Annotated in this window: 51 protein-coding genes and 1 riboswitch (2 of these 52 running past the window's edge); of the genes, 37 read left to right on the forward strand and 14 right to left on the reverse strand. The window is 48.9% G+C overall.

Going from position 1 to position 57,671, the window contains the following annotated elements; genetic code table 11:
• On the reverse strand, positions 1-1,536 hold the 5' portion of the coding sequence (locus ACQY69_RS10885; protein WP_428260542.1) for an aldehyde dehydrogenase family protein. Its footprint begins 585 nt before the window's first position; only the first 1,536 of its 2,121 coding nucleotides appear in the window; the start codon lies at positions 1,534-1,536; its stop codon lies beyond the left edge, outside the window.
• A gap of 219 nt (positions 1,537-1,755) precedes the next feature.
• Here ACQY69_RS10885 and ACQY69_RS10890 point away from each other — a divergent pair, with 219 nt between their 5' ends.
• The 4 genes from ACQY69_RS10890 to ACQY69_RS10905 all read left to right on the forward strand — a co-directional run bounded on the left by ACQY69_RS10890 (position 1,756) and on the right by ACQY69_RS10905 (position 5,596).
• A complete protein-coding gene (locus tag ACQY69_RS10890; RefSeq protein WP_428260543.1) occupies positions 1,756-2,460 on the forward strand; it encodes a phosphopantothenoylcysteine decarboxylase in 705 nt (234 codons plus the stop codon).
• Complete coding sequence (gene coaBC, locus ACQY69_RS10895) at positions 2,457-2,993, forward strand: bifunctional phosphopantothenoylcysteine decarboxylase/phosphopantothenate--cysteine ligase CoaBC (RefSeq protein WP_428260544.1); 537 nt, start codon at positions 2,457-2,459, stop codon at positions 2,991-2,993. The genes ACQY69_RS10890 and coaBC overlap by 4 nt, the downstream gene beginning before the upstream one ends.
• A 3-nt stretch (positions 2,994-2,996) precedes the next feature.
• A complete protein-coding gene (gene thrC / locus ACQY69_RS10900) occupies positions 2,997-4,472 on the forward strand; it encodes a threonine synthase (protein ID WP_428261054.1) in 1,476 nt (491 codons plus the stop codon).
• A gap of 644 nt (positions 4,473-5,116) precedes the next feature.
• On the forward strand, positions 5,117-5,596 hold the full coding sequence (locus ACQY69_RS10905) for a methylglyoxal synthase (RefSeq protein ID WP_428260545.1): 480 nt from the start codon (positions 5,117-5,119) through the stop codon (positions 5,594-5,596).
• Between the two features lie 33 nt (positions 5,597-5,629).
• On the opposite strand, the gene ACQY69_RS10910 is transcribed toward ACQY69_RS10905, so the two are convergent.
• The gene (locus tag ACQY69_RS10910; protein WP_428260546.1) at positions 5,630-6,508 is read right to left on the reverse strand and encodes a PHP-associated domain-containing protein; all 879 of its coding nucleotides are present in this window, start codon (positions 6,506-6,508) and stop codon (positions 5,630-5,632) included.
• Positions 6,509-6,674: 166 nt separating this feature from the next.
• Positions 6,675-6,816: riboswitch (FMN riboswitch) on the forward strand.
• A gap of 168 nt (positions 6,817-6,984) precedes the next feature.
• On the opposite strand from ACQY69_RS10910, the gene ACQY69_RS10915 reads away from it, so the two are divergent.
• Positions 6,985-7,575, forward strand: a complete 591-nt coding sequence (locus ACQY69_RS10915; protein ID WP_428260547.1) for an ECF transporter S component — start codon at positions 6,985-6,987, stop codon at positions 7,573-7,575.
• A gap of 44 nt (positions 7,576-7,619) precedes the next feature.
• On the opposite strand, the gene ACQY69_RS10920 is transcribed toward ACQY69_RS10915, so the two are convergent.
• Both ACQY69_RS10920 and ACQY69_RS10925 read right to left on the reverse strand, forming a co-directional pair.
• Positions 7,620-8,477 carry a DUF2971 domain-containing protein gene (locus tag ACQY69_RS10920; RefSeq protein WP_428260548.1) on the reverse strand — a complete coding sequence of 286 codons (858 nt, stop codon included), beginning with the start codon at positions 8,475-8,477 and terminating at the stop codon, positions 7,620-7,622.
• A 49-nt stretch (positions 8,478-8,526) separates the two neighbouring features.
• The gene (locus ACQY69_RS10925; protein ID WP_428260549.1) at positions 8,527-9,195 is read right to left on the reverse strand and encodes an HD domain-containing protein; all 669 of its coding nucleotides are present in this window, start codon (positions 9,193-9,195) and stop codon (positions 8,527-8,529) included.
• A gap of 274 nt (positions 9,196-9,469) precedes the next feature.
• On the opposite strand from ACQY69_RS10925, the gene ACQY69_RS10930 reads away from it, so the two are divergent.
• The 9 genes from ACQY69_RS10930 to ACQY69_RS10970 all read left to right on the forward strand — a co-directional run bounded on the left by ACQY69_RS10930 (position 9,470) and on the right by ACQY69_RS10970 (position 15,738).
• A complete protein-coding gene (locus ACQY69_RS10930; protein ID WP_428260550.1) occupies positions 9,470-9,691 on the forward strand; it encodes a hypothetical protein in 222 nt (73 codons plus the stop codon).
• A gap of 95 nt (positions 9,692-9,786) precedes the next feature.
• A complete protein-coding gene (tsaE, locus tag ACQY69_RS10935) occupies positions 9,787-10,212 on the forward strand; it encodes a tRNA (adenosine(37)-N6)-threonylcarbamoyltransferase complex ATPase subunit type 1 TsaE (protein ID WP_428260551.1) in 426 nt (141 codons plus the stop codon).
• Complete coding sequence (gene tsaB, locus ACQY69_RS10940; RefSeq protein ID WP_428260552.1) at positions 10,200-10,910, forward strand: tRNA (adenosine(37)-N6)-threonylcarbamoyltransferase complex dimerization subunit type 1 TsaB; 711 nt, start codon at positions 10,200-10,202, stop codon at positions 10,908-10,910. The genes tsaE and tsaB overlap by 13 nt, the downstream gene beginning before the upstream one ends.
• Positions 10,911-10,914: 4 nt before the next feature.
• On the forward strand, positions 10,915-11,412 hold the full coding sequence (gene rimI / locus ACQY69_RS10945) for a ribosomal protein S18-alanine N-acetyltransferase (RefSeq protein WP_428260553.1): 498 nt from the start codon (positions 10,915-10,917) through the stop codon (positions 11,410-11,412).
• A 54-nt stretch (positions 11,413-11,466) separates the two neighbouring features.
• Positions 11,467-11,646, forward strand: a complete 180-nt coding sequence (locus ACQY69_RS10950; RefSeq protein ID WP_428260554.1) for a hypothetical protein — start codon at positions 11,467-11,469, stop codon at positions 11,644-11,646.
• Complete coding sequence (tsaD, locus tag ACQY69_RS10955; protein ID WP_428260555.1) at positions 11,643-12,659, forward strand: tRNA (adenosine(37)-N6)-threonylcarbamoyltransferase complex transferase subunit TsaD; 1,017 nt, start codon at positions 11,643-11,645, stop codon at positions 12,657-12,659. Before ACQY69_RS10950 ends, tsaD begins: the two co-directional genes overlap by 4 nt.
• A gap of 26 nt (positions 12,660-12,685) precedes the next feature.
• Complete coding sequence (locus ACQY69_RS10960) at positions 12,686-14,698, forward strand: ABC-F family ATP-binding cassette domain-containing protein (protein WP_428260556.1); 2,013 nt, start codon at positions 12,686-12,688, stop codon at positions 14,696-14,698.
• 143 nt (positions 14,699-14,841) lie between these two features.
• The gene (acpP, locus tag ACQY69_RS10965) at positions 14,842-15,069 is read left to right on the forward strand and encodes an acyl carrier protein (RefSeq protein ID WP_428260557.1); all 228 of its coding nucleotides are present in this window, start codon (positions 14,842-14,844) and stop codon (positions 15,067-15,069) included.
• Between the two features lie 18 nt (positions 15,070-15,087).
• On the forward strand, positions 15,088-15,738 hold the full coding sequence (locus ACQY69_RS10970) for a redox-sensing transcriptional repressor Rex (RefSeq protein WP_428260558.1): 651 nt from the start codon (positions 15,088-15,090) through the stop codon (positions 15,736-15,738).
• A 78-nt stretch (positions 15,739-15,816) separates the two neighbouring features.
• Here ACQY69_RS10970 and ACQY69_RS10975 read toward each other — a convergent pair whose 3' ends face one another.
• Positions 15,817-15,990, reverse strand: a complete 174-nt coding sequence (locus ACQY69_RS10975; protein ID WP_428260559.1) for a DUF362 domain-containing protein — start codon at positions 15,988-15,990, stop codon at positions 15,817-15,819.
• Positions 15,991-16,063: 73 nt separating this feature from the next.
• On the opposite strand from ACQY69_RS10975, the gene ACQY69_RS10980 reads away from it, so the two are divergent.
• The 4 genes from ACQY69_RS10980 (at position 16,064) to groL (ending at position 19,901) form a co-directional block, all read left to right on the forward strand.
• Positions 16,064-16,870, forward strand: a complete 807-nt coding sequence (locus tag ACQY69_RS10980; protein ID WP_428260560.1) for a hypothetical protein — start codon at positions 16,064-16,066, stop codon at positions 16,868-16,870.
• Positions 16,867-17,754 carry a DNA-3-methyladenine glycosylase family protein gene (locus ACQY69_RS10985; RefSeq protein ID WP_428260561.1) on the forward strand — a complete coding sequence of 296 codons (888 nt, stop codon included), beginning with the start codon at positions 16,867-16,869 and terminating at the stop codon, positions 17,752-17,754. The genes ACQY69_RS10980 and ACQY69_RS10985 overlap by 4 nt, the downstream gene beginning before the upstream one ends.
• Before the next feature lie 172 nt (positions 17,755-17,926).
• Positions 17,927-18,199, forward strand: a complete 273-nt coding sequence (locus tag ACQY69_RS10990; protein WP_428261055.1) for a co-chaperone GroES — start codon at positions 17,927-17,929, stop codon at positions 18,197-18,199.
• 67 nt (positions 18,200-18,266) lie between these two features.
• Positions 18,267-19,901 (forward strand): chaperonin GroEL, encoded by a 1,635-nt coding sequence (gene groL, locus ACQY69_RS10995; protein WP_428260562.1) that lies wholly within the window; start codon positions 18,267-18,269, stop codon positions 19,899-19,901.
• A 169-nt stretch (positions 19,902-20,070) separates the two neighbouring features.
• Here the strand turns inward: groL and ACQY69_RS11000 are convergent, their stop codons facing one another.
• The 3 genes from ACQY69_RS11000 to ACQY69_RS11010 all read right to left on the reverse strand — a co-directional run bounded on the left by ACQY69_RS11000 (position 20,071) and on the right by ACQY69_RS11010 (position 23,281).
• Positions 20,071-20,856, reverse strand: coding sequence for a hypothetical protein (locus ACQY69_RS11000; protein ID WP_428260563.1), 786 nt, complete (start codon positions 20,854-20,856; stop codon positions 20,071-20,073).
• Positions 20,857-20,962: 106 nt separating this feature from the next.
• The gene (locus ACQY69_RS11005) at positions 20,963-22,270 is read right to left on the reverse strand and encodes a Na+/H+ antiporter NhaC family protein (protein ID WP_428260564.1); all 1,308 of its coding nucleotides are present in this window, start codon (positions 22,268-22,270) and stop codon (positions 20,963-20,965) included.
• Positions 22,271-22,366: 96 nt separating this feature from the next.
• Positions 22,367-23,281, reverse strand: coding sequence for a D-2-hydroxyacid dehydrogenase (locus ACQY69_RS11010; protein ID WP_428260565.1), 915 nt, complete (start codon positions 23,279-23,281; stop codon positions 22,367-22,369).
• A 132-nt stretch (positions 23,282-23,413) separates the two neighbouring features.
• Between ACQY69_RS11010 and ACQY69_RS11015 the strand changes: the two genes are divergently transcribed.
• From ACQY69_RS11015 to feoB, 4 genes are all read left to right on the forward strand, one after another.
• Positions 23,414-23,965: a manganese efflux pump MntP family protein gene (locus ACQY69_RS11015; protein ID WP_428260566.1), complete on the forward strand. Its 552-nt coding sequence runs from the start codon at positions 23,414-23,416 to the stop codon at positions 23,963-23,965.
• Between the two features lie 27 nt (positions 23,966-23,992).
• The gene (rdgB, locus tag ACQY69_RS11020; RefSeq protein WP_428260567.1) at positions 23,993-24,601 is read left to right on the forward strand and encodes an RdgB/HAM1 family non-canonical purine NTP pyrophosphatase; all 609 of its coding nucleotides are present in this window, start codon (positions 23,993-23,995) and stop codon (positions 24,599-24,601) included.
• Positions 24,602-25,468: a YihY/virulence factor BrkB family protein gene (locus tag ACQY69_RS11025; RefSeq protein WP_428260568.1), complete on the forward strand. Its 867-nt coding sequence runs from the start codon at positions 24,602-24,604 to the stop codon at positions 25,466-25,468.
• A 73-nt stretch (positions 25,469-25,541) separates the two neighbouring features.
• Positions 25,542-27,926 carry a ferrous iron transport protein B gene (gene feoB / locus ACQY69_RS11030; protein ID WP_428261056.1) on the forward strand — a complete coding sequence of 795 codons (2,385 nt, stop codon included), beginning with the start codon at positions 25,542-25,544 and terminating at the stop codon, positions 27,924-27,926.
• A gap of 134 nt (positions 27,927-28,060) precedes the next feature.
• Here the strand turns inward: feoB and ACQY69_RS11035 are convergent, their stop codons facing one another.
• Positions 28,061-29,191 carry a 3-phosphoglycerate dehydrogenase gene (locus ACQY69_RS11035; RefSeq protein WP_428260569.1) on the reverse strand — a complete coding sequence of 377 codons (1,131 nt, stop codon included), beginning with the start codon at positions 29,189-29,191 and terminating at the stop codon, positions 28,061-28,063.
• Positions 29,192-29,237: 46 nt separating this feature from the next.
• A complete protein-coding gene (locus ACQY69_RS11040; protein ID WP_428260570.1) occupies positions 29,238-30,791 on the reverse strand; it encodes a helix-turn-helix domain-containing protein in 1,554 nt (517 codons plus the stop codon).
• Between the two features lie 109 nt (positions 30,792-30,900).
• Between ACQY69_RS11040 and ACQY69_RS11045 the strand changes: the two genes are divergently transcribed.
• Positions 30,901-32,283 (forward strand): hydantoinase B/oxoprolinase family protein, encoded by a 1,383-nt coding sequence (locus ACQY69_RS11045; protein ID WP_428260571.1) that lies wholly within the window; start codon positions 30,901-30,903, stop codon positions 32,281-32,283.
• Positions 32,284-32,466: 183 nt separating this feature from the next.
• Entirely contained in the window at positions 32,467-34,170 is a 1,704-nt protein-coding gene (locus ACQY69_RS11050; RefSeq protein ID WP_428260572.1) for an ABC-ATPase domain-containing protein, read from the forward strand.
• A gap of 334 nt (positions 34,171-34,504) precedes the next feature.
• On the opposite strand, the gene ACQY69_RS11055 is transcribed toward ACQY69_RS11050, so the two are convergent.
• Positions 34,505-35,101, reverse strand: coding sequence for a sugar O-acetyltransferase (locus tag ACQY69_RS11055; protein WP_428260573.1), 597 nt, complete (start codon positions 35,099-35,101; stop codon positions 34,505-34,507).
• A 336-nt stretch (positions 35,102-35,437) separates the two neighbouring features.
• Here ACQY69_RS11055 and serC point away from each other — a divergent pair, with 336 nt between their 5' ends.
• Genes serC through uvrC form a run of 4 tightly spaced genes read left to right on the forward strand, consistent with a single transcriptional unit; the run spans position 35,438 to position 41,167 of the window.
• Positions 35,438-36,526, forward strand: a complete 1,089-nt coding sequence (gene serC, locus ACQY69_RS11060) for a 3-phosphoserine/phosphohydroxythreonine transaminase (RefSeq protein WP_428260574.1) — start codon at positions 35,438-35,440, stop codon at positions 36,524-36,526.
• Complete coding sequence (locus ACQY69_RS11065; RefSeq protein ID WP_428260575.1) at positions 36,526-37,737, forward strand: cofactor-independent phosphoglycerate mutase; 1,212 nt, start codon at positions 36,526-36,528, stop codon at positions 37,735-37,737. The genes serC and ACQY69_RS11065 overlap by 1 nt, the downstream gene beginning before the upstream one ends.
• Positions 37,727-39,160: a D-alanyl-D-alanine carboxypeptidase family protein gene (locus ACQY69_RS11070; RefSeq protein WP_428260576.1), complete on the forward strand. Its 1,434-nt coding sequence runs from the start codon at positions 37,727-37,729 to the stop codon at positions 39,158-39,160. Before ACQY69_RS11065 ends, ACQY69_RS11070 begins: the two co-directional genes overlap by 11 nt.
• Before the next feature lie 21 nt (positions 39,161-39,181).
• The gene (uvrC, locus tag ACQY69_RS11075) at positions 39,182-41,167 is read left to right on the forward strand and encodes an excinuclease ABC subunit UvrC (RefSeq protein ID WP_428260577.1); all 1,986 of its coding nucleotides are present in this window, start codon (positions 39,182-39,184) and stop codon (positions 41,165-41,167) included.
• A 101-nt stretch (positions 41,168-41,268) separates the two neighbouring features.
• On the opposite strand, the gene ACQY69_RS11080 is transcribed toward uvrC, so the two are convergent.
• From ACQY69_RS11080 to ACQY69_RS11090, 3 genes are all read right to left on the reverse strand, one after another.
• On the reverse strand, positions 41,269-42,681 hold the full coding sequence (locus tag ACQY69_RS11080; protein ID WP_428260578.1) for an APC family permease: 1,413 nt from the start codon (positions 42,679-42,681) through the stop codon (positions 41,269-41,271).
• 75 nt (positions 42,682-42,756) lie between these two features.
• Positions 42,757-44,385, reverse strand: a complete 1,629-nt coding sequence (locus tag ACQY69_RS11085) for an amidohydrolase (RefSeq protein ID WP_428260579.1) — start codon at positions 44,383-44,385, stop codon at positions 42,757-42,759.
• A gap of 229 nt (positions 44,386-44,614) precedes the next feature.
• Positions 44,615-46,057, reverse strand: a complete 1,443-nt coding sequence (locus ACQY69_RS11090; RefSeq protein WP_428260580.1) for a sigma-54 interaction domain-containing protein — start codon at positions 46,055-46,057, stop codon at positions 44,615-44,617.
• Between the two features lie 429 nt (positions 46,058-46,486).
• Here ACQY69_RS11090 and ACQY69_RS11095 point away from each other — a divergent pair, with 429 nt between their 5' ends.
• The 9 genes from ACQY69_RS11095 to ACQY69_RS11135 form a co-directional block, all read left to right on the forward strand.
• The gene (locus ACQY69_RS11095) at positions 46,487-46,759 is read left to right on the forward strand and encodes a DUF1292 domain-containing protein (protein WP_428260581.1); all 273 of its coding nucleotides are present in this window, start codon (positions 46,487-46,489) and stop codon (positions 46,757-46,759) included.
• A gap of 154 nt (positions 46,760-46,913) precedes the next feature.
• Positions 46,914-48,305 (forward strand): NAD(P)/FAD-dependent oxidoreductase, encoded by a 1,392-nt coding sequence (locus ACQY69_RS11100; protein WP_428260582.1) that lies wholly within the window; start codon positions 46,914-46,916, stop codon positions 48,303-48,305.
• A gap of 18 nt (positions 48,306-48,323) precedes the next feature.
• On the forward strand, positions 48,324-48,734 hold the full coding sequence (locus ACQY69_RS11105; protein ID WP_428260583.1) for a C-GCAxxG-C-C family protein: 411 nt from the start codon (positions 48,324-48,326) through the stop codon (positions 48,732-48,734).
• A 12-nt stretch (positions 48,735-48,746) separates the two neighbouring features.
• Complete coding sequence (locus ACQY69_RS11110; protein ID WP_428260584.1) at positions 48,747-50,489, forward strand: AMP-dependent synthetase/ligase; 1,743 nt, start codon at positions 48,747-48,749, stop codon at positions 50,487-50,489.
• A 2-nt stretch (positions 50,490-50,491) separates the two neighbouring features.
• Entirely contained in the window at positions 50,492-51,586 is a 1,095-nt protein-coding gene (locus ACQY69_RS11115) for an alanine/ornithine racemase family PLP-dependent enzyme (protein WP_428260585.1), read from the forward strand.
• A gap of 256 nt (positions 51,587-51,842) precedes the next feature.
• Positions 51,843-53,672 carry a hypothetical protein gene (locus ACQY69_RS11120; RefSeq protein WP_428260586.1) on the forward strand — a complete coding sequence of 610 codons (1,830 nt, stop codon included), beginning with the start codon at positions 51,843-51,845 and terminating at the stop codon, positions 53,670-53,672.
• 12 nt (positions 53,673-53,684) lie between these two features.
• On the forward strand, positions 53,685-55,067 hold the full coding sequence (locus tag ACQY69_RS11125; protein WP_428258994.1) for an IS3 family transposase: 1,383 nt from the start codon (positions 53,685-53,687) through the stop codon (positions 55,065-55,067).
• A 61-nt stretch (positions 55,068-55,128) separates the two neighbouring features.
• Entirely contained in the window at positions 55,129-55,539 is a 411-nt protein-coding gene (locus ACQY69_RS11130) for an LPXTG cell wall anchor domain-containing protein (protein ID WP_428260587.1), read from the forward strand.
• A gap of 490 nt (positions 55,540-56,029) precedes the next feature.
• Positions 56,030-57,671, forward strand: the 5' portion of a protein-coding gene (locus ACQY69_RS11135) for a right-handed parallel beta-helix repeat-containing protein (protein ID WP_428260588.1). The gene runs 338 nt beyond the window's last position; 1,642 of the gene's 1,980 nt are visible here — the first part of the coding sequence; the start codon lies at positions 56,030-56,032; the stop codon falls past the right edge of the window.

A 57,671-nucleotide genomic window follows, 5' to 3' on the forward strand; every position in this document is an offset into this window, starting at 1 on the left:
GTGTATAGATTCATGGACTATTATTCGCGAGCCTGCGGAGCAGATTTCTCCCTGATTCATGAAGATCCCTATCATGGACCATTCTACGGCTCTGTTGATATCAGCGTCGGCGAATATTATGCTGGGAGACTTGCCGCCCAGCTCGAGGCCTATCTTTTTTACGTTGGAAGAAGCCGCGCACATTATGCTTTGCCCTACGGCGGTACTGCCGGTAAAGGTGATGCAATCGACATCTTTACTTTTAGCCAGCTGGTTGCCTATAAGGCCGCCAGGGCCAAGGATGAGATTGGCACAGCCGTCAGGTAGACCTGCTCTGTCCAGTATTTCAAAGAGTTTCACCACGCTTGCAGGTGTTATGGTGGCAGGCTTGAGGATGATACTGTTTCCTGCCGCCAGAGCGGGAGCCAGTTTCCATACGGCTATCATGAGGGGATAGTTCCATGGAGTTATCAGTGCGCAGACACCGACAGGTTCATGGACAGTATAGGAATGCATATGACCAAAATTGTCATTTACTTCGTAGGAGCCGCCGGACGGCTTCATTATGAGGCCGGCATAATACTTGAAGACATGGATGGCGTCGTCGATATCGGCTTCCGATTCTCTGAGAGGTTTACCGTGGTTTTCCGTCTCGATGGCGGCCAGTTCATCCCTTTCGGCCTCCATCATACTGGCGATTTTCAGGAGTGCATCGGCTCTGTCCTGGGCGCACAGTCTGCGCCATTTCCCGGAACCGTAAAAGGAGCTGCGAGCTGCGTGTATAGCTTTCTCCACATCTCTGCTGTCACTAGAGGCAGCTTCTCCGATGATCTTTCCATTGGCAGGGTTTATGACAGGCACAGTTTTACCTGACAGATATCGGTGGATGCGTTGACCGGCGGAGCATAAAGTGTAGGTGGTCCTGGAAAACCGGATCAGACCTTCACGGCGCATCGCGTTAAGCTCTCTTGAGAGGGTGCTCCTGTTGACGCAGAGATATTGGGCAAACTGTTCCTGGTTCATTCCTATGTCAAAGGTATGGCTGCCGCGCTTTTCACTGATGATGCTGAGATGAGTCAGGATCCTTTCTCTGATAGTGTGTTTGGACAATACATCGACCTTGTAAGTTATCTTTATGTTTTCATCCGAAAGGATCTTAGTTATGTTTTGAAGCAAAATTATCTTGCAGGAGGGAGATATCCCGTGACTGGAAAAGAACAGGGAATATCTGAAAAACACGACGGCACAGCCCGTATCGGCCGTGAGCATGCTGGGACTGGTGAAGAAGGTGGAGGAGACAGCCTCCAGACCGATAATGTCGTTTTGATGGAAAGTCCTCAGCAGCTGGGATGATCCGTCGTAGTGATATTTGAACGACAGGATCCTGCCTTCCACGATGATCCCTATTTTTTCCACTTTATCCCCTTGCAGCTGCACGGGCTCGCCTGCGGAAAAGAACTTCGCGGAAGGTTTGGTCTCGGCGCATATGATATCGAAATCGATATCGTCTATGTTCTTAAAAAGTATGGAATCTCTTATGATCACCAGATCCAGCATAACGTATCCCCTGTGATTTCTAGTGTTGGTTGATTTTAGCACAGATGCGGGGCGGACGCTGTTGTATATACAACGCGCTGATACAGGAGACAAACGTCTGATGGAGGGGTGAGGACAGGCATTCGCCTTGGCTCATCGAAGTCCGTCTTCCTTGACATAAGCGGCGCGAAAGGCTATAATTCAACCTGTGAAATTACATCTATATATAGAGGAAAGAATATGAAAATAATCATTACGGCAGGAGGCACCAGCGAGAAGATCGACGATGTCAGGACTATAACTAACACGTCGACAGGGCGGCTGGGATATGCTATAGGGAAGGCATTCGTGGAAAAATACGCGGGCAGGCTGGAAAAGATATATTATCTTCACGGGACAAGAGCTCCCTATGTGGAGCATGAGCTGGTGGAGCCTGTCATGATAGGCGGCGTTGCCGATCTGCAGCAGCAGCTGACGAGGCTGTTGACTGAGGAGAAAATAGATGCTGTCGTTCATGCCATGGCAGTGAGCGATTATGTGGTCAAGGAAGTGACGACCCTGGACAGGATAAGAGGTATGGAGACACCAGGTGGCGGAGCGGATCTTTCCGGGAATAAGATAAGCTCCGATATAGATGATCTGATCATCCATATGAAACGGTCGCCTAAAGTAATAAGTATCATCAAGAAGCTGAGTCCGGAAACGACTCTGGTAGGCTTCAAGCTGCTTAGCGGTGTCCCACACGAAGAACTGATATCTGTGGGCCGCAGTCTCATGGAAAAGAACGATTGCGACTTTGTGCTGGCCAATGATGTGAAGGAGATCGGACCGGACTATCATAAGGGATATCTGATACACAGGGACGGCCCATATGATACGATGGGTAATAACAAGGAGATAGCCGATATGATATCCAGGCGCGTCATGGAAAGGAGTTTGGGATGAATATCGTTCTGGGAGTTACGGGGAGCATCGCCGCGTATAAGGCGGCGGATATAATCAGCAAACTCAAAAAGCTGGGCCATGACATAGATGTGATATTGACCGAGAGCGGCAGTCGAATCATCACTCCCATAACACTGCAGACTTTAAGTAAGAATAAAGTCTATATGGATATGTTTGAAGAGATAGATCACAAGGAAGTGAAGCATATTTCACTGGCTGACAAGGCGGATGTGGTACTGATCGCGCCGGCTACAGCTAACATAATAGGGAAGATAGCAAATGGCATCGCCGACGATTTTCTTTCTACAGTGGTGATGGCGGCGGCGACCCGTAAACCGGTCTATATCGCGCCGGCGATGAATACGAATATGTATGAAAATCCTATAGTCCAGGGGAATATGGAAAAGCTGAAAGGGTTGGGGTACCGTTTCATAGAGCCGAAGGAATCTATGCTGGCCTGCGGGGTCACAGGAAAAGGCGCGCTGGCAGACGTGGATCATATAGTTGAGATAATCGAAGGGAGCATTGAATAGATGATAAGATATCACAGTACAAGAGGAAGTGAGCATACGAAGACGGCAGCACAGGCTGTAATACAAGGTATCGCTGAGGACAAGGGGCTATACGTCCCTGATTCGATACCGCCATTGCCGAAGAAAATATCGGAGATGACAGGCAGACCTTACAAGGAGATAGCCAGGGATATAATAAAAGCATTCTTCACCGATTATACCGATGAGGAGATGCAGCACTGCGTCGATGGCGCCTACGACAGTAAATTCGAAGAGGCGGAGATCGTTCCCGTGAAAGAGGCGGGCGGAGCTTATTTTCTGGAACTTTATCACGGCAAGACGGCGGCTTTTAAAGATATGGCTCTTTCCATACTTCCGTATTTGCTGACCACAGCAATGAAGAAGGAAAAGGAAGATAAGAAAATATGTATACTGACGGCAACGTCAGGAGATACAGGGAAGGCGGCGCTGGAAGGTTTTGCCGATGTCCCGGGGACTGAGATAATCGTATTCTTTCCAAATCACGGCGTGAGCCAGGTACAGGAAAGGCAGATGGTGACCCAGGAAGGCGCCAATACCCATGTATTTGCCATAGAAGGAAACTTCGATGACGCTCAGACAGGGGTGAAGAGGATCTTCAACGACGAGACGTTCGCGGAAAAGCTGGCGGGATACGGTTGCAAGCTGTCATCAGCCAATTCTATCAATATAGGAAGGCTGATACCACAGGTGGCATATTATGTCTATGGCTATGTGAAGCTGGTAGAAAGAGGCGTTATCGCCGACGGTGACAAGGTGAACATCGTCGTCCCTACCGGAAACTTCGGGAATATCCTGGCTGCTTATTATGCGGGAAAGATGGGGATACCTGTAAACAGATTCATCTGCGCCTCTAATAAGAATAAAGTGCTGACGGACTTTTTCGAAACGGGAGTGTATGACACTAACAGAGAGTTCTATCTTACCAATTCACCATCCATGGATATACTCATATCCAGTAATCTGGAGAGGCTCCTCTATCATCTGGCAGGCAATGATGGAGGTGAGATACGCAGATTGATGGATCAGCTGGAATCTGATAAACGCTATCAGGTCAGCGATGTCATCAGAAAAGGGATGGAATCCTTTTACGGCGGTTTTGCTACTGTCGATGAGACTAATGCGGCTATAGGGAAGATGTACAGGGATAATGGCTATCTGATGGACACCCATACAGCAGTGGCCTATAAAGTATATGAAGATTACGCAAAGGAGACGGGTGACGATACGCCAACATTGATAGCATCTACGGCAAGCGCGTATAAATTCGCCGACAGCGTCGCTCATGCCATAGGCCTGGGCGATGAGGAAAACGGGTTCGAGTACGTGAAGGCACTGGCTGCTGCGACAGGTGTCAGAGTGCCTGCCGGTCTCAGGGATCTGGATAAGAAGCCTGTGAGACATAAAGGAGTCATTGAGGTTTCGCAGATGGCCGGAGCCATCGAGGAAAGCGTGAAATAAAGCGGCGAAGGTCGCGGCTTCCGCCTCTCCCAAAAGAGAGGGCAGGCGAGACAGGGAGGATTTCGTCCGGAGCGTTAGGTTTGCCGGATTTTCCGATTTTCGAAGGAATCCGGCAGCGCTGGCACCAAGCGTTGCCGGATTATTAAAGAAACAATGAGATCCGGCAGCAGTGCCGCAAACTTTTGCCGGATTCCGTAATAAGGCATAGAATCCGGCAGCATGTTGCCGGATTTGTAATTAGGTGCGAATATCCGGCACACGATTTTCTCATTCTTACCTGATATATGGCTTTAAATCTCAATATTTGCTGTTCAGGCTGCCGGATCTGTGTCATTCCTTCGATTTCCGGCAAGCAATCGTGTTTCGCGTGCCGGATCAGTATCTTCAAAGCATTTTTCGGCAATAGTTCATGTAAAGACCTGCTGCGTGAAAAGCAGGAAAGCTCCGGGGCGCCGGAAAGTTTCGGGGCGCCGCATGAGCCCGGCTTTGTTAAGATATTGTAATTTTTTCGTGTTTCCCGATGAATTTGGCAGGAATAAGAGTTATAATCGATATAGAGTCGGAGTGTGAGCGAGGCCTGGATGGGATCCGAGGGAGATCCGACGCCGCGTTTCACACTGTAAAGTCTGAAAGGAGGTGAGAGAATGACGAAAGAAACCATGAAGAGCAGGAAGAATATCGCTCTTATCGCTCACGATCATCTGAAGGATGAACTGGTAACGTGGTGCATCGACAACAGAGATAAGCTGAAGGATCATATTTTGTGTGGAACGGGGACGACAGCGACCCTGATAGCAAGAGCAACGGGCTTGGACATAAAAGCTTACAAGAGTGGTCCTTTGGGAGGTGATCAGCAGATCGGAGCCAAGGTGGCCGAAGGAGAGATAGATGTACTGATATTTTTCTGGGATCCGCTGGAAGCACTGCCTCACGATCCGGATGTAAGAGCGCTGCTGCGTATAGCGGTAGTTTACGATATCCCGGTGGCGACCAACAGAGCTACGGCAGATTTCATCATGACGTCGGAGCACATCGACAAGGAGTACGTCCACGATGTCCAGGAATTCAAGCCGTCGGTGGATATAGAGGATATGAGCGAGAAGATACTTGTTTCACAGCGATAAAATGTCCAGATGAAAATCGCAGAGGGTGCGATATCATCCGGACATTTTTTTATTGGAATCGTTGCTATATCTGTTGCGAACGACGTATTTTCGGATATCGGTGTTTTTCTTCCTGCGGATGTGGCGGACGTTATTGTGGACGATAGGCCTCAGCAGTGTGCGACGCTTTATCTTACGGTAAGGAGATATCAATTTGGCGATCCCTCTGTTGTAGAGTTTGAAGCTGAGTATGCCTATCCAGTGTTCCTTTTTCTTCGCTTTTTTGCTCTCTCCTCGTTCTGTTCCGCCTGCCGTTATTTTAGTCCCGCTTTTTACGGCGGCGATAAGATCGTTGTTGCAGCGTATGTCCGCATCTATTTCGGTACACGCCATTCCTATATATTCACTGACATGGGAATCAGAGCCGGCGAAGGTGGGAACGCCGCAATCTTCGGCCAGAATAGCTGCCCGTCTGTTGGATTCGGGTGATTCGCAGGTGTTGAAGGTCTCGATGAAGTCAAATTTCCTCATAAGGCGCATGTTCATATTTTTGAAGCCCATAAGGCTGGAACTGGCCACGCCGAAAGGATGGGCAGGCCCCAGTATGCCGCCGAAGAAATGGACTATTTTGATGAGCTTGCTGCATCGCATGCCACGTATGCTCAGGATGCGGAGATAAAGCCCATCGGGCATGATGACCAGTATGTGGCCGGCATCTTTCGTATCGTATTCTATCCCCCTGATAACGCAGAAATTCCTGTAGCGGGGATCATCTTTTATGGCATCCCATGCTTTACAGCCTTTATAGCTGTTGTGGTCGGATATCATGAACCCGTCAAAGCCCAGAGCCATGAATTTGTGAACGAATTCCCTGACAGATACTCTTGAATCAAGGGAGCCTTCCTTTGTATGACAGTGCAAATCAAATTTCAATCTTTTCGCCTCGGTTCTTAATTCTTATGGATGGAGCAGCTGACGCTTCTCTGTATATAATAGTATTCCCAAACCGGAAAAAATTCAATGAAAAATGTGTGAAAAAAATTTTGACGGTAAAACCCAGTTGACACCATTGCGAGGACAACGTTATAATATTGATGTAAATTTGTTTCGGGGCGAGGTGAAAGTCCTCACCGGCGGTGTATGACGATGAATGTCACAAGTCCGCGAACCCGCGCATTGAGCGGGCCGAACGGGTGAGAATCCCGTACCGACGGTCACAGTCCGGATGGAAGAAACGAAATACTTGCGGCGTGTGGCGGACAGTCGTTGCTATCTGCAAACGCGAGTGTTTTTATCTCGGGATAGATTGCCCGGGATTTTTTGATTGAGCGGCACCTCTGCGCCATGCTCCGAAGCGAGACGACAGAGGCTGAAATGATGATATACAGTGGAAAGAAGGAGTGTTGTACATGTCTCAGAAGACTAACTACGGAAATATCGATGACAGACACAGGATGACTGGCAGGGAGAAGACAGTCAGGCTGGCGAAGATGGGTATGCTGGTGGCAATATCGGTGGTGCTGGTATATTTTATACATTTTCCCATATTCCCGGCAGTGGCGTTTCTCGAATATGATCCCGCCGATATACCTATACTGATAGGGACCTTTGCCTTCGGTCCGGTGGCAGGCGTGCTGCTTACCATCGTGACATCCGTGGTCCAGGGTGTGACTGTCAGCGCTGCCAGCGGAGCCTACGGGATAATAATGCACATAATCGCTACCAGTGTGCTGGTGATAGTGGCAGGTGTCATATATAAATTCAACAAGACGAGAAAAGGCGCGGTGATCGCGTTGATATGCGGTACGGCGGCTATGGCCGTGGTGATGATAGGCGCTAATCTGATAATCACGCCGCTGTTCATGGGTGTGCCACGCAGCATGGTATGGGATCTGATGCCGTTTATAGTGGGCTTCAATGCCATAAAAGCAGGCATAAATTCTATCGTTACATTTTTCCTTTATAAGAGGATATCGGGATTTCTGCACAGAACGGCGTAACGGACCAATATGAGACCGGCCCGCCGGAGCTGAGAAGGGTGCGTTCAATACCGCAGATTTATCTTCGACAGGCAGACCTCAGCGCTGTAGCCCAGCTGCCTGGCATACATCTGCATACCCTCCTTGGCGAGATCCACATGATTTTGGGGAGCTACTGTTATCCTGTTGACGGCATCATGGGCTTTCCTCAGGTTCACACGTATGTATGGGAGCAGGAAGCCATCCTTTTCGCGATAATGGACTTCACTGTCGCTTGTCTCTTTGAGGACGACCCGGTATTCCTTTTCTGCGGCGAATTCCTCCTGCTTGAAGAAAACCGCATATATGGACATGGCTTTTTTGAATTGTTTGCAGTATTTCCTGAAGGATTCATCGCCGCCGTTCCCGGCGGCGTTTTTCATTATATCGTCGAATGAGCAGCCCAGATTTTGGGGGATATCTTTTGTGAGAAGATCATGTATGATTTTTCTCTGGGTTTCTCTGGAATATATCAAAAGTCCATGGTAGGAGATTTTTTTTGTCCTGCTTATCATGTCGAGCAACTCGCCGCTTTTGAATTCCAGATTATATCCGGTGTTGTTGCCGAATTCGGACCAGAGCGTGATGCTGTCGGCTTCCACTGAGAAGGATAGGACGTAGTAGCATTGCCTCTTCATCTCCTCGGTCGTAAGAGAGAGCTGCTGGCGCAGGGAACTGTGCTCCTCAAGTATAGGGAACTCGGTGAGTACATCCCGAGTCAGAGCCAGGGTGTAGCGCATCTCGTTGGTGTCGTTGAGGAAATCGCTCTTGGTGGCAAAGAAGGCCTTGTCTTTCAGGATGCCTTGGACACCGCGGCACTTAGTGTAATGGTATAGATTTTCTTCGGGCTGTATCCTTTTCAGCAGGATATGTTTGTTGGGCACGGCGGACTCCTTTTTCTGTATCAGATTTCTGCATCAAATATCGGGACTGTCAGCAGAGCTTGCTGCCGTTGGCCACCAGCTTGAACTTATAGCCAAGCACTTCGGCGGCCCGCTTACACATGATCATCCGTTCAAGGAATATTTCAAAATAATCCATCAGACTGCAGATATCGTCGTCCAGCTCAAGATTCATCTGTACAGTCCTTTTGTCCTTGTTGATCTCCAGTTTGGATGACAGAGCGGCATAGTTGACTCGGTCATGGATATCGAAGTTTTCCTTGATCGGATTCTGGACCCTGTTCCTCCTGACGTCTGTCTTATCGGCCAGTATGAGCGCCGCAGAGATGGGGTCGACCGCGTTGCCGCTGCTTTCGTCGTGGTGACCGATGGCAGAAGTTATGGTCATGATATCTTCCAGAGACATTTTCATTTCCTTAAGTATCTGATATGCCAGCAACGCTCCGCTGTGAGCATGGTCATTTCTGTTGATGCAGTTGCCGATATCGTGCATATAGCCGGCGATGCGACCCAGTTCGATGTCGTGGCTGCTGTAGCCCAGGGATTTAAGTATCCATCCGGCCCGTGCGGCGACCTTGGCGGCGTGCTTTGTCGAATGGTCGGTGAAGCCCATTGTTTTCAGGACACAGTTGCCCTTATCGATCAGCATATTTATCTCTTCGTTTTTTCGTATATCCTTGTATTTGATTTTTTCTCCCATAATTACCTTCCATTTACATTGTATTAATTAAATATTGTAGTACGTCGAAGACGCGGCGACTATCCTGTTCGTGTAAAATCTCTGTAAAAAGGGTGAAAAACAGGCGGAAAGTAAAGGCGTACTCAGCTAAATGGCGTGCTAACAGATACAGTTCATCGGATCTCGTTTTCAGACGATATACGATAGCCTTCCGAAGCGATATGCCTAAGAGGGGAATTTTGGGAGACCTTTTTGGCATAATTTCCATGTTTCGAAGGTACTGACAGAGGGTAATATGCCAAATCATACTGTTGAAATACGGATCATAGGCATTATTCCCCTTTCTGCTGAGAAGAAATATGCTAAAAAGCTTGGTGTAAATATCATCTTTTGGCATATTCGTTTTCGGGAAGGTCACTCCATTCATGTATTTATGCCTAATGAAAGGGAAAAAGCTGATGTTTTGGCATATCCGACATCTGCGAGAGAAGGCAGCCCCTCTGTGAATCTGGTATGAATTCAACATATGTCCTGACAGCTAAGCCGGGTTAAACTATCTTTCTCCCCACCGGCCTTTATATTCCGCTGTTTGTGTGGTATACTACATTAGTTATGGAGAAGAAAGAAATACTGATGAAAAATGAAGAGGCGGTGCGGGATTTCGGCAGGGAAATGGGGAAGAATCTGTCCTCCGGCAGTATCGTAGCCCTTACGGGAGACTTGGGGACTGGAAAAACCACATTGACTAAGGCTATCGCTGAAGGTCTTGGCGTGACTGAGACAATAACCAGCCCCACCTTCAATATCGTAAAGCAGTATGAGAGCGGACGGCTGCCTCTCTATCATTTCGACGTCTACAGGATAGGGGACGTGGAAGAGATGTATGAGCTGGGGTATGAAGAATACTTCTTTGGCAGCGGTATCTGCGTTATAGAGTGGGCCGAGCTCATAGATGAGATCATCCCGGAGGAAGCCATCCGCATACAGATAGGATACGGACGAGGGGAAGGAGAGCGTATTTACAGGTGTATATTTTAGGAATAGAGACGACGGGAGCCTTTGCTTCCGCGGCAGTGATGAGAGACGACCAGGTGACCGGATATATAAAAGGAAACGACAGGTTCTCACATCTGCAAAATCTGACGCCTCAGATAGAACAGGTGATAAAGGAGAGTGGCATTGCTCTTGCCGATCTGGATGTAATCGCCGTATCGCATGGGCCGGGATCCTTTACGGGGATCAGGATAGGTGTATCGACGGCCAGGGCTTTGTCACAGATCCTGGGAACGCCGTGTGCAGCCGTTTCCAGCCTGGAAGCGCTGGCGCTGAACGCCGCGCCGATGGACAGCGGGGTACTCGTTTGCCCGATGCTGGACGCCAGGAGAAATCAGATATACGGCGGCGGATACATCCTGACGGAAGAGGGGCCGAAGGAGAAGATCAAGGCCGGGCCTTATATGCTGGATGAATTCATGTCGAAGACGGAAAATTATCGTCGGATATTGCTGTTAGGCGATGCAACAGACAGGTATGGTAGAGAGATAGGGCAACTAAGGCATGAAGGTGTGGATATCGCCGCTGAGGGGATCAGATATCAGGATGCTGTCTCGGTAGCAAGGCTGGGAAGCAGGATATATGCTGAAGGTGGCGGAGTAGGATACAGCCAGTTAGAGCCGGATTACATGCGTCTGGCTGAAGCGGAGAGGAAGCTGCGGCGAAAGCAGCAGGAAGGCTGAAATTATGGCTGAAGTCGTGGTAAGGCAGGCTGTTGCCGACGATATGGAGGACATATATGAGATAGAGCACCTGTGCTTCCCTGATCCGTGGAGTCGGGACGCTCTTCTCTACGAGCTTACGGAAAACCCCAGGGCATTTTACATCGTGGCGGAGCTGGAAGGTCAGGTTGTAGGCTATGCGGGGTTGTGGTGGATAGGAGACGAGGGCCATGTGACCAACGTGGCTGTCAGGCCGGGATTCAGGAACAGACATATTGGTCAGGCTATCGTCAGCGTTATGATAGATTTCACATCAGGAGAGGGCATCTTGCATCATACTCTGGAGGTGAGGCGTTCCAATGAACCGGCAATCAGACTGTACGAGAAATTCGGATTCCGTCAGGAAGGGGTGCGTAAGGGGTATTATCTCAATAATGGCGAAGACGCTATAATCATGTGGCGCCATAGCGATGATGATCGGAACGGTCAGAAAAACTGGAACAGTCAGAAAGTGCGGGAATAAAAGACGCTCCTCCGGAAGATAATAGGAATATAAGATTATCTGAGGAGGACGGATATGGGCAGAAACCCGGAAGAGAATATGAATGTGGTTTTTTATCCATGCAGAAAATTTTCCAGAAGACATGATTTTGATGTGTTCAGTATGAGCACATATATGTCTTGTGAGAATTGCAGGCATCTCAACGGAGAAAACCAATGTGAAAAGAAGCTGGAAGAAGGTAGAAACGAGCTATGAAAGACGGAAAAACAGTGACACTCGCGATAGAGTCCAGCTGCGACGAAACGGCAGCAGCCGTGATGTCGGAAGGCCGCGGCGTGCTTTCCAACATCATTTCGTCGCAGATAGATATACATAAGCAATACGGTGGAGTAGTGCCGGAGATAGCCTCCAGACATCACTTGACCAACATCAACACGGTGGTAGACAGAGCCATGGAGGAAGCGGACGTTTCCATGGACGAAGTGGATATGATAGGAGTCACATACGGTCCGGGGCTGGTAGGGGCATTGCTGATCGGGCTGGCTACTGCCAAGGCATACGCGCTGGCGGCAGGGAAGCCTCTCATAGGCGTCCATCACATACATGGGCACATTTGCGCCAATTACATAGAGCATCGGGAGCTGGAACCTCCTTTCATGGCCTTGGTGATATCGGGAGGTCATACTAATATAGTGGAAGTTACGGGGTACAATGAATGCCGGGTGCTGGGCGCTACGAGAGACGACGCGGCGGGGGAAGCATATGATAAAGTGGCGAGAGTGCTGGGACTGGGATATCCCGGGGGGCCTCTCATCGACAGGATAGCAAAAGAGGGGGATCCTCACGCTGTGGAATTCAAGCGGGTGTTCCTGGAAAAAGACAGCTTCGACTTCAGTTTCAGCGGGATCAAGACCGGCGTCCTCAACTACATAAATTCCGAGAAACAGGCAGGCAGGGAGGTAAATGTGGCTGATGTGGCGGCGGGGTTCCAGGCAGCTGTGCTGGACGTCATCGTAGCCAAGACCCTCAGGGCTGCTATCGATATGGGCAAGGACAGGATAGTGCTGGCAGGCGGAGTGGCCGCCAACAGCAGATTGAGAGAAATGATGGCAGAAGGCTGCAGGAAGAACGGGATAGACCTTTATTACCCATCTCCTGTGCTGTGTACTGACAATGCTGCAATGATAGGCTGTGCGGCATATTACAGGTATATGGCGGGAGAACGGGATGATCTTACGCTGGACGCCATACCGAATCTTGAATTATAGGATATAGATATACAGAGGTTACATATATGATTGTGTTATCGGCAAAGGAGCTGACAAAATCCTACGGCACCGATGTCATACTGGACAAGGTGTCATTTCATATAAATAAAGGAGAGCGGGTGGGGATAATCGGCGTCAATGGAGCCGGAAAGACCACCCTTTTAAAGATACTTACAGGCGAGCTCAGCTGCGAGGAAGGCGAGTTTTTTGTATCATCGGAAACAAATATAGGCTATCTGAAGCAGGACGGCGGCTTCGATTCAGAGAATACCGTGATGGAAGAAGTAGAGAACATTTTCGGTGAGTTCCATCGTATGGAGAAAGAGATGGAAGCGCTGCTTCAGCGGATAGAGGAAACGGCCGGGAAGACCGGAGACGATGGAGACGATGGAGAGAGCCGCCGGTTGCTGGAGCGCTATGACGCACTTCAGGAGAAATTCAAGGAACGGGGAGGATATACCTACAGGAGTGAGATGATGGGAATCCTTTCCAGTATGGCCTTCGGTGAGGACAGTTACGGAAAGAAGATATCCACCTTGAGCGGTGGAGAAAAAACCAGGCTGGCGCTGGCGTGTCTTCTGATGAAAAAGCCTGATATACTTCTGCTGGACGAGCCGACAAATCATCTGGATATAGGTACGCTGAAGTGGCTGGAGCAGTACCTTAAGAGTTATAAGGGGACAATAATACTGGTATCTCATGACAGATATTTTCTCGACGAGACAGTTACCAGGATATTTGAAGTGGAGAATCACAAGCTCAGCATATATGAAGGGGATTACAGCTTCTACGCCACTGAGAGGAAGAAGCGCCGTGAAGCGGAGATGAGGCGTTATGAGAATCAACAGAAGGAGATTCGCAGGCAGGAGGACATGATAAGGCGTTTCAAGGAAAGAGGCACCGAAAAGCTGGCTAAGCGGGCCGCGTCGCGGGAAAAGCGCCTGGCTGCCATGGAGGTAGTGGAAAGACCGGCAGGTGAGCGGGACAGGATGAAGATATCCTTCAGAGCTGATTTTCAAAGCGGCCGGGATGTATTGGAGGCAGGAGATGTTTCCAAGAGTTTTGGTTACGGGGCCGGACGGACAGAGCTGTTCAGACATGTGGATCTGGATATAAAAAGAGGCGAGAGAGTATGTATCGTCGGAGCCAACGGTATCGGAAAGACTACGCTGCTGAAAATACTGATGGGAGAGATTTCGTGTAATACGGGACGGATCAAGATAGGCTACAACGTCAAATTCGGCTATTACGATCAGGGTCAGCAGCTCCTTAACGGCGCCAATACAGTCATTGAGGAAGTGAGGGATTCCTACGGCTTGTATTCCGACGGTGAGATAAGGAACATATTGGGGCGCTTCATGTTCAGAGGAGAGGACGTATTCCTCAAGGTAGGAGCTCTCAGCGGCGGTGAGAAGGCCAGACTTTCCCTGCTGAAACTCATGTTGTCAGGAGCCAACGTGCTGATGCTGGACGAGCCGACCAATCATCTGGATATAGAATCCAAGGAGGTGTTCGAGGAAGCGCTGCTGGAGTTTCCGGGAACCAGTATCATCGTATCCCACGACAGGTATTTTCTCAACAGGATACCTACCAGGATAATGGAACTGACCTCCGATGGAATAGAGAACTATCTCGGTACATACGATTACTATGTGGAGAAGAAGCAGCAGCAGATACAGTCAGGGAAGAAGTATCTGGAGGGCATGCAGGAAGACAGAGAAGCGAGGACCTCGACGGCGGCAGAGGAAGTATCGAAAGGCGCGGGGGCTGAAGCGGAAGAGCACCTCTCGTCAGCGGAAAGACGGCGTATCCAGAAGGAAAAGGAAGCTGAGGAAAGGCGTCTGAGGAGGCATCGGGAGGCGCTGGAGAAGGAGATACAGAGCATCGAGGAAGAGATAGGAGAGCTGGAAGCGGAACTGTGCCGCCAGGAGGTGGCTACCGACCATGTGAAGCTTGCCGAGATAGGAAAGATGCTTACGGAAAAGAAGGATGAACTTGACGACAGATACGAGAAATGGCTCCAGCTTCAGGAGCAGTGAAATGAGAAGGACAGACCGTCGATTTTTTTATCAAAACTATTGCAATAAGGGAATTCTTCCTCTATAATGTTGGAAGTTGTAGGGGCAAAGACCCTATGATATAATCAAGTGAAAAAGTATATTTTGTGATGGAGGTATATATCATGACATTAGACAAGATCAAAGGAATAATCGCTGAGCAGCTGGGAGTTGACGAGGATAAGGTCACGATGGAGACTCATCTGATGAAGGATCTGGAAGCTGATTCTCTCGATGCTGTTGAGATCATTATGGCTATCGAAGATGAGTTCGATATCGAAGTTCCGGACGAAGATGCTGAAAAGTTCCAGACAGTAAGCGATATCGTAAGCTATGTCGAGGCCAGAGCGTAAACTGCAAAAGGCTTTATCATGAAAAGACAGGCGAAGATTTCCAATGCGGTGATAAAGAGGCTGCCCAGGTACAGACGGTATCTGAGAGAGCTGCAGAAGAAGGGGATAGACAAGATATCTTCCAGCGAGTTCAGTAATCTTACTGGGTATACCGCATCCCAGATAAGGCAGGATCTCAACAATTTTGGCGGGTTCGGCCAGCAGGGGTACGGATACAGCGTGGACGGCCTTTACAATGAAATAAGCGCCATTCTGGGGCTGGATAAGCAGTATAAGATGGTGGTCGTAGGCGCAGGGAACCTGGGCCAGGCCATCGCTAATCATACATACTACTATAAGACGGGATTCATCGTTTGCGGCATATTCGAGATAAATCCCCGGCTTATAGGCATGAAGATAAACGATATCGAAGTCATGGACTATGACAGGATAGTCGAGTTCGTTGAGGATAACGATATCGATATAGGTATCATATGTACCACCAAGGAAGCAGCTCAGGAAGTGGCGGATAAGCTATGTTTCGCAGGTGTCAGAGGACTGTGGAACTTTGCGCCGATAGACATAGAGACGCCTAACCATGTAGCCGTGGAAAACATGCATATAAGCGACAGTCTCCATTCTCTGGCCTATCATATGAACAAGAACAGAGGCCAGGAAGAAAAGAAATAATACATAAGAATATCGGTAAAATTAAATAACCGTTTCGTTTCGAAACGGTTATTGTTTTCAGATGATATATGCTCGCTCTTAGTCTTCCTGAACCGGAGCGTCAACAGGACATGCGCCTGCGCAAGCACCGCAATCAATACACTTGTCAGCGTCGATAACGTACATGGAATCACCAGCCGAAATAGCATCCGTAGGACATTCATCAGCGCAAGCACCGCAGTTGATGCAAGAGTCTTTAATTACATAAGCCATTTTAACTACCTCCTTTAAGATTATATCATTAAATGACAAACTGATTATAACAAACCTTTATGAGGAATTCAAGATGAAAGTTTACGGACTTATAGGGAAAAGCGGGACAGGAAAAAGTTTTCAGGCTGTGAACCTGTGTAAGGAGCGAAACATAGAGAGTATCATAGATGACGGGCTGTTCATCTGTCGCAATAAGGTCGTAGCCGGGATATCCGCCAAACGGCAGAAGACCAAGGTAGGCGCTGTCAAGACGGCTCTGTTCACCGATGATGACCACAGAGATGAGACGGTGGCGGCCATCAGGAAGATGAAGCCGTCTTCGATACTGATAATAGGGACTTCTGACAGGATGGTCGATAAGATAGCGGCACGTCTGGGCATAGGGCGTATAGGCGAGAGCATATACATAGAGGAGATAACGACGGAGGCTCAGAGGGACATCGCCAGAAGACAGAGGCATGAGATGGGGCAGCATGTCATACCCGTTCCTACTTTCCAGCTCAAGCGCCAGTTTTCCGGTTACTTCATGATCCCTGTCAGACGGCTGCTGAAGGAGCTGGGCCCATGGAGAGATATTTCGGAGAAGTCTGTCGTCAGACCCACTTACAGCTATTTGGGGAACTATGAGATATCGGAAAAAGTCATGGCGGATATCGTGGAGTGTGTAAGGAGGGAGAACCGACAGGTAGCGGAGATCAACAGAGTAGGAGTCGTGCGGATGCAGGATGGGATAGATATATATGTGGCCGCCACCTTTCGCCGCGGAGAAAGACTGGACGAAGCAGCCGCGCGGTTTCAGAGGACAGCCGTTGAGAGGATAGAAGAGATGACGTCGTTCAACGTCAACAGACTGGATCTGGAGGTGAGAGGGCTGATATGATAGTTAAGGAAAAGGGCAATGCCGTCATCGTCGAAGATGTGAGAGATTTCGATCTGGACAACATCTTCGATTGCGGCCAGTGCTTCAGATGGGAACGGGATGAAAAAGGCAGGTATGTGGGGACAGCTTTCGGCAGACATGCGCTGATTGAGTACGATGGCAGCAGTCAGATTCTGATCATACACGGCGCTGACGAGGAGGATTTTCAGACGGTGTGGAGAAAGTACCTGGATCTGGACAGAGATTATGGCAAGATAAAGGAGAAGCTGGCAGAGAGGGATAAAGTCATAGCGCGGGCCATAGATTATGGTCAGGGCATCAGGATACTAAACCAGGAAAAGTGGGAGACCCTGCTCTCATTTATCATATCTCAGAACAACAACATACCGCGGATCAAGAAGTGTATCGATAATCTGGCGCGTACACTGGGATCCCCTTCAGGTCAGTTCATGGGCAGGGAATTCTATGACCTGCCTTCGCCGGAAGTGCTGGCGGGAGCCACGGAGGAGAAGCTGGCGCCGTGCAGACTTGGTTACAGGAGCAAATATCTGATAGAAACTGCCCGTCAGGTAGCGGAGGCGGGGCTCGATAGCCTGGAGAGACTGGGTGCGCCGGAGGTCACGTCGCAGGAGGCTTTCGAGGCGCTCAATGGATACTGTGGTGTCGGACCGAAGGTGGCCAATTGCATCGCTCTGTTTTCCATGGGAAAGCTGGACAGATTCCCCATAGATGTGTGGGTGCGAAAGGTCATGCACAGGTTATACGGTATAGACGAGGGCGATATGAAGGGAATGGCCCGGTTCGCAGAGCAGACTTTCGGGGAATACGGAGGCATCGCCCAGCAGTATCTTTTCTATTACATAACTCACTGTAAAGAAATTTGAAAAAGGTGGTTGACAAAAACGGGAAATGGCTGTAAATTATAGTTAGCACTCATAAATAATGAGTGCTAACAAACAGGCGTGTAAATCAGCAGAGCTGATACCGCATGGTGCGAAGCGGCGATGCTCTGTATAAAATTTAAACGAAAAAGTAAAGGAGATGGCAATAATGAGTATGGGAATCAAACCTTTAGGGGCAAGAGTTGTTATCAAGAAGATCGAAGCCGAAGAAAAGACGGCCAGCGGGATCCTGTTGACAGGCTCCGCCAAGGAAAGACCACAGATGGCGGAAGTAGTCGCCGTAGGACCTGGAACTGACGATGAGAAGATGGAACTCAAAGTAGGAGACAAGGTTATTTTCTCCCAGTATGCCGGTACTGATGTCAAATACGACGGCGAAGAGTACTCGATAATGAGTCAGAGAGACATTCTGGCAACAGTTGAATAGTTGAGGAGCCCCGAGGGGGACGCTGATGTCCAGCTCCGCTGGACAAACATAAGGAGGGATTTTTACAATGGCAAAGGAATTACATTACGGAGAAGATGCCAGAAGGAAGCTTCAGGCAGGTGTCGATAAACTGGCGGATACAGTGAAGATCACATTAGGGCCTAAAGGCAGGAACGTGCTGATCGATAAAAAGTTCGGATCGCCTCTCATCACCAATGACGGCGTGACTATCGCCAGAGAAATAGAGCTGGAAGACGCGGTAGAGAATATGGGAGCCCAGGTAGTAAAAGAAGTGGCATCCAAGACCAATGATGTAGCGGGTGACGGTACTACGACAGCTACATTGCTGGCTCAGATAATAATAAAGGAAGGATTCAAGAATGTAGCTGCGGGAGCAAATCCTATGGTACTCAAGAGAGGGATCCAGGGAGCTGTAGATGTTGCCGTAGATGAGATAAAGAGACTGGCAAACTCTGTGGACAGCAGCGAGAGCATCGCTCAGGTAGCGTCCGTATCGGCTGCCGACGAAGAGATCGGCGGACTGATAGCAGAGGCTATGGAAAAGGTGGGCAAAGACGGCGTCATCACTGTAGAAGAGTCCAAGACAATGGGGACGACCCTCGAGGTAGTAGAAGGAATGCAGTTCGACAGAGGCTATTTCTCGCCTTACATGGTGACGGATACTGAAAAGATGGAAGCCGTGCTGGAGAACCCATATATACTGATAACGGATAAGAAGATATCCAACATCCAGGATATACTGCCTGTACTGGAGCAGATCGTACAGCAGGGAAGAAAGCTGTTCATAATCTGTGATGATCTGGAAGGAGAAGCGCTGGCTACACTGATAGTCAACAAGCTGAAGGGTACATTCGACTGCGTAGCTGTAAAGGCCCCTGGATTCGGAGACAGGAGAAAGGCTATGCTTGAGGATATCGCCATCCTGACAGGCGGCACAGTGATTTCCGAAGAGCTGGGATATGAGCTGAAGGAGACGACGCTGGATATGCTGGGAAGCGCAGCTACAGTGAAGGTCGACAAGGAAAATACCGTTATCGTAGGCGGTGCGGGAGATGCCAAGGAGATAGAAGCGAGAGTATCCCAGATAAAGACTCAGATAGAGAACACTACTTCCGATTTCGACAGAGAAAAGACTCAGGAGAGACTTGCCAAGCTGGCAGGCGGCGTAGCAGTCATCAAGGTGGGTGCAGCTACTGAGACCGAGCTGAAGGAAAGGAAGCTGAGAATAGAGGATGCCCTCAACTCAACTAAGGCAGCAGTGGAGGAAGGTATCGTATCGGGCGGCGGAGTTGCCCTGGTAAACGCTATCCCTGCAGTTTCCAAGTATGTTGACGGACTGGAAGGCGATGCGAAGACAGGCGGCGCTATCATCGTGAGAGCCCTTGAAGAGCCTGTAAGACAGATCGCTGAAAACGCTGGATTCGAAGGCAGTGTAGTAGTGGCTCAGGTCAAGGACAGCAAGGAAGGCGTAGGCTTCAACGCAGCCACCGAAGAATATGTAGATATGATAGGCGCAGGAATCGTAGATCCGGCTAAGGTAACGAGATCTGCTCTTCAGAACGCTGCATCGGCTTCGGCAATGCTGCTGACTACTGAAGCGGGTATAACAGATGTTCCGGCTGAAGAGCCTGCAATGCCTATGGGCGGCGGCATGGGCGGCGGAATGCCTGGAATGATGTAAGGCCGACGATAAAGAACAGAAAATAAAACCCCGGGAGGGCGAGTATCTCAAGGATGACTCCTTTCCCGGGGTTCTCTTTTGCGTATTATTTATCATCCCGCTGAGAGGCCGCAGAACGACAGACTATCATGTCGATCGCTCAGGTGATGAGAAATGTCTGTATATGCGCTTATTTGAATCTGAAACATTTGCCGCACACATCAGGACATGGAATGTATTTGTCGATAGTTTTGCAGTACGCCTGACATTTGGCGCGGTCTATACCCTTTTCCGAAATGGCATTTCCGGGACATGCAGCTATCATCTCGGCAGAGCAGGAGATGCCATCGGCTTCCTGATACATGCTGCTTCTCAGGATGTGGAGATAGGCGGCTTCCAGCTGTTCATCGCTCATAGGCTCCACCTCCTCCGCGTATTTGCCGTCAGTTATCAGTGAACCGACACGGAGTCCATAACAGCCATCGGCGGTACGGAAGGATTCAGCCGGTCCGAAGTCGCCCATGCCGGCCGCGTAAGCCGCCAGTTTATGGGACCACGTACCACGGAATGTCTTCTCATTCCAGTCCATTGGCGTATTGAGACAGGAGGAGAGACGTCCGGCCATGTCGAGGGCGCCTCTTACAGCTCTGTTGATAGCCATGGAAAGCCAGGTGGATTCCGTAAAAGCCCTTACCCACTGTGGGGAAGGAGCGCCATCTTCCTCGTTGCTTCTCATCGCCTCCATATCGTATGGGATAGCATGGATTATCAGCGTTATGCCCGGACGATAGATATTTTTCGGGTGATCGCTCATATTTTTGTCCATGAATATGTTGAAGAGGGGATGACGGGCATCCACGTATCCGATGAGAGGCGTTCCGAATTTCGTCACGATATCCTCCCTTGCTGCAAATTCCTCCATTGTCTTCTGGACGTTCCGCTGAATATGTTTCTTGACATCAAAACCGATCATCATATATCACACCTTTCAAAATCATAGAAGAAATCTTCTGCTGTTAACTGTAACTGATTACATGATATCATATTTTAGACCATAAAGTGTTGCTGTTGCCACGTTATTTTTATACTTTGTGATTTTTTTGCGGAGGCGCGCCGTCAAGCTTGCTTTTTTGGGGCCTGAAGGCGATGAAAAGCAATACGCTCACCAGCATCAGTATCGGATAGTAGAGATACGGAAAGGCATCCAGCGGCGTGATCCCTGTCAGAGCGGCAGCTGTCAGGAGCTGGGCGCCGTAGGGAAGCAGTCCCTGGCCTACGGAGGCGAATATGTCCAGTATCGACGCGACACGTTTAGATTCGACGCCGAACTCATCGCCGATCTCCTTGGCAACAGGACCTGACATGACGATAGCGACCGTATTGTTGGCGGTACACATGTCGACCAGCAGCACCAGCAGGCCTATCCCAAGTTCTGCTCCGCGCTTTCCGCTCACAGATCTCTTTATGGTCTCTATGATAAGAGCGATGCCGCCGTTTTCACGTATAAGAGATACCATGCAGGCGACAATGATAGAGATGATGGATATCTCGAACAGGTCTGTCATACCTTTTCCGATGATGCTGAAAGATTCGAGGAATGTGAAGGAGCCATTGAAGACTCCTGTCATCACCGACAACGCGATGCCGGAAAACAGCACGGCGAAAACGTTGAAACCGGCCAGCGCACCGACCAGCACGATCAGATATGGAATGATCTCGACGAAATTGTAGTCGTAAGTGTCGGGCTTGTAGGTGAGATGAGATGTTTGCAGGTAAAAGATGACTATTGTCAGCAAGGCGGCCGGGAAGACGATGAAAAAATTCTGCTTGAACTTATCTTTCATCTGACAGCCCTGAGTCCGTACAGCAGCGATAGTCGTATCGGATATCATGGAAAGATTATCGCCGAACATGGCGCCGCATACTGTGGCACCAACACAGATGGCGATGGGTATATCAGCCTGCTGGGAGACTCCCAACGCTATAGGCGCCAGTGCGGTGATGGTTCCCATGGATGTTCCCATTGAAAGGGAGATGAAGCAGCCTATGACGAAGATCCCGGCGACCATATACTGAGGCGGGATCATGGAAAGGCCGAAATTCACTGTGCTTTCGACGCCGCCGGAGGCGGTGACGATGCCGGAGAAAGCTCCGGCCACAAGGAATATCAGCACCATGGTTATGATATTGGTATCGCCTGCGCCTTTGGCGGCAGTCTTCAGCTTTTCTTCGAAAGACTTTCCTCTGTTCTGGAGAAGGGCAACGAATAGAGCTATGATGAAAGCCACATAGGCTGGCATACTGTAAAAATCTCTGCTTATTATACCTGCGCCGGCAAAGACTACGATGAATACGAAAAAAGGCAACAGGGCAAAACCACGATACTTCATAGAAGATCCTTTCGTTGATTTAACGCGTGAAATGCGACATTAAGTTACTGGACGGTCTCCGTTCGCGGCCTGAAATGAGGCGTCATATACCGGCCTTTATTCCACTCTGTTGAGCCTGCCGCCGTTCAGCCAGCTTTGCAGGTTCTCAGCCAGCACGTCTATCACAGCCTGACGCATCTCTTTAGGAGACCAGGCCATATGAGGCGTGATGATACAGTTATCTATACCCAGCAGCGGGCAGTCTATGGAAGGCGGCTCTGTTTCCAGCACATCTACAGCCGCCGCGCTGAGAAAACCTGATTTGAGGGCATCAGCAAGAGCTCGCTCATCTACCAGTCCGCCTCTGGCGGTGTTGATGAAAACAGCGCCTGGCTTCATGTTGACGATGAAATCAGCATTGACCATCCTCTTATTATCCTCTGTGAGCGGACAATGGAGGGATACGAAATCGGATTTCATGGCGCCTTCAGGATCTTCGCGATAAATATTCACCGTCATTCCCAGGGCTCTGGCGATTTCGGCTACCCGTTTGCCGATGGCTCCATATCCGATTATCCCCAGCGATTTCCCTGTCAGCAAAGTCACCGGTTTTTTCCAGTAACAGAAGTATTTGCAATCGGACCACTGGCCTTCCTGGACAGATCGATTGTGGAGACCCACGTTGTTGGCCAGCTCAAGGATAAGGGCGATAGTATGCTGCGCTACTGCGTCGGTAGAGTAAGCAGGTATATTGGTGACAGCGATCCCCATGTCGGCGGCCGCTTCAACATCAATGTTGTTGTACCCTGTAGCTGTGGAGCCTATATATTTCAAATTAGGGCATTGCTCCATGAACTCCCTCGTTATGCGGCATTTGCTGGTCATCAGTATCTCACTGTTGCCGATACGGGAGAGCGCCTTATCGGGCGGCGTCGCGTCGAAGACAGTCAGTCTGTCACACAGCTTTTCCAGTTTGCTCCAGCTCAGATCTCCGGGATTTATGGTATATCCGTCGAAAATTACAATATCCATGTATTGACCTCCAATTGTCAATGGTTTATTACTCGAAACTACAGAAAGTATTTTACACCATGAGAGTTGGAAAGTCCAGGTCATGTATGGTATAATCGTTTGTATGCATTTCGCTGACAGAAAGGGGATCCAATGAGTTTTGCCGATATACTGCTGATAGGCGCGGGGCTGGCGATGGATGCGGCGGCCGTATCCATGACTAACGGAATGGTGTACAAGAACCTGAGCAGATTTACATATGTGATGATGCCGGTGTTTTTCGGAGTGTTTCAGTTGTTGATGCCTATACTGGGGTATTACGCGGGAGGATTGTTCGCAAGTGTGATAACCAGGTATTCGGGCATAGTAATATTCGTGATACTGGGCATCATAGGATTGAAGATGTTGAAAGAGGGTATCGATGATTTGAAGGCTCATGAGGTCTGTCCCGTCAAGGTGATGACGCTGAAGGTGTTGTTTTTACAGGCTGTTGCTACCAGTATAGACGCCTTTGCCGTGGGGATCGGATTCAGCGCGGCAGGCATCGGTATACTCGGACCGTCGGCTCTGATAGGGGCAGTGACCGTGCTTATTGTCGTCGCTGCCATATTCATTGGGCGGCAATTTGGCGATATGCTGGGATGCCGGGCCGAGATACTGGGAGGTATCATCCTCATAGTGATAGGAGTCAAAGCATTGTTTTGATCTATAGGACAGATAAGGTGATGAAAAATGGAAAAAACGATTGTTGCTGCCACCGGGAACAAGCACAAGATAAAGGAAATAGAAGCGATAACGGCAGAATTCGGTATGTCCATAATATCAAAGGACGAGGCCGGTGTTCCTGACGTGGAAATCGTCGAAGACGGAGAGACTTTCGAGGAAAACTCATACAAAAAGGCGTATGAGATAATGAAGCTCTGCGGCAGAACGACAATCGCCGATGATTCGGGACTGGTCGTTGACTGTCTTAATGGCGCTCCGGGAGTATATTCCGCCAGATTCGCGGGAACAGATGGAGACGACGACGCTAACAACAGGAAGCTGATAGGGCTGATAAAGGATGTACCGTACGAAAACCGGACAGCCCGGTTCGTCTCGGTGATAACGATGGTATTCCCCGATGGACAGTCCATCGTTGCCAGGGGGGAAGTGGAAGGTCATCTGATCACGGAAAAGCGGGGACGTGAAGGTTTTGGATACGACCCGCTGTTTGTACCGGATGGATATGAGCAGACCTTTGGAGAGCTTGCGCCGGAAGTGAAAAATGCCATAAGCCACAGAGCCAATGCTCTCAAAAATCTCAGAAAGAAGCTTATGGACAAAGAGGTGAGCCGTTAGATGGCCAGATTGAGAGCAAGATTGCTTAAAATGTTCATATTGACCATAAAGCAGCTGCAGGATCCGTATTATCAGGGATTTGCCGCGCAGGTGTCCTTTTATCTGCTGTTGTCGATAGTACCCATATTCCTGTTGATGACACAGATACTGGGAATATTTGACATATCACTGGAAAGCGCGCTGAAATTGATAGAATCTTATACAGGGCGGGAAATGTCGGCGATGTTCAGAGAACTGTTCGAGTTCAGGTCAGCTGGCCTCAGCTCTGTAGTGTTCGCTGCCATAGCCCTCTGGGCCGGATCCAGGGCGTCCTTCTCCATCATGAGGATAACCAATTATACTTTGACGGGAGGCAAGAGCACTGGAAGGAATTACTTCATCGAGCGATTCAGGGCCATAAAGACCATTGTGATAACCATATTCACAATATCATTTTCACTGATAATACTGGCTTACGGCAAGCTGATACTGGAAGCCATCCTGTCGGTACTCAGGCTGGATTCACAAGTATATGCCGACAACATATGGATGTGGCTCAGATGGATACTGGGCTTTCTTCTTTACTTCCTTATGGTCAGCTATAATTACTATCTGTTGCCTACGGAGAAGATCCCGTTCAGGAAGATGCTTCCGGGCAGCTTATTTGCTTCGGTAGGTATGTTGCTGGTGACGGTGGGCTATTCCAAATACGCCAGCTCTCTGGCGGAATACGACTTGCTGTATGGAGCACTGTCGTCGGTAGTAGGTATAATGTTCTGGTTCTATTTGCTGGCATGGGTCCTGTGTCTCGGCGTCCTGTGCATAAAAGTATGGGATGATACGAGGGTGGATTTCAGCAAAAGGACTCCTCCTGTACGCAGAATGTGAGATCACGGTGTCGAAAGGAATTTACGGGCGCATGAGCAATGATAATGATAAGAAAATTACAGACAGGGAAAAGATCACGTTGAAGGATCTGGATATCGGAAAGACAGCCACTGTCGTATCAGTGGGCGGAGAAGGGGCGCTGCGGCAGCATTTTCTCGACATGGGTCTGATACCGGGCGTTCAGGCGACCATGGTGAAATACGCCCCAATGGGGGACCCGTTGGAGCTGAGGATACATGGGTATGAACTGACGTTGCGTAAGGATGACGCAGCGAAGATAATCGTCAACGACGTGAGAGACGCGAAGGAGGCCAGAGGCACAGGAACGAAGGGGGCGGATCCTGACATGTCCGGGAACGGAGCCGGATCCAGACCTATGGAGCACCCGGGCCTCGGAGAAGGAGGAAAGTATCACGTAAAGGCCGATGAAGATCCATTGCCGGAGGGAGAGACGCTGTCCTTCGCTTTGGCGGGGAATCAGAACTGTGGCAAGACTACACTCTTTAATCAGCTGACCGGTGCCAATCAGCATGTGGGGAATTTCCCGGGCGTCACGGTGGACAGGAAGGATGGTGTGATAAAAGGCCATGATGATACGCTGGTGACAGATCTGCCGGGGATATATTCCATGTCGCCGTACAGCAGCGAAGAAATCGTAACGAGAGAATTCGTCCTTCATGGAGACGTCAGAGGGATAATAAATATCGTAGATGCTACCAACATAGAGCGCAATCTGTATCTGACCATGCAGTTGATGGAGCTCAATATACCTATGGTACTGGCGTTGAACATGATGGACGAGGTCAGGGAAAACGGAGGAGCCATAAAGGTCAACGAGATGGAAAATATGCTGGGGATCCCGGTAGTTCCTATTTCCGCCGCCAAAGGAGAGGGTATCGGAGAGCTCATCGACCATGCCGTACATATAGCTAAATATCAGGAGAGACCGGGAAGGATGGATTTCTGCGATGCTGACGATAAGGGCGGCGCTGTCCACCGGTGTCTCCACGCTATCATGCATCTTATCGAGGATCACGCGGAGAAGGCAGGCATCCCGGTAAGATTCGCCGCCAGCAAGCTGGCCGAAGGCGATGGCTTGATCCTGGAGCGTCTGGGTCTCAGTCAGAATGAACAGGAGATGCTGGAGCACATAATCCTTCAGATGGAGGAGGAGTGTGGTCTGGACAGGGCTGCGGCTATTGCCGATATGAGGTTCAGTTTTATAGAGAAGGTCTGTCAGAAGACGGTGATAAAGCCAAAGGAGAGCAGAGAAAGGGAGAGAAGTTACAAGATAGACAGGATCTTTACCGGCAAATATACTGCCATACCTGCGTTCATCGCTGTGATGGCAGCAATATTCTGGATAACCTTCAATGTCATAGGGGCTTTTCTTTCGGATTGGCTGGAAAGAGGCATAGGCGCGCTGACCGCTATGGTGGACGGTCTGCTGACATCGTTGGACGTCAATGATGTCCTTCACTCTCTTGTGATAGATGGTATATTCAACGGGGTTGGGAGCGTGTTGAGCTTTCTCCCTACGATAGTGACATTGTTCTTTTTCCTGTCGTTGCTGGAGGACAGCGGGTACATGGCAAGAGTGGCCTTTGTCATGGACAAGCTGCTGAGGAAGATAGGACTTTCGGGACGCAGTATCGTTCCCATGCTCATTGGCTTCGGCTGCACAGTTCCGGGGGTCATGGCAAGCAGGACGCTTCCGTCGGAGAGAGACAGGAAGATGACCATACTTCTGACACCTTTCATGAGCTGTTCTGCCAAATTACCTATATACGCTTTCTTTACAGCCGCCTTTTTCCCGGGGCATGGCGCTGTCGTGATGATAGGTCTGTACATAACGGGAATGGTGGTGGGAGTGCTGATAGCGCTGCTGCTGAAAAAGACGGCTTTCCGCGGTGAGCCTGTTCCCTTCGTGATGGAGCTGCCTAATTACAGGATGCCCGGGGCGAGAAATGTGGGTTTTCTCATCTGGGAGAAGGCCAAGGACTTCATGCAGAGGGCCTTTACCGTTATATTCATCGCCACTATAGTCATCTGGTTCCTGCAGACCTTCGATATACATATGAATGTGGTGACCGACTCCAGGGACAGCCTGCTGGCGTCTGTGTCCGGAGTTATCGCTCCTGTGTTCGCGCCGCTGGGATTCGGCGACTGGAGGATATCAACGGCACTGATAACGGGATTCATGGCTAAGGAAAGCGTGGTATCTACTCTGTCGGTACTGTTTGGCTCGACGGGTGCGCTGGTCAGCGCCATAAGTCCGCTGACGGCACTGTCGCTACTTGTGTTCTGCCTGCTTTACACTCCTTGCGTCGCCGCCGTGGCATCGGTGAGGCGTGAGCTGGGAGGCAGATGGGCGCTGGGCGTCGTAGTCGGCCAGTGTGCTGTCGCATGGGCAGCTGCCTTCATCGTCATGCTGGCAGGAACGGCGTTAGGATTTTGATGGTATGATCTTGCAGGAAACTTTCAAATAAAAAGGGCAGCCATATCGGCGTTGATTTTTTCGTCGATACGGTTGCCCTTTGTGATTTTTATGGCGTTGCCCTCACAGTTTCCATGGATACTGAACAATCTGTGCTATTTGAGTATCCTCACTCTGATGACGCCTTCTCCTGCGATGGCGGATCCGTCTATGTCGCCCGATGCTTCGCCCAGGGTATAGGCGTATTCGCCGCGAACCTTGTTGATAACGTCTCCGTCGCAGACTTCGGCCACTTTTTCCAGTACGCCGGCGTCGGCCTTCGAGATGACCGATACTCTGGTGCCCTTCTTAGGACCCAGCGAGCAGGCCGGCATGTTGACTGAGTTGACGATATTGCCGTTTTCCAGATAGTCCATCACCTGATCGACAGCCATGGCGGCGCAGTTGTCTTCCGCTTCCGCCGATGATGCTCCCAGGTGAGGCAGGGCGATGACACCTTCCTTGCCTATTACGGTATCGTTAGGGAAGTCCGTAACGTATTTTTTCACCTTGCCTGATCCGATGGCAGCCAGCAGGTCAGCATCGTTTACCAGTTTATCTCTGGCAAAATTGAGGAACACGACGCCATCCTTCATCTGAGCGAAAGCGGCGGCATCGATCATTCCTTTCGTATTATCGTTGGCCGGAACGTGTATGGTTATGTAGTCGCACTGAGGATAAAGATCCTTAGGAGAGTCCACTATCTTTATGGTGTTGGACAGGGAGAGGGCGGCCTTTATCGACAGGAACGGGTCATAACCGATGACGTCCATTCCCAGGCTTTCGGCGGCGTTGGCTACCATGGCTCCGATGGCTCCCAGACCGATGACACCCAGTGTCTTTCCCTTTATCTCAGTGCCGGCGAACTGGCCTTTGCCCTTTTCCACAGCCTTGCCTACGTCTTCAGTACCTGCGAGGGTCTTTGCCCACTCCAGACCTGCAGGGATATTTCTCGCGGCCAGGAACATTCCTGAAAGACACAGCTCCTTCACAGCGTTGGCGTTAGCTCCCGGAGCATTGAAAACTACGATGCCCTGCTGGGCGCACTTGTCCAGAGGAATATTGTTGACTCCTGCGCCGGCTCTTCCTATAGCCAGCAAATCAGGAGAGAATTCCATGTCGTGCATGTTGTAGCTCCTCAGGATTATGCTGTTAGCCTCCTGCACGTTCTCGGTTATGGTGTAATCATCGGTAAGTCTTGCCAGTCCTACCGGTGAAATCTTGTTTAAAGTGCCTATCTTGTACATTTTTTCTACCTCACTAATTACTAATAATTGTGATAATTATACCACTTTACAATGATGAGGTAAAGTCCCGAAGGGCGATATATCGCACGCCAAAAGGAGGCAGGGAAATATCAAAGGACGCGCCGAGGTTTGAAATCGCTGATTTTTCCAGCCGTATCTGCGGTACAGAGCCCTGGTTCAATAGACTGCTGAGATTTTTTGCGCTGCTGTCAGAGTTGTCGTGATCGCCGGAGGAGCCGGAAAAATCAGGCTTTCCCAGTCGCTGCCACTGAATGAAGGCATCCAGATCCAGCTGAAGTGTGTGGATCTCTATCAGGATGGGATTGCTGCTGGCTTCATCGAAGACCGCTGTCCATTTCCGCTCGGGGGAAGATGCCGCCATTTCAGCCCGTTTGAGTATGTCGGGCGCTGAGAGCTGTTCCGTCGTCAGATGTTCGAATTCCGCGGGCAAGTTGAAGAAAAGCTGATGGATACAATCTTCCGATCTGTGGGACAGGAACCCCGGAAGGGACACAGAGCCTCTGGCGATGAAGGGCTCCAGCAGCTGAGACAGATAAAAGGTCGATTTTCTGATACCTGAGGCGGTGATGTTCCCTGAGAGCCCTGTGAAAGGATGTGATGAGTTGCCGGTTTCCGGGCTGAAAAACTGAGGGAACCGACGAATGAAACCAGCGATGTTATTGCCCATCATGTGGAGCATCAGCGCCGGGAAGTAGGGAGAATCGTACAAGAGACTCTTCTCCGGTAGCACTATGTCTGAAACAGATGTCAGCGGCTGCCGGCACGAACGCAGTCGTTTTACTTCTGACGACATGATGAGGTGTACAGGTGAAAGCCCGGAAGACTGTTTTCCGGTTTCGGCCGGGTGTTCGCAGCCAAGGATATCCAGAACAGTCTGAAGATCGGAAGCGTTGGTATCATGCCTGTAGGAAAGCTCTTTGTGTCTGATGGTGGCAGGGCCATATTTTTTCCTGTATGCCGTAGGTGTCATATGGAATAGTTTTTTGAAATGCTGGCTGAAATATCTGTAAGAAGAAAAGCCCAGCTCGAAAACTATCCTGTTGATAGGCATATCAGTGCCTAACAGGTATACCTCCGATTTTTCTATTCGTATATGCTGCAGCAGTTCGGAAAAGGTATAGCCGATACCTTCTTTGACCAGGTGGGAAATATGGTACCTGTTGACGAAGGTCAGGTCAGCCACGTCCTGGAGCTGTATTTTCTGAGGAAAGTGTTCATAAAAATATATCATGATGCTTTTCAGCCTGTTAGCTTGAACGATGTTGTCTCTCAGGGTGTTCTCCCTGTGGTCGCTCAAAAGGAAGAACTCGGACGTGAAGTGGAGCTCAAAGTAATTTATCAGCGAGCGGAGCAGCACCTTTTCGTATTCGGCATCACTATCATTGGTACATGTGGGAAAGGTCACGGTGTCGCCTCGGGTGTTTTCACGTATTGCTGTCAAATGAAGGGTGAAGAGCCTTTTCAGCGTATTGACTATCTTGTCGAAATCCACGCCGGCAGCATCCCGGTAGAGGTTGTAATATGATACGAATATGGTCTCTTCGGCGATGGGGTCGTAGAAGTCGGAGTTGATCTCCAATATACAAGTCAGGTTGTCCTCGTCAGAGCTGTAGAGAGCGTGGAGCTCGAAAGGATTGATTATCGTGAACTCGTCTTCTTTGAGGATATAATCGGAGACACCTACCTTTGTGACACCGCTTTTCTGGGACGGAAAGCTGATAGCCTACGCATGCAGCAGAGGCCACTGGCAGGATATGGGAGGAAAGGCAGCATCGTCCGAATCGCCTACGGCAGTACACATCGCGGAGGAAGGGCTGAGACTTCCGCCGACCAAGATATACATCGCCGGGGAGCCTGTGACGTGGCTGATAGACATCATAAGGAACAACACGAGAGCGCCGTACTTCATAGATGGCGACATCAGGGCTCATATGGGTGCGCTCAATACGGCGAAGAAGCATTTCTTCGAGCTGGTGGAAAAGTATGGTGAGGACACGGTAAGGGCGTGTATGGAAGAGGCCCTGGATTACACGGAGAGAAGGACGAGAGCCGCTATAAAGAAGCTGCCTAACGGAGTTTACACAGCAGACGACTACATCGATGCTGACGGAGTCAACAACAAGGCCATATTCGTAAAGGCGACAGTGACCATAGAAGATGAGGACATCACTGTAGACCTTACGGGAAGCAGCCCTACGGTAGACGGACCTGTGAATTTCCCACTGGCGGGAACCTGTTCAGGAGTATACTTCGGTCTCAAGTTTTTCCTGGATCCTGACGCGCCGCCTAATGCGGGGATGTACAGACCGATACACATCATTGTACCGGAAAATACAGTGTTCAATCCGAGATGGCCTGCGCCGGTGTACTATGGGAACCTGATAACAAGCGAGAAGGTGGCTGACCTGATATGGCAGTGCCTGGAACAGGCAATACCTGAACAGATAGTGGGGATGCCGTACGCTGACTGCAACCCTATCTCGTGGGGTGTGGTAAACGCCAGAGAAGGAGTATCAGATACCTTCGGAGAACTGCCTCCGGGAGGCTGGGGCGGGACGCCGTTCGGAGACGGCATGAGCGCCACTTACAGCAGACACGGCAACTGTATGGACTTCACCCCGGAGCAGATGGAGCTGCTGTATCCGGTGATATGCACTGAAAGGGAATTCAAGGAGGACTCGGCCGGTGCCGGTAAATACAGAGGCGGTCTTGCTCTTCAGGTAAGCTGGAAGCTGCTGCAGAATTCCACGATGAACGTAGGGATGGGAAGGAGCAGGTTCGGCCCTCCGGGAGTTTGCGGAGGCAAAGATGGAAAGCCAAGCTCGGTCATCCTCAATATGGGGACTGACAGGGAAGAGGTCATAGGCGGATATACGAAGGACCATGAATATCTGATGACCATGTTCGACAATTACCCTATGAAGGCCGGAGACACAGTGACTATGATAACCCAGGGCGGCGGTGGATACGGTGATCCGAAGGAGAGAGATCCTGAGCTGGTGAAAAAGGATGTTCGTAACGGTCTCGTTTCAAAGGAAGCTGCTTTAGAGGAGTATGGTGTGAAGTTGTAGAAGCATGAGATAGCGCGGAGGATTTTCTCCGCGCTTTTATGTGCAAGATCCATAAAACATGTGATATATGTGATTTCTTCAATGTTTGTGAGCTGCCGCGCCTTGACAATGATGAGATAATGGAATACATTAAAAAAGTCGTTATAGAGATGATTCGATTTGGTTTTGACAAGGAGTGAGGGAATGAAAACAGCGGCAGAGTTGAAGAGTTTATTGACGAGGATAGACCGCAGGGGGTATCCGGCTTATAAGGACATCAGAGGAATGTACAGCTTTCCTGAGTATGTGCTTTCTATAGATCATGTGCAGGGTGATCCTTTCGCGGCACCTTCGAAGCTGAGCGTTTACGTTGATGGAAGGAATGGGGGTTTCCCGAGGAAACTTTATGATACTCGCCACAGGAGAATTGCTTTGCAGGATCAGCTGACAAGAGGGTTCGGCAGACAGGCGGAACGCGTCGCTTTCAAAGCGAAAGGGTCGGGAAAGAGCGGACTCATATCGGTGAGCCGATGTGGTCAGGAAATATTGGAACGGACTGCTTGCAGTATAGATCCGGAAAATGGGAGGATCGTAATGCGATTCGAGGTGGGACTGCCTGCCAATGGCAGGACCATCAACGCAAGAGAAGCGGAAAAGATATTCTTTGATTTCTTGCCTGAGTGTGTCGAGCAAGCGTTGCTGTACAGAAATGCCGATGGCGAAAAACTTCAGGCAGTGGCTGATTTGGCGGATGATCAGCATCATATCAGGACGGTGCTGCCTGAAATGGGTCTCTGTGCTTTTGTGGCTGACGGGAGTGTGCTCCCGCGTGAATCCGGGGTTTCTTCCCGCCCTATGAAAGGGGGAGTCAAGTTCAAATCGCCTGAAGAAATGAAAGTGTCTATCCAGCTGCCTCACAGGGGAGAAATCACAGGTATGGGCATGCGAAAAGGAATAACGCTGATCGTCGGCGGAGGTTATCATGGAAAATCGACATTGCTCAAAGCTCTCGAACTGGGAGTATACGATCATATCGCGGGCGATGGACGGGAGTATGTGATCACTGACGATACGGCTGTAAAGATACGGGCGGAAGATGGCAGGAGCATCAAAGATACCGACATCTCCATGTTCATCAACGATCTGCCTAATGGAAAGGACACGGTGTCCTTTGCTACTGAGGACGCCAGTGGCAGTACGTCTCAGGCGGCAAACGTGATAGAGAGTATGGAAGCAGGTACGTCTTTATTTCTCATAGATGAGGATACCAGCGCTACTAATTTCATGATAAGAGATGAGCTGATGCAGCGTGTTATTCATCGCGATATGGAACCGATCACACCTTTTATCGACCGTATCAGAGAACTGTATGACAGGTATGGGATTTCCACAGTCATCGTAGCAGGCAGCTCCGGCGCTTATTTTCATGTCGCTGATAACATAATACAGATGGATAGATATATACCGAAGGATATAACGGGATATGCAAAGCGGGAGGCAGAGGGTTTTCCAGCTATACGCGGAGTAGATGAACCGGCCGGGGAACCTGACTTCAGCAGGTGCCCCAAAGCTTCAGGAGCCTTCAAAGGAGGAAGCAGGATAAAGCTGAAGACTATGGGAAGGGAAGCTGTTTCCATAGACAGAGAAACTATAGACTTGAGATATGTGGAACAGATCGTTGACAGTGAACAGGTCACAGCTCTGGGGTATTGCGTCAAATACGCTCAGAAGAACATATTTGACGGGAAGACAACTCTGATCCAGGTGGTCGATCAGCTTGAAGCCGTTATGGAAAAACAGGGGATGGCGGCAGTCTGCGAAAGCCGATCCAGTGTCGCCAATATGGCCAGACCGAGAAGGCAGGAGATATTTGCCTGCTTTGACAGGTACAGGAGTCTGAAGCTGTAGGATTCGATTGACGTTATCGAAAATGCCAAAACGATGTTTTTTTGAGGCTTAATTGGCATAACCAGCCTGATTTTCAGCTTGATCTACTGTTTGATTGCCAAAAACAGCAATGCAGGAGCTCATTCTTGGCATGGTTATGCCAGCTTTTCCATGAAAGAATGCTAAAAACCTCAGGAAAAAAATTATTATTTAGCAATCATCGTGAATAAAGATGATCCAAGGCAGCCATTTATGCCTAATACGTCAAAAAAAAATCAGAGAATAGGCAATTTTATCGTGGCAGGCACGTCCGCTACAGCAAATAATGCGGCGGCGGAGATTCAGTAACTGAATCCTACTCCTCCTCTATAGTCCTGATGACGCGGCACGGATTGCCGACAGCTACGGAGTGAGGCGGAATATCTTTGGTCACGATACTTCCTGCGCCGATGACAGATCCTTTACCGATAGTGACTCCCGGCAGGACGATACAGCCGCCGCCCAGCCAGCATTCATCTTCGATCACGATAGGCTTGGATGAGACTCGGTAAGGAAGGTGGTCAGCGTGCTCGTTCTTTGGGATATCGAGGATCCTTTCGGAAGCAGGAACAGGATGGAGCGTTCCATAAAGCTGTACTCTTGGCGCGATCATGACATTTTTCCCGATGGTGATGAGATTATCGTCGGAGAAATAACAGTCGCAATTGATAAAGGTGTTTTCGCCTATGGTGATGTTCTCGCCGTAATTGCAGCGAAACGGCTTTTCCAGCCATACACCGTCTCCGATGGAGCCCAGCAGACTTTCCAGTATCTCCTGACGCTCTTCGTTGGCATCCGACGGTATGCTGTTGAATCTGTCTATCAAAGCTCTCGCTTCGTATCTTCGCTTCAGGAGTTGCTCGGAACGTGGATTATAATTTTCGCCGCTGAGCATTTTTTCTTTTTCTGTCATTGCAAAACACATCCTTTCGTCATTATATATCATACGGTTGCCGCTATTGCCGCGCCAGCCTCGTCGTTTTGTCGAATGTTCCGATACAATTATATCACGGTTGGGCGATCACGGTGTTGAAAAAATTGATAAAGAGAAGACAACAAGGTCATAGGCGACCCAGGACAGTAAAACAAGTGGTCTGATCCCATTAACGATCAAGAAAAACTCGATACGGTCCTGCAAAATTTCTTTTATTTACTACAACTCAGTAAAGTGATATAATAAAAACAGTATAAGTATTTTTAAATGTGCATTGGGATAAATAAATTTTCAGTATAGAGTGGAGGTAATCAAATGAGCAACGAAAGAGCGTATAATTTCTCGGCAGGTCCGTCCATGCTGCCCCTCAGTGTCATAGAGGACGCAGCTGCAAATCTGGCCAATTATAAGGGCTGCGGTGAGTCGGTGATGGAAATGAGCCACAGGTCGGCGGAGTTCAAGGCCATCCTTGAGGACGCTGAGAAGAACCTCAGGGATATCATGAATATACCTGATAACTACAAGGTGATGTTTATACAGGGCGGAGGTACGTTGCAGTTCGCCATGGTACCGTTGAACCTGCTCAGAAAATCCGGTAAGGCTGATTATATAATCACGGGAACGTGGGCAAAGAAGGCTGCCAAGGAAGCTGAAAAATTCGGAGATATAAAGATCGTCGCGTCGTCCGAGGAGTCGACCTTCACATACATCCCGAAGGTGAAGAGAGAGGATTTCAGACCTGACGCCGACTATGTGCATATCACGTTCAACAACACTATATACGGGACTCATTATCCGTATATCCCTGATACGGGAGATATCCCTCTTGTAGCTGATATGTCGTCCTGCATCCTTTCAGAGGAAGTGGATGTGAGCAAGTTCGGGCTCATCTACGCGGGCGTTCAGAAGAATATAGCGCCTTCCGGCATAGCTATCGCTATCATGAGGGAAGATCTGATAGGCTTTGCAAAGGATAATGTCCCGACTTATCTGGACTATAAGATCCACGCGGACAACGGCTCCACATATAATACGCCAAATTGTTTCTCCATATACATTGCGGGAGAAGTATTCAAATATATAAAGGATATGGGCGGGGTCGCCGAGATGAACAGGAGAGATGTGGCCAAGGCCAAGAAGCTTTACGATTTCATCGACAGCAGTGAGCTTTATAACTGCCCTGTCAACAAGGAAGACAGATCGCTGATGAATGTCGTTTTCGTTACAGGGGATCCTGACCTGGACAAGAAATTCGTAGCGGAAGCAAAAGCAGCTAACTTGCACAACCTCAATGGCCACAGATCCATAGGAGGCATGAGAGCCAGCATTTATAACGCAATGCCGGAAGAAGGGGTGGATGCTCTCATCGCATTCATGAAGAAGTTCCAGGAGGAAAATAAGTAATGAAATATCTTATCTTGGTTCCCGATGGAGCGGGCGATGACAATATTGAGGCTCTTGGAGGAAAGACTCCTCTTGAGGTAGCTAACCTAGAGAACATAGACGAACTTGCCCACAAAGGTACGGTGGGGATGGTCAGAACCATCCCGCCGGGGGTAGCGCCGGGAAGTGACGCGGCTAATCTCTCGGTGATGGGATACGATCCTTCCGTATATCTTACAGGAAGATCACCTCTGGAAGCGGCTAGCATCGGCATCGATATGTCGGATACCGATGTGGCTTTCAGGACCAACATCATAACGCTGACAGGCAGCGGTGATTACGAAGATCTGATAATAACCGATCATAGCTCCGGCGATATCACGACGGAGGAGGCCGATGAGTTGATAAAGGCTGTCAATGAGGCTTTCGCTGATGAAAATATCAGGTTTTACACAGGCGTCAGCTACAGGCATTGCATGATCGTACATAACGGTTCTACGGAGTATGAGCTGACACCGCCCCATGACGTGTTGACTCAGCGAGTGGGCGATCATCTGCCAAAGGGTGAGGGCTCGGGATTTATCACAGAGATGATGAAGAAGAGCTACGAGATATTGAAGGATCATCCTGTAAACAAGGCGAGAGAGGCAAAAGGCCTGAACCCTGCTAATTCTCTGTGGATATGGGGTCAGGGAAGAAAGCCGAGCCTGTCGTCATTTTATGATAAGTATGGTATAAAAGGAACAGCTATTTCCGCTGTAGATCTGATAAAGGGGATAGCTATCTGTGCCGGTCTGAATTCAGTAGATGTTGAAGGGGCCACGGGGACCCTCCACACTAATTTTGATGGCAAGGCAAGAGCCGCTGTCAGGGAATTCAAAGACGGCATGGACTTCGTGTACATGCATCTGGAAGGACCGGACGAATGCTCCCACCAGGGCGATATGGAAGGTAAGATAGAGTGCATGGAAAGTATAGATACCAAAGTTCTTAAACCCATCGTGGATTATTTGAGAGAAGCAGGGGAAGACTTCAGAGTATTGGTGGTACCTGATCACAGGACACCGCTGTCCATCAGGACCCATTCGGCGACGCCGGTACCGTTCGTGATATACGACAGCACTAAGGAAGAGCCTTACGACGAAAGCAAATGCTTCTGCGAAAAATCGGGTGAGAAGGGGATGTATTTTGATAGTGGATTTGAACTCGCAGACTTTTTCTTTGAGAAGTAGTAACGTATTAGTAAAGATCACAGTATATGTAATGATGATGGCGCTTATCCTGGCAGGAGCGGCGCCGTCTTTTGCTGATGAAAGGGAAAATTCCGGTGAAAGTACGGAGACAGCAGCTTCCGCTGATATCGACTGGTCGGATGCTCCGTCCATAGAAGGGACTTCCGGTATCATAATGGATGCAGGCAGCGGAACTATCCTCTATGAGAAAAATGCTTATGAACGCCGGGATCCGGCAAGCATCACGAAGATAATGACTTCTCTCATAACCTTGGAGACGCTCGATATGGATCAGGAGGTGACAGTTCCCGCTGAAGCGGTAGCTCCTGATGGCAGCGGGACCAATATAGACCTGAAGGAAGGAGAGGTGCTGACTGTAGAACAGTTGTTATACGGTATGATGCTTGAATCAGGCAATGATGCGGCGGATACCCTGGCTATAGCCATATCCGGGTCGATAGAAAGCTTTGCAGAGCTTATGAATGAGAGAGCTGCCGCCTGCGGAGCAGAGGATACGACTTTCATCAGCGCCAGTGGACTCAGCGAATACGGGGAGGATCATAATCTGACGACAGCTTACGATATAGCGATGATAGCGCGGGAAGCGATGAAGAACCCTGAATTTCGTCAGATCGTGAGTACAGCCAGATATACCATACCGGCCACCAATATGTCGGACAGAAGGACGCTGAGGAATACTAATGTTTGCCTGTACGAGGAAGACGAGACAATTGAGGTGAGTGGTATCGAACGCCCATTCAAATACGATGGGACCACAGGAATCAAGACGGGATATACGGGAACAGCAGGTAATTGTTTTTGCGGCTCCGCACAGAAAGATGATACGGAGCTTATCGCCGTAAGTCTCAACTCAACATCGGAGGAGCAGCGATTCGCTGATGTGATGGCGCTGTGGGATTATGGGTTTTCGAAATATTATACATATACAGCGGCTGCCGGTCGTCAGAACCTGGATGAATTCAGGGTATGGCAGGGGGAGAAAAGCCATGTGGCTGTAGGCATATCGGAGGATATGGACATAACTCTCAACGAAGGATATGACAGTGACAATATCACCGTGGAGGCAGTCAAGGATGACGGAGCCATAAAGGCGCCGGTGGAGAAGGGTGACAGGCTGGGACAGCTGATAGCATACGATGAAAACGGAGAAGCGGTGGCCACAGCCGATCTCGTCGCCATGGAAAGCGTGGAGAAAGGCGGTATCCTCTCATATATAGGTATTGCCGATGAGGATATAATATTTTTCGTGCTCGGGATAATCGGCATATTGATCCTTCTGATACTGATCCGGATGCTATACGTCAGGAGCAGACGGAAGAAGCGAAAGAGAAGACGTGCGGAACGCACTAGACATGTACGGCGCAAGGAATGGGAGAAAGAGAAAAACCCATTTGGAAACTAACTGACAGATTGATGAAATAAGATGTTCGATATACAGGAAAATCTGAAAAATCTCCCGGACGGACCGGGAGTATATATGCACAAGGACAGGCTGGGCAATATCATCTATGTGGGAAAGGCTGTCTCTCTTAGAAACAGAGTGAGACAGTACTTTCAATCCAAGAAGAACATGGCTCCCAAGGTCAGAAGCATGGTGGAGCAGATAGCGGAATTTGAGTATATCACCACAGGCAGCGAGATGGAGGCGCTGATTTTAGAGTGCAATCTCATAAAGAAGCATCGGCCTAAGTACAACATCCTGCTGAGAGATGATAAAACTTATCCGTACATCAAGATAACTAACGAAGACTACCCTCGTGTCATAAAGACGAGGGTGGTGAAAAAGGATGGCGGACGTTACTTCGGACCCTACAGCGATGCCGGGGCTGTCAACAAGATAGTGGATCTTCTCAACAGCAGCTTCGCTCTCAAGAGATGCTCAGCAGTCGCGTTTCCCAGCGGATTCAAGCCGTGTCTCAATTTTCATATAAACCAATGCAGAGGTATATGTACCGGCAGCGTCAGCAGGGAAAGCTACAGCGAGGCCGTGGAGGGTGCCAGGGACTTTCTCAACGGAAAGAACAAGAAGCTTCTGGACAGGCTCAAAAGCCTAATGGATGAGGCCGCGGAAAAGATGGAATACGAGGAAGCCGCCGTATACAGGGATTACATAGAGGCGGCGAAGGCGCTGTCAGCGACTCAGCGGGTAGTCATACAGCACAGCAAGGATATCGATATCGTGATACCGGCAAAGGGAACGGAAGAGACCCACATGGTGCTGTTTTTCGTCAGGGACGGAAAGCTGGTGGGGCGGGAATCGTATGAGATGGAAGCGTCTTTCGAAGAGGATAGCGGTGAACTGATATCAGCATTTATAAATCAACATTACAGTGAATTGCCTAACTTCCCCAGGGAGATACTCCTGACGAGGATGCCGGCCGATAAAGAGCTGCTGGAGCAATATCTGTCAGAACTGGCTGGTCATAATGTCAGCCTTGTAAAGCCGCAGAAAGGCGAAAAGAAGGCGTTAGTGGATATGGCATATAAGGATGTGCTGGAAATGGTCAAGACTATCGACGATAGGGCGGCCAATGCCAGAGAGAGACGGCGAAGCCTGGGAGCGGATATTTTCGGCATTTTAAAGGAGATGGGTGCGGTCTCAGGTGAATACGACGGGCGCGAATTCCGGGCGGAATCATATGATATATCCAATACAAATGGCGTCGATACGGTGGGAGCCATGGTGGTCTTTAACGGCCTTAAGCCTGATAAGAGCGGATACAGGAAATTCAAGATCCGGAGTGTTTACGGGCAAAACGATTATAAAGCGATGAAGGAAGTGCTGACCAGACGTTTTAGCAGAGTGTTCCAGGGAGATCCTGCTTTTGAGGTGCTGCCCGATATAATTTTCATGGATGGGGGAAAGGGCCATGTTTCCGCAGCTCTTGAAGTGATAGACGAGACAGGGCTTGACATCCCTGTGGTAGGTATGGTCAAAGATGACAGGCACAGGACAAGAGCGCTGGTATACAGGACGGGGCGCAGAGTCGGCGCTGCAGATGGCTTGGCGGATGACCGGTCGGGTGCCGAAGAACAGGATCGGTGCGGGCGGGGACAGGATACTTCCGGCCAGGTGGATGGATATGCCGAAATATCCCTCAAGGGAAAGCCTATGCTATTCAAATACATCGGGCGCATGCAGGAGGAAGTACACAGATTTGCTATAGAATATCATCGCAGCCTGCGAAACAGGAACGCGTCCAGGTCAGTGCTGGATGATATAAAGGGCATCGGACCTGCCAGGAAAGCGGCGCTGCTTGAGCATTTCAAGAGTGTGGATGCCATCAGGGCAGCTACAGCGGAGGAGATGGAAAAGCTGCCTGAGATGAATGGAGGCGCGGCGAAGGCCGTATGGCAGTATTTTCATGGCAGGGAGACGACAACTGAGAATCGAAACAAGGAAAAATAAAAGAGGCTGCCACATCAGGTAAAAGATGTAACAGTCTCTTTTTTCGAAGTTTATCCTCTTTGGATTTCAGCTGGCGCTTGCAGCGGTCTGATGTCCCGCGGCTATTCGTTGAGATTCATGTCAGGCGGAAGCTGCCTGAAGAACTTCGTGGCAACGGCCAGGGCTATGAAGCCCAGTACCAGCCATATGATGCCGAGTATCTTCGACAGGCTGTCAAGGCTGATCCACAGGGCAGCGCAGATGACAGCGCCTATAATAGGGCAAATGAGGTATTTTACGATACCTGCTCCGTTTCGCTGTTGTCCCTTTATAAAATAATGGGAGATAACGGAGATATTTACCATTACGAAGCCCAGCAGCGCTCCGAAATTTACCAGGGAAGCGGCTGCCGACAGATCCAGTATCATCGCCGACAGGGATATCACGGCTACGATTATAACGTTGATGGAAGGTATCTTCGTCTTTTTGTTGACGTAGCCGAATATCTTTTTAGGCAGCAGTCCGTCTCTTCCCATACCGAAGAGTATCCTTACTGCGGAAGCCTGAGATGCCACTGCTGATGCGGTGGCTCCAATGACCATCATCGCGCAGAATATGAGAGCCATCACGTTGCCCAGCACGTGGAACATGTACTCATAAGCTCCCGAATCCGGAACCTCGAAGGAATACCACGCTTCAGGCCATGCTGACTGCATCATGTAGGACATGATGATGAAATAGCCGCCTGCCGCGAAGCAAGTGATAAGCAGCGCTCTTCCGATGGTCTTTTCTGGTTCCACCGTCTCTTCGGCAATGGTCGTTACCGAGTCGAAGCCCAGGAAAGACATACAGAGTATGGATGCTCCGGCAAATATCCCGGCCCAGCCAACATCAGGAGATGCGAACTCTTCAGGATTGAAATAGGCTGTCGTATCCAGGATCGTGCCGAGGCCGCCCCCTCCGAAGATGTATTTGAGGGAGAGGATGATAACAGCGACGACGAATACCAGCTGTACGATTATCAGCGTATTGTTGAAAACTTTAGTGAAATTCATGCCTACCAGATTCGTTATAGTCACGATGACGATGAATATACCGATCCAGGCTGTCGTAGGGATCTGCGGGATCAGTATGTTCATATAAAGACTCAGTGTGACATAGTTGAACATAGGGAGCAGTATATAGTCCAGCAGGATGCCCCAGCCGGCCATGAATCCTACGTGGGGGTTGAGGCTTCGCTGGGTGTAAGCGTATACGGACCCTGCGATAGGGTACGCTTTTACCATGTGCCTGTAGCTCATAGCCGTGAACATCATGGCCAGTGTGGCTACCGTATAGGTCAGAGCCAGCATTCCGTGAGTCATATTGCAGACCAGACCGTATGTACTGAATATGGTTATAGGCGCCATATAAGCGACACCGAAGAAAACTACCGAAGGCAGCTTCATCACCCTGTTCAATTCCTGTTTATAATGGAATTTTTCAAGGCCGCTATTGGAGTTTTCGACAGCTCCGTTCTTTTCATTGATTGACATCGTTATTCTCCTTTTCAGAAAATGATAATAAGTACGATTGCGACAGATACGGCGGTCGGCCGCCATATTGAAAAATCAGACGGACGCAGGATCTTCGTAGATGATCTTCCCGTCCATCACAGTCATGATGACTTTTCTTTCCATCAGATCCGTATCAGGGATGCTGAACAGATCTTTGTCGATCACGATGATATCGGCGAAATATCCTTCAGCCAGAGAGCCTAATTCGTTTTCCCGATGTACTCCGTAGGCGGAGCCGTGAGTGTAAAATTTAAGCATTTCTGCCAGCGTCAGCTTTTCGGAAGGTGTCCACCCGCCTTCAGGCTTGCCGTCGTTATGTACTCTGGTGATGCCCCTGAATATTTCCAGGAATGGATCGTTGTCCACTACGGGGCAATCGCTTCCGATGGCCAGTATACCAGCGGCCTCGTACAACGATCTGTAAGGGAAAGTCTTGTCTGCCCGCTTCTTTCCGAGGACCTCAGGATAAGGATTAGCATCAAAAGTCTGGGTCAGCGCCAGATGTTCCGGTTGTACGGAAGGGATGATGCCCAACTCCTTTATTCTGGAGAAGTCGTCATCGCTTACCATTTCCAGATGTTCGATGGCGTGTCGGCATTGGTTTTTCCCATAGGTCTTGACGGCTGTTTCGATGTAGTCGATGCCATATCGCACAGCTCTGTCGCCGCAGGCGTGCAGCTTCACTGAAAGTCCGCGTTTATGAGCTTCGGGAACGGCCTTGCTGATGGAGTCCAGATCACACAGCTCTTCTCCGATGTTGCCGGGCTCGTCGGCATATTCATCCAGTACCAGGGCTGTATGGGTCGTTACAACTCCGTCCAGGAACTGTTTTACCTGATCTACCTTTAGCTTGTCAGAAGAATATTTCTCCCTGTCCTCGACCACCTTGTCCAGGTCGCCTGTAAGGTCCGGCGCCGCATGTATCCGGACAGTAAGCTCTCCGGCCCGATCCATTTGGCTGTAGACTTCCAGATCTCCCATGTTACCGTGATAGTACGGCTGCACATCGTTTATGGATGTGATGCCCAGATTTTTGGCAGCGTCCATAAAGGCGTGTATGATGGCTTTTTCCTCCTGCTCCGTGAAATCAAAGGCATATCTGGTAGCCAGTCCGGTGGCGGCCTCCAGCAGCACACCTGTAGGATCACCGTTGGTATCCCTGACTATCTTTCCGCCCGCAGGATCAGGAGTATCGGCAGTAAGGCCGATGATCTTCATGGCGGCGCTGTTGATCCAGGCTCCATGGGCTTCTGCGTGGAGAAGGCATACAGGTCTGTCGGGGAAATACTTGTCCAGTGATGCGTGCGTAGGCATCTGTCTGTTGTCCCAGAAGACGTGGTACCAGGAAAATCCTCTTACCCAACCTGTCTTGTCAGGATCTTTGTCGGCGGCTTTTTTTACCATGAGAGCCGCTTCCTCCTCACTTTTTGCCTCTGCCAGATTGACATACGTTTTGAACAGCCCTGCCATTATGAGATGGGTGTGGCTGTCGTGGAATCCGGCCATCACGGTATTAGCACCGAATTCCTTGACGACTGTATCCTGTCCTTGGTAGGCGGAGGGATCGGAACCCCGTTCCACAGCCAGGATCCTGTTGCCTTTGACGGCTACGAACCCGGGATATGGCTCCGCGCTAATGCTGTCGAAGATGCAGTCGCTTTTGATAATCAAATCAGCTTTCATTTGTTCACCTCTTTTCCAGCTGGCAATATATATCGCAATTATCATGCCAAACAGAAAATATTGAAAATTCAACGTTCTGATCTCCGGACAAAGAAAAACCGTGTAAGTTTATACTTACACGGGCTGCGAGAGACGTGAAGAGCGTTGAAAAGTCATTGAACGCCTTATGATGTAAGTAAATACGGACACTGTAAGTACATACTTACGGTGCCCGGAGGAACCAGCAGCTTCAGCGACACGAGTTTTTCGAGGAAGTTATTTTGCCTGGGGGGGGGGTGAGAGGTATTCCTAAGCGATTCATCTTCTGATGGAGCAGAGGCCTGGAGATGTTGAGAAAATTGGCTGCATGAGTCTTATTGTAGTCGAATCGCTCCAGGACGCTTTCTATCAGTTCTTTTTCCGCCTGCTTCTTGGTGTCCTCTATAAGGTTGCTGTTGGCGCTGTAATCAGGCAGACGTTTGTTCCGTGGCTTTATGAAAAAGTCAAAATCCTTCAATGTGAGAGTATCTGCCGTTGCGAAGTTCATAGCTCTTTCCAGCACATTCCTCAGTTCTCTCACGTTGCCGGGCCAGTCATACTGTTTCAGTTTATCTATGACGGCCGGTTCAACACCTGTGACCTTGAATCCCATCTCGCTGTTGAGCTGATCGATATAATAGTCCACCAGCTCGTCGATATCCTCTATATGGTCCCGCAACGGTGGGATCTCGATGGTGATGACGTTGAGACGGAAGAAGAGATCCTTGCGAAAAGTTCCGTCCTTCGTCATGCTGATGATGTCCTGATTGGATGCCGCTATGACCCTGGCGTCCACAGGGACGGATTCATTACTGCCGATAGGTTCGATCTCATGCTCCTGAAGGACCCTCAGCAGCTTGGGCTGGACTGTCATGGCCATCTGCTGTATCTCGTCGATGAATATGGTGCCGTGATTGGCGTACTCGAATTTTCCTATCCGCCCTTCTTTATTTGCTCCTGTGAAAGCACCTTTTTTATATCCGAACAGCTCGGCTTCCACCAGGTTTTCAGGAAAGGCCGAGGCATTTATCTTGACCATCGGATTGTATTTTCTGTCACTGAGAGCGTGGATGGCATGTGCTACCAGTTCTTTCCCTGTGCCTGTTTCCCCCAGTATCAGGACTGTTGAATTGGACTGGGCGACACGTTTTATCTTGGCTCTCAGTTCCATCATGGCTTTGGAATCGCCGATGATGTTGTGTATTGTGTATTTGCTTCGCTCCAGTTTTATTATCTCTTTGTGAAGCTCTTTCAGTTGATCTTTCAGGAATGCGTTGTAGTCGTCGGTGAGATTTAGGAATACCTTTTCCTCATTAACCAGATCATACTCCATCAACCCTACTTTTTCTCCATTGTATATGAGTGGCACATTCATGGATATGCCCATGCCGTAATTGGATTTGTAGAAGACGATCTTTGGTTTAGTGATGTCCTTTGGAAGATTTTCAAGCATGTGCGTGTATGGAAAAACCTCATCTACAGGCTTGCCATAGAGGCTGCGGGCCTGTTGAGGAGTCGGTTGGGGATATCCTATGAGTTTCATGCACTGCTTGTTCAGGTATCTGAGTTTCCCTTCCATATCGATGACGATTATTCCGTAAACTTCGTTCAGATAAAAATCTGCGTTGTTTTCAAAGTCGAAGTTGTTATCCATAGGATGCTCCTCCCTGTTCTTGATAAAATATGGTGAACAATTATCTTCATCCATTATTTTCAGGTATCTTCCGAGGTGATGTCAACTAAATTTTGCGAAGGCCTGAGAAAAGGGTGTATGTAACGGATGGTTTTATCTACATTTTACTTTTTTTGTGCGATGTAGGTAAAGTTTTCAATGATTGCAGGGCCTTCTTTGGTTGGATTCCGATCCGCATGCTGTAAAATCTCGATTTTTCTCTGTACTAAAAAAGTCCATTATCTCTAAATCTATTGGATTTTACCTACATTTCCTGTTTTTCTCGAAATGTAGATGATTTTGTTGTTAACCTTGGCTTTGCCTGCTGATAAAGTGATTGTAAAAAAGAGCGTAAAATGGTATAGTAATGCTGATAAGCAAGAAAAAACTTTTTTAGTACGGAGGTACGCGATGGCAGATAAAAAGGAATTGTACGGATACGAGGAGGAGGACATAATCACGTTGGAATTTGACGACGGCGAAGATGTGGAGTGTGGTATACTGGGCGTATTCGATGCGCTGGACAAGGAGTATATAGCATTGAACCCGCTGGGAACCGAGGATGTGTATATCTATGGCTATAAGGATCTGGATGATGAGTATGAGCTGATAGATATAACAGACGACGATGAATTCAACAAGGTAGTTGCCGAGTTCGAGAAACTGGCCGTAGAAGAAGTATAGGAAAAAATCAAATTGCGATGTATGACCGACAAGCTGAAATGTGACGACTGCTTGTCGGTTTTTCATATAATGCTCAAAAATAAAAGGTATAGTATTTTTGCAGGATTTAATATAATATTAAAATGTGTGTGTTATCATTGAGCTGGAGGGAAAAATGAGAAGTTACGATATAATAATCATCGGAGCAGGAGCCAGCGGAGTATTTATGTCATATGAGCTGGCAAAGTTGAATGTCGATGCGGATATCCTGATGATAGATAGGGGGGAACGGCTGGAAAAGAGGCTTTGCCCCATAAAAGCAGGAGCGAAAAACTGCCTCAAATGTTCCCCGTGTCATATCATGAACGGATATGGCGGAGCGGGAACTCTTTCTGATGGGAAGTACAATATCACGACTCAGTTCGGAGGCGATCTCCATACATATGTTGGAGTGGATAAGGCCATGGAGCTGATGGAATATGTGGACGACGTGCTGTGTGGCATGGGCGGCGCTGATGCCAAGCTTTATTCGACGGCCAGTTCTGAATTGAAGACTATGGCGCTGAGGAATAATCTCCATTTACTGGAAGCGAAGGTGAGACATCTGGGAACTGACAGGAATATGAAGATATTGGAGAGGATATTCGATTACTGCAGTCAAAAGATCGAGACGGAATTCTGTACAGCCATAGAAAATGTGGAGGTAGAGGATGACGGAACATTTTTGCTCACATCAGACAAGGGAGAACAGTATAAATGTAAGGATCTGGTCATGGCTACAGGGCGTTCCGGATCCAAGTGGAGCTCACAGATATGCGACAAGCTGGGGATAAAGCAGAAGAAAAACAGAGTGGATATCGGTGTCAGAGTAGAGCTTCCGGCAGAGATATTCAAACATATAACAGATGATGTTTACGAAAGTAAGATCGTCTATAAGACCGATAAGTACAACGATATGGTCAGGACATTTTGTATGAATCCATATGGCGAAGTGGTGGCTGAGAATACCAACGGCATCGTGACAGTAAACGGTCACAGTTATGCCGATCCGGCTTTAAGGACGGAAAACACTAATTTCGCCCTGTTAGTGTCCAATAAATTCACTGAGCCGTTCAAGGACAGCAACGAGTACGGAGAGTCCATCGCCCGTCTTTCCAACATGTTGGGCGGCGGCGTACTGTTGCAGCGGTTCGGCGACCTGGTGAAGGGGCGCAGGAGCAGCAAGAGGAGAATGGAAAAATGCTTTACAAGGCCTACGCTTCAGGCGACGCCGGGCGATTTGAGTCTGGTGATACCGAAGCGGCAGCTGGACAATATAATAGAGATGATATATGCCCTCGACAAGATCGCGCCCGGGACGGCCAATGAGGACACGCTTCTCTATGGGGTAGAGGTGAAATTTTACAATTCAAAGATAGAGGTGGATGAGAATCTTCAGACGGCGGTACCGGGTCTTTACGCATTGGGAGATGGAGCGGGAGTGACCCATTCTCTTTCTCAGGCGTCGGCCAGCGGAGTATACGTGGGGAGGATCTTAGCGGAAAAATACGGCAGGAAAAGCGTATGAGCGGAAAGGAATGAGACAATGGGAGAGTTAGCGGAAAAAGCTGTTGCGAATCACAAGAAAAAGTATAACTGCTCACAGGCGGTGGCATGTGCCTTCTGTGACAAATTAGGAAGAGATGAAAAGGAAGTATTTGAGTTGATGGAGGCATTTGGCCTGGGAATGGGTACGATGGGCACATGTGGAGCCGTGTCGGCCATGGCTGCGGTAGTAGGTATGGTTGAGTCAGATGGAGCTCTCGACGCACCAAAGACTAAAAAGGAAAGCTATAAAGCCATGAAGGCTCTTACGGAAAAATTCAAGGAGAAAAATGGGACGGTAGTCTGCAAAGAGCTCAAGGGAGTTGAAACAAAAAAAGTCATCAGAAGCTGTGATGGTTGTGTCCAGGATGCAGCTGAACTTTTGGAGGAGTATCTGGAACAGAAAAAGTAAGGAGTGTGGCTATTGAACAGCAAAAAATACAAGAATGTACTGTATAAGACGAGGTACATCAACGATCTCAGAGATATGATATATTCCAGCGCTGAGATATTCGGCAGTAAGCCGGCATTCCTGGTCAAGGATGTTCCGGGCGGCAAGTACAGACCGATTTCATATATACAGCTGAAGGAAGATATAAATGATCTGGGCACCAGGCTCATAGATATGGGATTGAAGGGTAAAAAGATCGCTGTCATAGGCGAAAACAGCTACAAATGGGTGGTCACGTATCTGGCAGTGACCAACGGTACAGGAGTCATAGTACCGCTGGACAAAGAGCTTACGGCTATTGAGATAGGCAATCTGCTGAAGAGAGCAGAGGCGGATGCCGTTTTTTTCTCGGCTAAAATGCGGGAGAAGGTCATGGAAGCTATGGCTGAAACGGATATCATCGGTACGAAGGTCTGTATGGATGGTGATGGCGGTGATGGTATCGTCTGTTGGGATCAGTTGTTGTCAGAAGGAAAGACGCTGCGGGAAAATGGCGACAGACGATTTGTGGATGCCATCATAGACAGAGAAGCCATGTGTTCGTTGCTGTTCACATCGGGGACCACTGGTATGTCCAAAGGCGTCATGCTTTCACATAAAAATATCTCCGCCAATGTGTACAACATGTCGAAATATGTCAAGATAAGGGAACCGGGAGGAGGTTTATCGGTGCTGCCGATGCATCATACCTATGAACTGACCTGCCACGTGTTCACCGGCTTATATCAGGGCATGTTTATCGCCATATGCGAGGGGCTGCGGTATATACAGCAAAATCTGAAGGAGAGCAGGGCGACAGTCATGCTTGGCGTTCCCGCTGTCTTCGAGACCATGCATAAGAGAGTATGGAAACAGGCGGAATCATCCGGTATGGCGGGGAAGATGAAGAAAATGATGACCGTCGCGAGAAGGACGGGCCTTTTCAACAACCAGAAGGTGATGCGCCACATTTTTTCGAAGATACACACGAGCTTGGGAAACAATATAGAGCTGTTCATATCAGGCGGAGCGGCTATAAATCCTCAGGTCATACGGGATTATGAGGCTTTGGGATTCCCGATGATACAGGGATATGGCATGACGGAAAATTCACCTATAATAGCGGTAAACAGGGACAATTACAGCAAGGCCGATTCGGTCGGACAGCCGATGCCGGGAACAGAAGTGAAGATAGTCGACGCGGACGAAGACGGTGTAGGTGAAATAATATGCCGGGGGCCATCGGTAATGCTGGGATATTACAATGATCCGGAGGCGACAGCTAAAGTTCTGAGGGACGGGTGGCTGTATACCGGAGATTACGGCAGATTTGATGAGGAGGGATTCCTCTATATCTGCGGCAGAAAGAAAAATGTGATCGTTGCTAAAAACGGGAAAAATATTTATCCGGAAGAAATCGAATATCTGCTTTTGGAGCAACCTCTGATAGAGGAAGTGGTGGTGTACGGCGTCAACGATAAGAAGAGCGGGGACATCATCGTGAAGGCGGAGATATTCCCTGATTTTGCAGCTGTTGAGGAAATACTGGGTCACGCAGATGATCATCAACTTTCGGAGGCACTGAAAGGAGCCATAGAAGAGGTGAATGACAAGATGCCGGCCTATAAGAGGGTGAAGCGGTTCAAAGTCAGACATGAGGAGTTCGAAAAGACATCTACTCGTAAGATCAGGAGAACGGGCAGCTCGATCCGTGAAGAGGACGATCAGGAGGAGTGAGTATGAGCAGATCTGATAAGTATCCGAAACTGGTCGTGGATCTGGATAAGCTGCGCCGAAACATCGACAGGATCAGGATCCAGTGTGAGGACAAAGGTGTAGAGATCGCCGGAGTCATAAAAGGATGTACCGGGCTTACGGAATGCGCCAGACAGTTCGCCCGGGAGGGGTGCAGATTCATTGCTTCTTCCAGGCTGGAGCAATTGGAGACACTCCGCAGCAGCGGGATACAAACGCAGCTGATGATGATAAGGGTGCCGATGCTGAGCGAAGTCGCTGATGTGGTGCGCGTCACCGATATAAGTCTCAACAGCGAGATAGCTGTACTTAAAGCACTTAATGAGGAGGCCGGTGCTCAGGACAAGGAGCACCAGGTCATACTGATGGTGGATTTGGGAGATCTGAGAGAAGGATTTTGGGACAAGGATGAGCTTCTGGAAGCGGCTCTTCTGACCGAAAACGAGCTGCACAATCTGAAATTGGCCGGGATCGGAACCAACCTGGGGTGTTATGGCGCTGTCGCCGCCACTCCGGAAAAGCTGGAAGAGCTGGTTGAACGAGCCGAGATGATAGAGGAAAAGATAGGCAGAGAGCTGGAATTCATATCGGGAGGAGCTACCAGTACCCTTCCCAGGATATGGGAGGACAATCTGCCATCAAGGATAAACCTGCTCAGGATAGGCGAGGGCATATTGTTAGCCGCCGATCTTCAGGAACTGTGGGGCTATGATATGAGTTTCATGCACCGTGATGTGTTCACCCTGAGGGCAGAAGTCATAGAAGTCAAGGAAAAACCTTCCCATCCTGTGGGAGAGATAATGTTCGATGCTTTCGGAGCAAAGCCTGAATATGAGGATCGTGGCATGCGGAGGCGGGCTCTGCTTGCCTTGGGAAAGGTGGACTACGCGTTTTGTGACCAGCTGATCCCCAGAGATGAAGGGGTGGCGATACTGGGGGCTTCCAGCGATCACACTATACTTGACATACAGGATGCCGCCCGCTCCATACAGGTGGGAGATGTGTTGGAATTCATCCCGCACTACTCTAATCTTGTATACCTGACCAGCTCGCCGAACATACAGATCGTGTACATTTAAGAAATGTGAGAACGGATTTTTATATGATCCGTTCTTTTTGTATGAGGATAAGGAAAACTATGTGTTTCAACGAGGAAAAGCATTGAGCCCCAGGGTACAGTAAGGTGTTTCATGATGCATATTTTACAGAATCAATATAGTTATTTTACGATATCTGAGGGTGATGAATATTTGCACAAAAAAATATTGACAAAAGCATATGGAGAGGGGTACGATGTAAAAAGGATATAGCTATCAAAACAGAAAGGTGAGAAAAATGAGGAGATTGAGAAAGCTTTTTCCGGTCGTGCTGTGCCTTGCGATGGTGCTATCATTGCCGGGGGTTGCTGCCGCACAGTCGGGCAGTACAGTACAGACTGAAAGCTCTGTCGCCTGCGTGGATGGCACATATTATTATGACACGCTGAGCGAGGCCATAAAGGCCATAGACGGAGAAGGGACTGTAGAACTGGTCGCAGATGTGAAGCTTAATACCAGGATCCTTATCAGTCAGGGCAAGAGCATCACGCTGGATATGAACGGATATACAGTAAAGAGCGACGGAGGTTTTTTTGGCGGTTATTCAATGCTCTTTGAAAACAGGGGGACGCTGACCGTAACAGGCCAGGGGACCATGGATGCCACTGAAGGGTCAAATCCGTTTATCGGTATTGAAAACAAAAGCGGCCAGGTTACTGTTGTTTCCGGGGATATAGTTGCCAGCGGCAACGGTATCAGAAATATCAGCGGGACATTGAATGTTCTTGGCGGGACCATAACAAACACTGAAACTGCGTCAAATGAAGAGGACTCTGCAGTATACACCGGTGCAGGATCTACCACGACCATTTCCGGGAACGCCCGCCTCACTGGATATAATACGGCAGTGAGATCCAACGGCGGAGATATCACCATTTCGGAAAATGCGTATCTGACAGGCAAGTTTGGAGTAATGCTTTTCAACAGCCCTGGAGAAAATACCGCCAGTGTTGCTCATTCACAGTTGACTATGACCGGAGGAACCATTGAAGCTACATATGGATTTGCCCTGTCAGGAAATAACCTGTTATCCGCCATGTGCAGCGCAGAAATAACCGGAGGTACTCTCACGAGCACAGCTGAAGGTACCGGAATCTACTGGCCTATGGAGGGAGAACTGACAATAGGCGGAAAAGCCGTTGTTGAAGGCGGTACCGGCATAGAGGCCAAGATGGGTACCATAACCATCAAAGATAGCGCCACGGTAACAGGAACAGGAGAATATCTTGAAGGCATTCCGGAGGGAGGCGGATCTCAGGCAGAAGGTTCAGCTGTCCTGGCATCTGCTCAGATGTATGGAGCCAGTGAAGGACAATACATCATCAGCCCTGACCTTACTGTAAACATCACAAGCGGCACGCTGACAGGAACCAATGGCAATGCGGTTACTGTATATAATACAGAAGATACCGAAGAACAGACTGCCCAGATCAATGTGACAGGAGGAGAACTGATCGCGGCTGACAACAAAGCCGGCGTGAAAGTCATAGCGGAAAAAGGAGCCAATGAGACTCAGTTGGTACAGGGAACTGAAGACAATTCTTTTGTGGCTTCAAGCTCAGAAACAAAAGTAACTGTATCGTCAGATGCTGCTCTCGCGGCCGTTGACAGCAACGGGCAGGTATCTTACTATGCTGATGTGAACGATGCCCTCAGTGCCAATGAAGCTGCGGCAGCAGATCCGGTAAACATATATGTACTGGGTGACAGCCAGGTAGACAGCGAGGCTCTGAAGAACCAGAATGTGAAACTGACAACCGCAAAGGGTGTTGAACTTGATGTCAACTCCGATGTTGACGGAATGATTGTCAAAGAGACTGTCAATGCTGACGGCAGCAAGACATATGAACTGGTCTCCGGTTTTGAACTTGCCGCTCCTGAGGTTACTGTGGCTGCGGACAAGACTTCTGTTCATGCCGGAGAGACGATAACTCTGACAGCCGTGGCTGATCACGAAGAACAGGGAGTCACTTATTCCTATGCATGGTACAAAGACGGCCAGCTGTTGGCAGAACAGACATCCGATACGGGGGTGCGGACAAAAACCTGGACACATATAGGGCTCTGAAAGGAGTAATTGATGTATTCAGAAGAACAGAGAATAAAGGCGTTACGTATGTATCATCGAATAGGTTCTGTTACAGATACGGTGCGCCGATTAGGTTATCCCAGCAGAGAACAGTTGCATGCCTGGATTCGTAACGATGGAAAGCCAAAGGAAAGACGAAAGAAGCTGAACCTAAAAAACACTACCGAACATCCTCGAAACCCTCCGGCGGAGTTTAAGATGGAAGCGCTTCGTCGTTGTTTTGAGAACGGAGAAAGTGTAAAATCAGTATCAGAGGAGGTTGGATACAGCCGAGCCAGCATATATATGTGGCGAAAGCGATATCTTCAAGGAGGTGCAGCTTCTCTGATGAATACGAAAAATATCAACCCTGAAAAATTACCGGACATGAATGAAAAGATATCTTCCGAAGAGGTCGAATCACTCAGAAAGCAGATGTATGAGCTTCAAATGGAAGTAGATATCTTGAAGGAGACAATCAACGTATTAAAAAAAGACCCCGGCGTCGACTGGAAGGACCTAAAGAACAGGGAGAAGGTAGCGGTGATCGACGCCATAAAGGAGAAGTATCCGCTACCGATTCTGCTTCGAAAGATGGGACTATCAAGAAGTAGTTACTACTATCAAATGAAGGCTCTTGCAAAAGAGGATAAGTATGAGCCTCTGCGAAATGAAGTTACCAGGCTATTCTTCGAAAACAAAGCCCGATATGGGTATCGCAGAATACATGCAGAACTAAAGAAGATTGGAATAAAGGTATCTGAAAAAGTCGTTCGCAGAGTAATGAAGGACGAAGGGCTTGAAGTAAAGATCCGAAAAACGAAGAAGTACAATTCGTATAAGGGAGAAATCAGTCCATCTGTTCCCAACGAAGTGCAAAGGAACTTTCATAGCGAGAATCCATATGAACTCCTTTTGTCGGATATCAGCGAGTTTGCTATCCCTGCAGGCAAGGTGTATCTGTCGCCGGCAGTGGACTGCTTTGATGGAATGCTAGTCACATGGCGAATAAGTGAACATCCAAATGCTGATCTCGTCAATGGCATGCTCGACGACGTGATTGCAAATATGGGCGAGAAATCAAAACCGATTATTCATACGGATCGAGGCTGTCACTATCGCTGGACAGGTTGGATCGAGAGGATGGAGACAAACGGATATACCAGGTCGATGTCACAGAAAGGATGCTCTCCAGATAATGCTGCTTGTGAAGGTTTGTTTGGACGAATAAAGAATGAGTTCTTCTACAATCAGGACTGGCAGGACGTGACCATAGAGGAATTCTCACATGAGTTAGACCTGTACCTTCGTTGGTACAATGAAAAAAGAATTAAGAAATCGTTAGGGTATCTGAGCCCTGTGGAGTACAGGCGATCTCTTGGATTAACTGCATAGGCTGTCCAAGAAAACGTCCGCACCCCCTACCCTCAAAGTGACTGAAAGCGGTATATATACAGTGAAAGTTACCGCGACCAAGACAGACGGAGATGTTACTCTGACTTCCGAGGCTGCTGAAAGCACCGGAATAACATGCACAGTTGAGCCTCACAGATATGATGGCGCATGGAAAAATGATGAAAACAGCCACTGGCAGGAATGTGACTGCGGCCAAAAGGGAAATGAGGCCGCCCACGAGTTTGGACAGTGGGTCGTTACTAAAGAAGCAACCGCTTCGGAACAGGGAAGCCGTGAAAAAGCATGTCAGGTATGCGGATACACTGTAACAGAAGTGATATCTGCCACCGGCTCTGATGATGTTCCAAAGACAGGCGACGAAAATAATATCGTGCTTTGGGCCGCTATGATGATGATTTCATCTGCTGCATGTGCAGGAATAATGGCTAAGCGCAGGAGAAGTGAAAAATAAAGAGAAGAGAAATCAAAGAAACAGTAAGATGGGAGAGCGAGCTTTTAAATTTTCGCTCTCCCATTTTCTATATAGGTACAACATTCGTATCATTTTCGTGTTCGCTGTGTGCGATAGAGGTCTCGCAGATGTATTGGCTCTGACTGCGGGAGGTTTTGTCAGGACAACCATTATAAACATACGGAGGTTTATATGGTTTAAAACGAATGGCAGTAGATGGCAGTAAAGGAATAGTTTAACTTGAGAAATTCCTGAATCGTATTTTCCGCGGACGCATAGCAAAATGCAAGTTTATTATGCAACAAAACACCCTTGGGGAGCGCCTCAAAAGCAACGTCCCGGAAACGATAATTTGGGATATTAAATGAAGATTTTACGGAGTTACTATCTTGACAAAATTATATGTTTGTATTGACAAAACACAAAAAAAAAGGGGGGGGGGTAATATATGCATATAGAGTTATAACACAAATTTATTGAGGAGGAAAAAATGAAAAGACGAATGATGAGCCGCGTTGTGGCTGTCCTCTTTTCTCTTGCCTTAGTATTTTCGATGGCTTCCTTTGCTTCTGCGGCGGAGGGAGATGACGCGTCGGAAACTGCCGGGACGATCACGGTGAAGATCGGCGATGAAGAGGCAGTGACATGCGTTGATTTTGCTGATGCTATGGCAAAAGTAAGAGCGGCTGACGACTCAGCGAAGAAAGTTATTACCCTTTCGGCGGGCACTTATACGCCGGTCAATGGCGAAACCTTCAGGATCAACGAGCCTAATACCGTTATCCAGGGTGCAGGTGTCGATGCGACTATCATCAATACGGGTGATGTGTCTGTATCCGGTCAGGCGGGAGTACTGCTGCAGGCAGATGGAGTTGAGATCCGTGACCTTTCAGTAGTAAGCAATAATCCGGGAGTCAGCGGCGGTGCGATCAAAGCTTCGGATATCGGCGATGGCGTTAATAACATGCCTAGGCTGAAGGGGATCGTTATCGAAAACGTTTCCGTATCTGCTGATGTGGGCTTCGGTCTCAACCTTCACGGCGTGGAGGGTGCTGTTGTGACGAATGTGACGGTGGAAAAGGCGGCGAAAGCTTCTGTAAGCGTAGCTCTCGCGGATGTGACCTTCACTAACCTGACGACGAATGAATCCGGATGGAAAGCGGACATCGCGATAGCTTATAATGAGAATAACCAGTCCGCTTATTATGAACCGAGCAGTATCAAGGTAAATGATTCTACTCTAGAATATAATGTGATTACAAGTGAGAGATCGGCGGACGCAAATGGCGGTGTGGATAAAGTTGAGACTGATATACCGATGGCGGCGATAAAGAATGACAACGGTTCATTTATATTTGTCGCTGAAGACGTAGCGGCGGAACAGGGCGTTCTTATAGAGAGGACAGGCGAATATTACGCGACTATTCAGGCGGCTGTCAATGCGGCTGAAGATGGAGATGTGATCGATATCCCGGCGGGTACATATAACGAAAATCTGAAAGTTGAAAAAGATATCACGCTGAAGGGCGCCGGAGAAGACACTGTGATCAAGTTTGTCGCTGAGGACAGAGAAGCGCAGGATTATTTCAGCGGAAAGGCTTATCCTGTAGTTTACGCCACGGGAAATCTGACGATGGAAGACCTTACTGTCGCAGGGCCTACGGATCAGCATCATGGTATCGATGGGATACTTGCCAAGGCTGATCTGACCATGAGAAACGTAACGGTCAAGGATATCAGATGCACTGCTGATGGCGGTTTCGTTTGCGGTGTCAACTACGGTAAGGGTGTTATCGTTGACGGCGACGGAGATGTAGTTATCGAAAATTGCAATATCGAAAATTTCCAGAAAAACGGTATAGACATCGAGACGTCAGGCGAAGCGCTTATCAAGGACAATGTCATAAAAGGTATCGACGATAACAGTATAATCGCCCAGAATGGAATCGTTCTCAGAGGCGGTACTGACGCTACGGTCGAAGGGAATGAGATATCGAATTTAAGATACACTGCAGACAACGAATGGTCGGACGGAAGCTATGCTGTTCTTGCTTATGATGACGTTGCTCTTTCGATGACGAAAAATATTATCAAAGACGTAGACAACGGCATTGTTCTTGATGGAAATGCGG

Origin of the sequence: Gallibacter sp. Marseille-QA0791, from assembly GCF_965119705.1 — a bacterium.
GTDB classification, from domain to species: Bacteria; Bacillota; Clostridia; order Peptostreptococcales; family Anaerovoracaceae; genus Lentihominibacter; species Lentihominibacter excrementipullorum.

Coding starts and splice junctions, on each gene's coding strand:
- ACQY69_RS10980 (WP_428260560.1), top strand. CDS start 16,064: ATGAAAGTTTACGGACTTATAGGGAAAAGCGGGACAGGAAAAAGTTTT.
- ACQY69_RS10975 (WP_428260559.1), bottom strand. CDS start 15,990: ATGGCTTATGTAATTAAAGACTCTTGCATCAACTGCGGTGCTTGCGCT.
- ACQY69_RS10905 (WP_428260545.1), top strand. CDS start 5,117: ATGACGAAAGAAACCATGAAGAGCAGGAAGAATATCGCTCTTATCGCT.
- ACQY69_RS11000 (WP_428260563.1), bottom strand. CDS start 20,856: ATGATGATCGGTTTTGATGTCAAGAAACATATTCAGCGGAACGTCCAG.
- coaBC (WP_428260544.1), top strand. CDS start 2,457: ATGAATATCGTTCTGGGAGTTACGGGGAGCATCGCCGCGTATAAGGCG.
- ACQY69_RS10970 (WP_428260558.1), top strand. CDS start 15,088: ATGAAAAGACAGGCGAAGATTTCCAATGCGGTGATAAAGAGGCTGCCC.
- ACQY69_RS11115 (WP_428260585.1), top strand. CDS start 50,492: ATGAGCAGATCTGATAAGTATCCGAAACTGGTCGTGGATCTGGATAAG.
- ACQY69_RS11050 (WP_428260572.1), top strand. CDS start 32,467: ATGAAAACAGCGGCAGAGTTGAAGAGTTTATTGACGAGGATAGACCGC.
- ACQY69_RS11065 (WP_428260575.1), top strand. CDS start 36,526: ATGAAATATCTTATCTTGGTTCCCGATGGAGCGGGCGATGACAATATT.
- groL (WP_428260562.1), top strand. CDS start 18,267: ATGGCAAAGGAATTACATTACGGAGAAGATGCCAGAAGGAAGCTTCAG.
- ACQY69_RS11010 (WP_428260565.1), bottom strand. CDS start 23,281: ATGGATATTGTAATTTTCGACGGATATACCATAAATCCCGGAGATCTG.
- ACQY69_RS11125 (WP_428258994.1), top strand. CDS start 53,685: ATGTATTCAGAAGAACAGAGAATAAAGGCGTTACGTATGTATCATCGA.
- ACQY69_RS10985 (WP_428260561.1), top strand. CDS start 16,867: ATGATAGTTAAGGAAAAGGGCAATGCCGTCATCGTCGAAGATGTGAGA.
- ACQY69_RS11015 (WP_428260566.1), top strand. CDS start 23,414: ATGAGTTTTGCCGATATACTGCTGATAGGCGCGGGGCTGGCGATGGAT.
- ACQY69_RS11055 (WP_428260573.1), bottom strand. CDS start 35,101: ATGACAGAAAAAGAAAAAATGCTCAGCGGCGAAAATTATAATCCACGT.
- rdgB (WP_428260567.1), top strand. CDS start 23,993: ATGGAAAAAACGATTGTTGCTGCCACCGGGAACAAGCACAAGATAAAG.
- ACQY69_RS11035 (WP_428260569.1), bottom strand. CDS start 29,191: ATGTACAAGATAGGCACTTTAAACAAGATTTCACCGGTAGGACTGGCA.
- ACQY69_RS11025 (WP_428260568.1), top strand. CDS start 24,602: ATGGCCAGATTGAGAGCAAGATTGCTTAAAATGTTCATATTGACCATA.
- ACQY69_RS10890 (WP_428260543.1), top strand. CDS start 1,756: ATGAAAATAATCATTACGGCAGGAGGCACCAGCGAGAAGATCGACGAT.
- ACQY69_RS11085 (WP_428260579.1), bottom strand. CDS start 44,385: ATGAAAGCTGATTTGATTATCAAAAGCGACTGCATCTTCGACAGCATT.
- ACQY69_RS10990 (WP_428261055.1), top strand. CDS start 17,927: ATGGGAATCAAACCTTTAGGGGCAAGAGTTGTTATCAAGAAGATCGAA.
- ACQY69_RS10925 (WP_428260549.1), bottom strand. CDS start 9,195: ATGGGAGAAAAAATCAAATACAAGGATATACGAAAAAACGAAGAGATA.
- rimI (WP_428260553.1), top strand. CDS start 10,915: ATGGCTGAAGTCGTGGTAAGGCAGGCTGTTGCCGACGATATGGAGGAC.
- tsaE (WP_428260551.1), top strand. CDS start 9,787: ATGGAGAAGAAAGAAATACTGATGAAAAATGAAGAGGCGGTGCGGGAT.
- ACQY69_RS11120 (WP_428260586.1), top strand. CDS start 51,843: ATGAGGAGATTGAGAAAGCTTTTTCCGGTCGTGCTGTGCCTTGCGATG.
- ACQY69_RS11005 (WP_428260564.1), bottom strand. CDS start 22,270: ATGAAGTATCGTGGTTTTGCCCTGTTGCCTTTTTTCGTATTCATCGTA.
- serC (WP_428260574.1), top strand. CDS start 35,438: ATGAGCAACGAAAGAGCGTATAATTTCTCGGCAGGTCCGTCCATGCTG.
- ACQY69_RS11105 (WP_428260583.1), top strand. CDS start 48,324: ATGGGAGAGTTAGCGGAAAAAGCTGTTGCGAATCACAAGAAAAAGTAT.
- ACQY69_RS11090 (WP_428260580.1), bottom strand. CDS start 46,057: ATGGATAACAACTTCGACTTTGAAAACAACGCAGATTTTTATCTGAAC.
- tsaD (WP_428260555.1), top strand. CDS start 11,643: ATGAAAGACGGAAAAACAGTGACACTCGCGATAGAGTCCAGCTGCGAC.
- ACQY69_RS10960 (WP_428260556.1), top strand. CDS start 12,686: ATGATTGTGTTATCGGCAAAGGAGCTGACAAAATCCTACGGCACCGAT.
- ACQY69_RS11095 (WP_428260581.1), top strand. CDS start 46,487: ATGGCAGATAAAAAGGAATTGTACGGATACGAGGAGGAGGACATAATC.
- ACQY69_RS10915 (WP_428260547.1), top strand. CDS start 6,985: ATGTCTCAGAAGACTAACTACGGAAATATCGATGACAGACACAGGATG.
- acpP (WP_428260557.1), top strand. CDS start 14,842: ATGACATTAGACAAGATCAAAGGAATAATCGCTGAGCAGCTGGGAGTT.
- uvrC (WP_428260577.1), top strand. CDS start 39,182: ATGTTCGATATACAGGAAAATCTGAAAAATCTCCCGGACGGACCGGGA.
- ACQY69_RS10930 (WP_428260550.1), top strand. CDS start 9,470: ATGCCAAATCATACTGTTGAAATACGGATCATAGGCATTATTCCCCTT.
- ACQY69_RS10950 (WP_428260554.1), top strand. CDS start 11,467: ATGGGCAGAAACCCGGAAGAGAATATGAATGTGGTTTTTTATCCATGC.
- ACQY69_RS11100 (WP_428260582.1), top strand. CDS start 46,914: ATGAGAAGTTACGATATAATAATCATCGGAGCAGGAGCCAGCGGAGTA.
- ACQY69_RS11080 (WP_428260578.1), bottom strand. CDS start 42,681: ATGTCAATCAATGAAAAGAACGGAGCTGTCGAAAACTCCAATAGCGGC.